The sequence below is a fragment of the Candidatus Endomicrobiellum agilis genome (assembly GCF_020328115.1).
Taxonomy (GTDB): Bacteria; Elusimicrobiota; Endomicrobiia; order Endomicrobiales; family Endomicrobiaceae; genus Endomicrobiellum; species Endomicrobiellum agilis.
In genome coordinates this window covers 181408-239078 of record NZ_JAIXMW010000002.1, presented here as the reverse complement: position 1 = coordinate 239078, position 57671 = coordinate 181408, and the positions used below count along the sequence as shown (strand labels likewise).

General features: G+C 36.6%; 50 protein-coding genes and 2 tRNA genes (2 of these 52 only partly in view). 12 read left to right on the top strand and 40 right to left on the bottom strand.

The annotated features are described in order from the left end of the window. The 15 genes from LE179_RS02425 to LE179_RS02355 form a co-directional block, all read right to left on the bottom strand. Positions 1-143 carry the 5' end (the start) of an HAD family hydrolase gene (locus LE179_RS02425; protein WP_374128781.1) on the bottom strand. 532 nt of this gene lie to the left of the window's left edge, so only the first 143 of its 675 coding nucleotides appear in the window; it begins with the start codon at positions 141-143; its stop codon lies off the left edge, out of view. Between the two features lie 446 nt (positions 144-589). Then, positions 590-820, bottom strand: a complete 231-nt coding sequence (locus tag LE179_RS02420) for a hypothetical protein (RefSeq protein ID WP_374128780.1) — start codon at positions 818-820, stop codon at positions 590-592. 414 nt (positions 821-1234) lie between these two features. After that, complete coding sequence (locus LE179_RS02415; protein ID WP_374128779.1) at positions 1235-1642, bottom strand: hypothetical protein; 408 nt, start codon at positions 1640-1642, stop codon at positions 1235-1237. A 260-nt stretch (positions 1643-1902) separates the two neighbouring features. Further along, entirely contained in the window at positions 1903-2826 is a 924-nt protein-coding gene (locus LE179_RS02410; RefSeq protein ID WP_374128778.1) for a hypothetical protein, read from the bottom strand. Between the two features lie 4 nt (positions 2827-2830). Beyond that, complete coding sequence (locus LE179_RS02405; RefSeq protein ID WP_374128777.1) at positions 2831-2992, bottom strand: hypothetical protein; 162 nt, start codon at positions 2990-2992, stop codon at positions 2831-2833. Between the two features lie 147 nt (positions 2993-3139). After that, complete coding sequence (locus tag LE179_RS02400) at positions 3140-3532, bottom strand: hypothetical protein (protein WP_374128776.1); 393 nt, start codon at positions 3530-3532, stop codon at positions 3140-3142. Between the two features lie 412 nt (positions 3533-3944). After that, positions 3945-5534 carry a citramalate synthase gene (cimA, locus tag LE179_RS02395; RefSeq protein ID WP_374128775.1) on the bottom strand — a complete coding sequence of 530 codons (1590 nt, stop codon included), beginning with the start codon at positions 5532-5534 and terminating at the stop codon, positions 3945-3947. Positions 5535-5719: 185 nt separating this feature from the next. Further along, the gene (locus LE179_RS02390) at positions 5720-5899 is read right to left on the bottom strand and encodes a prepilin-type N-terminal cleavage/methylation domain-containing protein (RefSeq protein ID WP_374128774.1); all 180 of its coding nucleotides are present in this window, start codon (positions 5897-5899) and stop codon (positions 5720-5722) included. Beyond that, positions 5896-7143: an aspartate kinase gene (locus LE179_RS02385; RefSeq protein WP_374128773.1), complete on the bottom strand. Its 1248-nt coding sequence runs from the start codon at positions 7141-7143 to the stop codon at positions 5896-5898. Before LE179_RS02385 ends, LE179_RS02390 begins: the two co-directional genes overlap by 4 nt. A gap of 347 nt (positions 7144-7490) precedes the next feature. Then, positions 7491-8408 carry a homoserine kinase gene (thrB, locus tag LE179_RS02380; protein ID WP_374128772.1) on the bottom strand — a complete coding sequence of 306 codons (918 nt, stop codon included), beginning with the start codon at positions 8406-8408 and terminating at the stop codon, positions 7491-7493. A gap of 63 nt (positions 8409-8471) precedes the next feature. Continuing rightward, the gene (locus LE179_RS02375; protein ID WP_374128771.1) at positions 8472-8702 is read right to left on the bottom strand and encodes a NifU family protein; all 231 of its coding nucleotides are present in this window, start codon (positions 8700-8702) and stop codon (positions 8472-8474) included. A gap of 851 nt (positions 8703-9553) precedes the next feature. Then, positions 9554-9754, bottom strand: coding sequence for a hypothetical protein (locus LE179_RS02370; protein WP_374128770.1), 201 nt, complete (start codon positions 9752-9754; stop codon positions 9554-9556). A 324-nt stretch (positions 9755-10078) separates the two neighbouring features. After that, entirely contained in the window at positions 10079-11596 is a 1518-nt protein-coding gene (locus LE179_RS02365; protein ID WP_374128769.1) for a hypothetical protein, read from the bottom strand. Positions 11597-11602: 6 nt separating this feature from the next. Further along, the gene (locus LE179_RS02360) at positions 11603-12445 is read right to left on the bottom strand and encodes a DNA methyltransferase (protein ID WP_374128768.1); all 843 of its coding nucleotides are present in this window, start codon (positions 12443-12445) and stop codon (positions 11603-11605) included. After that, positions 12442-13839 (bottom strand): DNA methyltransferase, encoded by a 1398-nt coding sequence (locus LE179_RS02355; RefSeq protein WP_374128767.1) that lies wholly within the window; start codon positions 13837-13839, stop codon positions 12442-12444. Before LE179_RS02355 ends, LE179_RS02360 begins: the two co-directional genes overlap by 4 nt. A 629-nt stretch (positions 13840-14468) precedes the next feature. Between LE179_RS02355 and LE179_RS02350 the strand changes: the two genes are divergently transcribed. Further along, positions 14469-14687: a hypothetical protein gene (locus LE179_RS02350; protein ID WP_374128766.1), complete on the top strand. Its 219-nt coding sequence runs from the start codon at positions 14469-14471 to the stop codon at positions 14685-14687. Here LE179_RS02350 and LE179_RS02345 read toward each other — a convergent pair. From LE179_RS02345 to LE179_RS02225, 25 genes are all read right to left on the bottom strand, one after another. Further along, positions 14661-14734: transfer RNA gene (locus tag LE179_RS02345), tRNA-Arg, on the bottom strand. The genes LE179_RS02350 and LE179_RS02345 overlap by 27 nt on opposite strands. Before the next feature lie 679 nt (positions 14735-15413). Then, positions 15414-15487, bottom strand: a tRNA-Glu gene (locus LE179_RS02340). 1802 nt (positions 15488-17289) lie between these two features. Beyond that, positions 17290-18522: an amino acid permease gene (locus LE179_RS02335; protein WP_374128765.1), complete on the bottom strand. Its 1233-nt coding sequence runs from the start codon at positions 18520-18522 to the stop codon at positions 17290-17292. Positions 18523-20681: 2159 nt separating this feature from the next. Then, on the bottom strand, positions 20682-20975 hold the full coding sequence (locus LE179_RS02330; RefSeq protein WP_374128764.1) for a hypothetical protein: 294 nt from the start codon (positions 20973-20975) through the stop codon (positions 20682-20684). 16 nt (positions 20976-20991) lie between these two features. Beyond that, on the bottom strand, positions 20992-22287 hold the full coding sequence (gene purB, locus LE179_RS02325; protein ID WP_374128763.1) for an adenylosuccinate lyase: 1296 nt from the start codon (positions 22285-22287) through the stop codon (positions 20992-20994). Between the two features lie 189 nt (positions 22288-22476). Continuing rightward, on the bottom strand, positions 22477-23070 hold the full coding sequence (purN, locus tag LE179_RS02320; protein ID WP_374128762.1) for a phosphoribosylglycinamide formyltransferase: 594 nt from the start codon (positions 23068-23070) through the stop codon (positions 22477-22479). 699 nt (positions 23071-23769) lie between these two features. Beyond that, on the bottom strand, positions 23770-24732 hold the full coding sequence (gene purM / locus LE179_RS02315) for a phosphoribosylformylglycinamidine cyclo-ligase (protein ID WP_374128761.1): 963 nt from the start codon (positions 24730-24732) through the stop codon (positions 23770-23772). A gap of 286 nt (positions 24733-25018) precedes the next feature. Then, positions 25019-25594 (bottom strand): orotate phosphoribosyltransferase, encoded by a 576-nt coding sequence (gene pyrE, locus LE179_RS02310; protein WP_374128760.1) that lies wholly within the window; start codon positions 25592-25594, stop codon positions 25019-25021. Beyond that, positions 25543-26238 (bottom strand): LysE family translocator, encoded by a 696-nt coding sequence (locus LE179_RS02305; RefSeq protein WP_374128759.1) that lies wholly within the window; start codon positions 26236-26238, stop codon positions 25543-25545. The genes pyrE and LE179_RS02305 overlap by 52 nt, the downstream gene beginning before the upstream one ends. Further along, positions 26235-26891 (bottom strand): orotidine-5'-phosphate decarboxylase, encoded by a 657-nt coding sequence (pyrF, locus tag LE179_RS02300; protein ID WP_374128758.1) that lies wholly within the window; start codon positions 26889-26891, stop codon positions 26235-26237. The genes LE179_RS02305 and pyrF overlap by 4 nt, the downstream gene beginning before the upstream one ends. A 209-nt stretch (positions 26892-27100) precedes the next feature. Then, positions 27101-28012 carry a dihydroorotate dehydrogenase gene (locus LE179_RS02295; protein WP_374128757.1) on the bottom strand — a complete coding sequence of 304 codons (912 nt, stop codon included), beginning with the start codon at positions 28010-28012 and terminating at the stop codon, positions 27101-27103. A 15-nt stretch (positions 28013-28027) separates the two neighbouring features. Continuing rightward, positions 28028-28888 carry a site-specific DNA-methyltransferase gene (locus LE179_RS02290; RefSeq protein ID WP_374128756.1) on the bottom strand — a complete coding sequence of 287 codons (861 nt, stop codon included), beginning with the start codon at positions 28886-28888 and terminating at the stop codon, positions 28028-28030. Further along, on the bottom strand, positions 28881-29639 hold the full coding sequence (locus LE179_RS02285) for a hypothetical protein (RefSeq protein WP_374128788.1): 759 nt from the start codon (positions 29637-29639) through the stop codon (positions 28881-28883). The genes LE179_RS02290 and LE179_RS02285 overlap by 8 nt, the downstream gene beginning before the upstream one ends. 482 nt (positions 29640-30121) lie before the next feature. Further along, the gene (locus LE179_RS02280; RefSeq protein WP_374128755.1) at positions 30122-30262 is read right to left on the bottom strand and encodes a hypothetical protein; all 141 of its coding nucleotides are present in this window, start codon (positions 30260-30262) and stop codon (positions 30122-30124) included. An 18-nt stretch (positions 30263-30280) separates the two neighbouring features. Next, complete coding sequence (locus LE179_RS02275) at positions 30281-31141, bottom strand: dihydroorotate dehydrogenase electron transfer subunit (protein WP_374128754.1); 861 nt, start codon at positions 31139-31141, stop codon at positions 30281-30283. A gap of 212 nt (positions 31142-31353) precedes the next feature. Then, entirely contained in the window at positions 31354-32622 is a 1269-nt protein-coding gene (locus LE179_RS02270; RefSeq protein ID WP_374128753.1) for a dihydroorotase, read from the bottom strand. Next, positions 32606-33544, bottom strand: coding sequence for an aspartate carbamoyltransferase catalytic subunit (locus LE179_RS02265; protein ID WP_374128752.1), 939 nt, complete (start codon positions 33542-33544; stop codon positions 32606-32608). Before LE179_RS02265 ends, LE179_RS02270 begins: the two co-directional genes overlap by 17 nt. Before the next feature lie 22 nt (positions 33545-33566). Continuing rightward, the gene (gene pyrR / locus LE179_RS02260; RefSeq protein ID WP_374128751.1) at positions 33567-34100 is read right to left on the bottom strand and encodes a bifunctional pyr operon transcriptional regulator/uracil phosphoribosyltransferase PyrR; all 534 of its coding nucleotides are present in this window, start codon (positions 34098-34100) and stop codon (positions 33567-33569) included. Position 34101: 1 nt separating this feature from the next. After that, positions 34102-34635: a 5-(carboxyamino)imidazole ribonucleotide mutase gene (purE, locus tag LE179_RS02255; RefSeq protein WP_374128750.1), complete on the bottom strand. Its 534-nt coding sequence runs from the start codon at positions 34633-34635 to the stop codon at positions 34102-34104. Continuing rightward, positions 34619-35899 carry a phosphoribosylamine--glycine ligase gene (gene purD / locus LE179_RS02250; RefSeq protein ID WP_374128749.1) on the bottom strand — a complete coding sequence of 427 codons (1281 nt, stop codon included), beginning with the start codon at positions 35897-35899 and terminating at the stop codon, positions 34619-34621. Before purD ends, purE begins: the two co-directional genes overlap by 17 nt. Positions 35900-36284: 385 nt before the next feature. Further along, entirely contained in the window at positions 36285-38015 is a 1731-nt protein-coding gene (locus LE179_RS02245; protein WP_374128748.1) for an LTA synthase family protein, read from the bottom strand. 550 nt (positions 38016-38565) lie between these two features. Next, a complete protein-coding gene (purQ, locus tag LE179_RS02240; protein WP_374128747.1) occupies positions 38566-39351 on the bottom strand; it encodes a phosphoribosylformylglycinamidine synthase I in 786 nt (261 codons plus the stop codon). A 336-nt stretch (positions 39352-39687) separates the two neighbouring features. Beyond that, complete coding sequence (gene purL / locus LE179_RS02235) at positions 39688-42120, bottom strand: phosphoribosylformylglycinamidine synthase subunit PurL (RefSeq protein WP_374128746.1); 2433 nt, start codon at positions 42118-42120, stop codon at positions 39688-39690. After that, the gene (locus LE179_RS02230; RefSeq protein ID WP_374128745.1) at positions 42121-42594 is read right to left on the bottom strand and encodes a phosphoribosylformylglycinamidine synthase subunit PurS; all 474 of its coding nucleotides are present in this window, start codon (positions 42592-42594) and stop codon (positions 42121-42123) included. Further along, positions 42594-43472 (bottom strand): phosphoribosylaminoimidazolesuccinocarboxamide synthase, encoded by an 879-nt coding sequence (locus LE179_RS02225; protein ID WP_374128744.1) that lies wholly within the window; start codon positions 43470-43472, stop codon positions 42594-42596. Before LE179_RS02225 ends, LE179_RS02230 begins: the two co-directional genes overlap by 1 nt. A gap of 770 nt (positions 43473-44242) precedes the next feature. Here LE179_RS02225 and LE179_RS02220 point away from each other — a divergent pair. From LE179_RS02220 to LE179_RS02170, 11 genes are all read left to right on the top strand, one after another. Continuing rightward, positions 44243-44737, top strand: a complete 495-nt coding sequence (locus LE179_RS02220) for a DUF116 domain-containing protein (protein WP_374128743.1) — start codon at positions 44243-44245, stop codon at positions 44735-44737. Positions 44738-44906: 169 nt separating this feature from the next. Further along, positions 44907-46538, top strand: a complete 1632-nt coding sequence (locus LE179_RS02215; RefSeq protein ID WP_374128742.1) for a DEAD/DEAH box helicase — start codon at positions 44907-44909, stop codon at positions 46536-46538. Positions 46539-46565: 27 nt separating this feature from the next. Continuing rightward, positions 46566-46784 carry an FmdB family zinc ribbon protein gene (locus tag LE179_RS02210; protein WP_374128741.1) on the top strand — a complete coding sequence of 73 codons (219 nt, stop codon included), beginning with the start codon at positions 46566-46568 and terminating at the stop codon, positions 46782-46784. Positions 46785-47394: 610 nt separating this feature from the next. Then, positions 47395-48765 carry a tRNA uridine-5-carboxymethylaminomethyl(34) synthesis GTPase MnmE gene (gene mnmE, locus LE179_RS02205; protein ID WP_374128740.1) on the top strand — a complete coding sequence of 457 codons (1371 nt, stop codon included), beginning with the start codon at positions 47395-47397 and terminating at the stop codon, positions 48763-48765. A 110-nt stretch (positions 48766-48875) separates the two neighbouring features. Next, a complete protein-coding gene (locus LE179_RS02200; RefSeq protein ID WP_374128739.1) occupies positions 48876-49925 on the top strand; it encodes an RIP metalloprotease in 1050 nt (349 codons plus the stop codon). A gap of 176 nt (positions 49926-50101) precedes the next feature. Next, positions 50102-50881 (top strand): 16S rRNA (adenine(1518)-N(6)/adenine(1519)-N(6))-dimethyltransferase RsmA, encoded by a 780-nt coding sequence (gene rsmA, locus LE179_RS02195; protein ID WP_374128738.1) that lies wholly within the window; start codon positions 50102-50104, stop codon positions 50879-50881. An 87-nt stretch (positions 50882-50968) separates the two neighbouring features. Next, positions 50969-52321 carry a chromosomal replication initiator protein DnaA gene (gene dnaA / locus LE179_RS02190; RefSeq protein WP_374128737.1) on the top strand — a complete coding sequence of 451 codons (1353 nt, stop codon included), beginning with the start codon at positions 50969-50971 and terminating at the stop codon, positions 52319-52321. Positions 52322-52580: 259 nt separating this feature from the next. Continuing rightward, the gene (gene dnaN / locus LE179_RS02185; RefSeq protein WP_374128736.1) at positions 52581-53705 is read left to right on the top strand and encodes a DNA polymerase III subunit beta; all 1125 of its coding nucleotides are present in this window, start codon (positions 52581-52583) and stop codon (positions 53703-53705) included. Between the two features lie 2 nt (positions 53706-53707). Further along, complete coding sequence (locus tag LE179_RS02180) at positions 53708-53980, top strand: DciA family protein (RefSeq protein WP_374128735.1); 273 nt, start codon at positions 53708-53710, stop codon at positions 53978-53980. A 53-nt stretch (positions 53981-54033) separates the two neighbouring features. Next, positions 54034-56520 carry a DNA topoisomerase (ATP-hydrolyzing) subunit B gene (gene gyrB, locus LE179_RS02175; RefSeq protein WP_374128734.1) on the top strand — a complete coding sequence of 829 codons (2487 nt, stop codon included), beginning with the start codon at positions 54034-54036 and terminating at the stop codon, positions 56518-56520. A gap of 257 nt (positions 56521-56777) precedes the next feature. Then, positions 56778-57671: the 5' portion of a hypothetical protein gene (locus tag LE179_RS02170; RefSeq protein WP_374128733.1), read on the top strand. It continues 120 nt past the right edge of the window; 894 of the gene's 1014 nt are visible here — the first part of the coding sequence; its start codon is at positions 56778-56780; its stop codon lies off the right edge, out of view.

The following is a 57671-nucleotide window of genomic DNA, read 5'->3' as shown; positions in this document are numbered from 1 at the left end:
GGACTTATCCGCACGCCATACTGTTTTAAAACCTCAAACCATGAAATAAAATGGTACGGCATTGAATCTACTATTATGCCGTCCATATCAAACAACGCTGCTTTAAAAATTTTTGTTTTGAATTTCTTTAATTTTTTATTCATTTATTTCCCGCTATTGTTACGATATTCTTCCGCCATCGTTTTTTTTTAACCGGCTCTGTGCGAGCGTGAATTTTTAACGGCATAGACTTATTGGATAAATATCTTTTATACGTATGCAAATATAATTAAATCTTTTTTTCAAATTGTTCTGCGATAATGCGCAGCGACCTGTAATAATTTATCCCGCCAAATTTCTGATAGCCCAGCGTATCTGCAAGCTCTCTAACCAGAGTATTTATAACCGCAAAGCATTCCTCGCCGCCAGATATTTATTACCTTTAAAGCAAATACAACCAACAAAAACGAGCCTGCAGTTACCTGCAAGCTCTACATATAAGACAGCTAAACAAATGAAGAAGTTTCAGCTTTGACGAATTAGATTTATAAAGAAGCGAACAATGGGAACCCATAGGAACGCCAATATTCCAAACAGGTATCTCGTCAATCTAATAACTTGAAAAACAATCAAAATAACCATTATTAAAAGAAGACGTAAAACAAGGTTTATAACCTTTGAAGACAATTTCAGTCGCAGAAAGATTAACAGTATCTAATTTATTTATAGGAATAAATTTAGGGTTTACAAATCTATAAAACTTATAACCGCCGTTAATAACAACAACAGCAATAGCGTAAATACCCAGCTTGCCGCAGTCAGACGACAAACATATATACATATACTTTTTTTCATTTTCTTAGTTGTCCTCAATTCTGTAAACTGAACTTTTTATATCTTCACACAGCTCAATTAACTCTCTCGGAGGCTCGCCAAACTTACCGCAATAACCGCTTTATTAGCGACTGTGCGGAAATGTAGATACTGCGTGTTTCCTTTAAAATGTATTCCGCAACGCTCTCAACGTTTCCTGCCATTCTATTATCCTACAATACCAAAATCTAAAATCCTTTTTATCTTTATCTTCATCATTTTCATTCGCCAGCGGAAACATCATTGCCTTAGACTTTATAATATCAGCGTCATGCTTTATATCTTGATTGGTTTATTTAACTACATACTACTATTCATATGCTTAGTTCAAATGATTTTGAAAGGCACCCCCTTAAATGGTCTTAGAAATCTAAATTATCCTTCATTCCCTACTTGTTTCGTGAATGGAGGATTGAATTATGCCCATCGCACTGCCTAACTGTAGCAGGGGAACCTTTATAATATTCAACACCGCATATATATTATCTAGTACGGTCGGTGTCCCTTGATTTGTTTGATTTGCTTGATTTGCTTGATTTGCTTGCGCACCAATATGTTGCACAGTAATAGTAAAGTTATCCAGCAAATTAGTTATGTATTTCACGATGTGCGGAGTGAGTATCAAGCATTTTATAGCTACCACTGCAACCGCTATAGTTATTAGATTTTTCAGAGTCCCAAGAAAAAATCCATCGCCAGCTTTAACCGTCACGTTAACAATTATAGGTTGTGTTTCTGCCTTTATTTCTGGCACAGGTAATGCACTTGGCAACGGCGACACGCTGAGCATTGATTAGGCAGCTTGCCGCAGTCAGACGACAAACATATATACATATACTTTTTTTCATTTTCTTAGTTGTCCTCAATTCTGTAAACTGAACTTTTTATATCTTCACACAGCTCAATTAACTCTCTCGGAGGCTCGCCAAACTTACCGCATAACCGCCTTATTAACGACTGCGCAGAGATGTAGAGATACTGCGAGTTTCTTTTAGAATGTCTTCAGCAGCGCTCTCAACGTTTTCGGGCATTTATTTTCTCTTTAAACACTTACTTTTTACAACTAACACCTACAAACTTGCCAGATTTATTATAGCCTTTACTATTAACGCCATATTTGTTAAAGTCTTCTCTGTCACGTCGCGTATGTAGGTGAAAGCCATCTCTGCCATATAATTCTCTGTCATAGCCTTCTCTGTTATAGCCTGTGTCCTTATGATAGCCATCTTTGCCATAGCCTTCTCTGTCATAGCCTTCTGCGTTATAGCCTGTGATCTTATGATAGCCTTCTTTGTCATAGTCTGTGCCATCGACATCAATACAATGGCCTTTTCTGTTAAAGCCTTCTCTGTTATAGCCTGTGTCCTTATGATAGCCTTTTTTGTCATAGCCTTCTTTGTCAATATCATGCATGTCAAAGCCTTCTCTGTTATAGCCTGTGTCCTTATGATAGCCTGTGTCCTTATGATAGCCTTCTCTGTCACAGTTTGCTGTTCTGTGAAAGCCATCTCTGCCATAACCATCTCTGTCATAGCCTTCTTCGTCATAGCCATCTTCGCCATAGACGGGCGGCTTAAAGAAACTGCAATCCTTTATATTACAATTTTTTCTGTTATAATACTTTCTAGATACATAAACAATACCAGCAAGAATAACAGCATAAACGACAGCATTAAAAGCCCAATATGCAACTGGATTATCTAGGTTAATCGTAGGAACATATCCATACCAAGAAAACCAAGAAGAAGACGCAGCGCTATCAGGCAAGACTGGTGCAGTTTCTCTCGGCGAAGATGTTGGAGCGGGAGATTTTGAAGGTTCAAGAGCAGTCTTTGATGTCTGCGTCGGCGTTAGAACGTCTTCTCTTCCTTCATCATTCTCAACGACAGTATTCACAGTGCTTACATGATTAGGCAGCTTGCCGCAGTCAGACAACAAACATATACATATACATATACATATAATTTTTTTCATTTTCTTAGTTGCCCTCAATTCTGTAAACTGAACTTTTTATATCTTCACACAGCTCAATTAACTCTCTCGGAGGCTCGCCAAACTTATCTAATAACCGCTTTATTAACGACTGTACAGAAATGTAAATATTGCGTGTTTCCTTTAAAATGTTCTGTAACGCTTTCAACGTTTCCTGCCATTCTATTTACTCTTTGAACACTCGTTTGAAAATCAGTCTGCTTATATGCGTTATCGTTTATAAATGTTCTATCTTCAGTCTCGTAGATTTTCGCCTTATCGTGGCATGCGCCATACACTCTTTCGCCGATAAGACTTATGTATGCGCAGGCTCAAATAAGTACATGAAAGGATATACACAGTTAACAAACAAGTAAAGTGAAACAAGAACAATAAAATCATAATAAAAAAAATACAAAATATAATCTATACCCCAAAAACCCGTATTAATCGTAGGAGAATACCAAGAAACACAAGAAAACCAAGAGGAAGACTCAACATTAGCGGACAAGCTGGGATTAGTTCCTTTCGGCTCAGGTGTTGGATTTGGCGTAAATGTCGGTTCAGGTGCGGGAGATTTTGAAGACTCGAGGATTGGAATACCTTCCCCGCTATCAGCGACAGTATTCACAGGGCTTCCATGATTAGGCAGCTTACCGCAGCCAAACGACAAACATATACATATACATATACATATAATTTTTTTCATTTTTTTAGTTGTCCTCAATCCTGTAAACTGAACTTATTATGTCTTCGCACATATCAAACAGCTCTCTCGGAGGCTCGTCAAACTTATCTCATAACCGCCTTATTAACGGCTGTGCGGAAATGTAAATATTGCGTTGTTTCCTTTAAAATGTCTTCTGTAACGCTCTCAACGTTTTCAATCATTCTATTCTCTTATTTAGGGAATTAATTTATATAGGGAAACCTTGCGCTCGCAACTTTATTCTACCTGAATCATAATAATTCAAATGCATTTTAAATTTCTTCCTCAACCAAGTTTTCAGAGGTTTCAGCTTTGACGGATTAGTAAAAAGTCGGGAAAGGCTGAAATTATTTCTTGTTTTGTATTTACCCAATTATAGGAAAATTCAAAAGCACGCTGCGCCGGCATATTTTTATTTTTTTAACAGTTTATATTCGACTGAATCGGAAAGAGCCTGCCAGCACGCATCTATAATATTTTCGCTGACGCCGATTGTTCCCCAGCTTTTTGAGGAATCGGAAAATTCAATTAGAACTCTTACTTTTGCAGCCGTGTTTGCGGCGCTGTTTATAACTCTCACTTTAAAATCCATCAAAAATACGCTTTTTATATCCGGATAATATTTTATCAGCGCCTTAAACAAACAATTATTCAAAGCATCAATCGGTCCTTTTCCTTCCGCAACGCTATGCTCTTCTTTGCCTTTCACATTAAGTTTAACCGTCGCTTCGGAAACTATGCTTCCGTCCGTATCTTTTTCAATGATAACTCTGTACTGCATTAAAGAAAAGAACGGTTTAAAAGATCCTAAAGCTTTTTTTGCAATTAAAAAGAAAGAAGCCTCGGCATCTTCATATTGGTATCCGTTATTTTCCTTATCTTTAACTATATCTATAACTTTTTTAACTTTTTCAGAGGCGCTTTCAGCAGCGGTATCCTCAATGCTCAGCGACATTTCGCTGGCTTTAGATATGACATTGCTTTTACCTGATAAATCGCTTATCAAAATTCTTCTCGCGTTCCCGACAAGGACAGGATTTATATGTTCGTAAGTTTCGGGATTCCTTTCTATTGCGGAAACATGAATTCCCGCTTTATGCGCAAAAGCGTTGTTTCCGACATACGGTCTTGTATCGTCTGGTATGAGATTCGCTATTTCATTGACATACCTTGAAAGCTCCGAAAGTTTTTTTATATTTTTTTTGGAAGATATGCATTCGTAGCCTCTTTTCAACTCAAGAGCAGGTATTATTGAACACAAATTTGCATTTCCGCACCGCTCGCCGATTCCGTTCATCGTACCCTGAACCATTATGCAGCCTTCCTCAACGGCAGCTATGGAATTTGCAACGGCGCATCCGGAATCATTATGGGCGTGTATTCCAAATCCAATTTTTGGAAAAAGACTTATTGTTTCCCTGACAATCTTTTGTATATCGGACGGAAGCATTCCTCCGTTAGTCTCGCAAAGGCAAATGGTATCCGCGCCGCCGGCAATGGCAGCCTGCACCACTTTAACAGCATACTCTTTATTACTTTTATAACCGTCAAAATAATGTTCCGCGTCAAATATCACTTCGAGTTTTTTAGATTTTAGGAAAGCAACGCTTTCAGAAATCATTTTTAGATTTTCTTCGTCCGTAGTTTTAAGCGCATATTTGACGTGCAAATCCCACGATTTGCCAAATATACACACCGTTTTAACTCCCGACTTAATTATCGCGCATAAATTCTCATCTTCTGAAACTTCGATTCCCTTGCGCCGCGTGGAACTAAAAGCTACAAGTTTTGCATTTTTGAAACCTAAGCTGCCAAGTTTCTTCATTTTAGAGAAAAACAGTTCGTCTTTTGGGTTAGAACCAGGCCAGCCGCCTTCAATATACGAAACTCCAAAAGAGTCCAAAGCTTTTGCTATTTTTATTTTATCTTCGACGGTAAAAGCTATGCCCGCTCCTTGTGAACCGTCCCTTAAAGTTGTATCAAATATTGATATTCGTTTCACTCTCACTCCTAAATCTAAATTTGCGTTATAACTGCAAAGATACGCCAATAAAGATTCTAACAAATTAAACTGAGTTTGTTCAAAACGATGAAAAACACAGTTCTGTCATTGCAGATTTGATTATTATGATGTTTTGCTCTTACCGCTGCAATACGCTGTCTATGCAGTTTGAATATCCTCCGCCGTTATTGTTTGCCTAGAGGAATTTTTTCTGACGCCGATTCTTCAACGGCGGAGATATTTTGCGCAGTTTTTGTTTTTTCTATATAACTTCTGTAAACGGGAACGGCTATGATGCTCAATATGGTCACTATAACAATCACCACTATAAATTCTACTAATGTGAACCCTTTTTTCGAGATCACATTAAATTCTCCTGCTTTTTTTTAGACAAACCAAAATCTTTGTGCAGTTCATCAACCGCTTTTATCACATCAACTTCGTCAATAATACACGATATTTTAATTTCGCTTGTGGAAATCATTTCAATATTTATGCCTTTTTTGGAAAGTATTTCAAACATTTGCGCCGCCACGCCCGGATTGCTTTTCATACCTATGCCAATAATTGAAATTTTTGCAATATGTTCGTCGCAAATAACGCTCGCTCCGTCAAATTCAGAAACTGTTTTATCAAGCTCCATTTGAGTTTTTTTCATATCCTGCCTGCTTATGGTAAAAGAAATATCATTTTTTTTATCGACAGCTGCAGACTGGACAATCATATCTACGTTGACGCCGATTTTTGCAAGCCCGCCAAAAATTTTTGCGGCAACGCCCGGAAGATCCGGCAAATCTATTATTGTAAATTTCACCTGATTTCTATCAAAAGCTATTCCCGAAACAAGCAACGCTTCCATCTTCTTCCTCCTGATTTTTTCTTCGCTTGTTATTATAGTTCCCTGATTTTCGCTGAAAGTGCTTCTTGAATGTATTTCAACGCCAAACTTTTTTGCGACTTCAACGCTTCGCGACTGCAGCACTTGAGCGCCGGATCCTGCCATTTCAAGCATTTCATCGTAAGACACATAATCAATTTTCTTCGCATCTTTTATAACTCTGGGATCAGCCGCATATACTCCCTCGACATCAGAATATATCTCGCATGAATCAGCCTCTAACGCCGCCGCTAAAGCGACAGCGGTTAAATCCGATCCGCCTCTGCCTAACGTAGTTATATCGCCGTTGGGATTTAAAGCCTGAAAACCGGCAACTATGACAATGTTATTTTTATCAAGCTGGTCTTTAACTTTTTTCTGATTTATTTTCTTAATTCTTGCACGCGTATGATCCGCATCCGCCGTAATCCCCGCTTGAGGTCCGGTCATAGAAATCACTTTTGCGCCCACAGCGTCGATTGCCATAGCAAGAAGCGAAATTGAAACCATTTCGCCAGTTGCAAGCAGCATATCCATTTCCCTTACGGGAGGATCAGACGTAATTTTATTAGCCATTGTAAGCAGGTCGTCGGTCATATCGCCGGGCGCCGAAACCACCGCGACAACTTTATTGCCAGCTTTCTTCTTCGCAACTATTCTGCTGGCAACATGTTTTATCTTATCGGAATCCGCTACAGACGAACCGCCGAACTTCATTACCACAAGAGCCATATTATTTTCTCCTAATTTATAACTGTTTCAATACAACGCAAGACGCATTATTTCAGGACTTTAAGCCAGAACTAACATCGCCGTTTGTTTTCTTTCCCCCGACAATGCTCTTTTTCTCAAATACGCAGACAGACGGTAATTAACATAGATAGGCGCAAGGTTTCGATCTCTCTCCGCAACAATAACAAAGCAGTTAAAGATCTCGGCTGTTTAAAATAAGATAAAACGCCGAATCCGAAAACATCTCAAAGCCGCAGATAGGATACACGTTCTATCTGACTGCAAATTCCCGACAACGGCTGCCGCCGCAACGACAAACTTAAAGAATTTCTTAATTAAAGCTATATTTAAATTTTAAAAATCCCTTTAGTGTCAAAATCCAATATATGCGCTTTTGCCGAAATATTCTCTTTTTCCCATCTTTCTACCATCGCTTTTTGAACGTCTATCGCAACCTTTTCAGCGCAAAAAGCGGCAAGCGTAGGTCCAGAACCTGAAAGAAACGCGCCGTAAGCTCCGGCAGATACCGCCGCTTCAAAAACCTCATTCATAGCAGGAATCATTTTCTCTCTATAGGGTTGATGAATTTTATCCCGCATACCTTGTTTGAGAAGCAAATAATCTCCGCTGCAGAAAGCAGCCGTAAGCATCGCAACTCTTGAAATGTTAAAAACTACGTCCTTTAAGTCTAAGCTTTCAGGTAAAATCCGTCTTGCGCGTTCTGTTTTCAGCTCAAAAGCAGGAACGCATAAAACGGCTTTAAGTTTTGGAATGGGCAGATGCACGATAGCGTTGCGATCTCCAGTCTCGTCTTTACTGCATATGCACAAACCTCCAAATACTGCAGGAACAATATTATCCGGATGTCCCTCGATTTTAACGCCAAGGTCTGCAATCTGAGATTTATCCAGCTTATCTTCGCACAAAGCATTCGCAAGAGCAATGCCCCCGACTATAGCTGAAGCGCTTGAACCAAGCCCCCTGCTTAAAGGAACGCCGGCATTAATCTTTATATTCAAATTTCTTAAATTATATTTACTTTCTCCCAAAAACTTAAAAGTTTCTTGCATCGATTGCCAAACGAGATTTTTCTCGCCTTTAGGAAGCGAATCTTTTCCTTCGCCTTCTAATATAAAACTTGTTTCTTTTGAGTCCGGAACATATTCAGTTTCAAACTCATTGTACAGCGACAAAGCCGTTCCAAAAACATCAAATCCGGGACCTAGATTCGCCGTCGTCGACGGCACGCGTATCTTTATTTTCATTTTCTTACCTGTTATTAACAAACCGCAACATGAATGTCGCGCGCGGTATTAAACAAATCAATTTTATACCGATTGAACTTCTTTTATTTCAGGAACCGCTTGTTTAATTGCATTCGTAACGCCGTACTGCAAAGTCATAGCAGCCATAGGACAGCCGCCGCAGGATCCCGTAAGCTTCACTTTCACGACGCCGTCGTTCTCGCTTACGTCTATCAATTCAACATTTCCGCCGTCCGCGCGCAAATGAGGTCTTACAGACTCCAAAGCCTTTTCAACTCTCTCTTTTAAACTCATCATCTATCTCCCGTCATAACCTTTACTTTCAAAAAATTTCAAAAACCAAAATAATTGAAATAAATATAATTTTTTAAACACAATCACGCTCTTTTTACGCAATTATTATAACATAATATAAGGCGCGTATCCACCGCACAACAAAGACCGATATTATTTTTTTTTAGTTTAAGTAAATTTATAACAGCTGCAAACAAATATATAGAAAACGATTACCTTTACTTATTCTCTTTCTTTTAACCGCTCTTTTACTTTTCAGTTTTTTAAAGAATATTTCTCGTTGTATTTCTCACATTTCATTTTGTTTTCTCTTGTAAAAACAGCCAAATTTATTGCCTGCCTTTTAAAAAAATATCAAGAACATCTCTGCAACATCTGCGATTTTGCAGCTCTTTTTGAATTCCTTATTTTCTTATTTACACAATTCTTCATTTTTATTTTAATGGTTGTTTTTTTCTTTTATATTTTCTTACGATTGTTAAAAAGAACTATATATGCTCCTGTCGCTTACCATTTTGAGAAATTTTCTATACTGCGTCCTGCTATCTTCCAAATATCAGCTCATATAAAACATTGGGCTGCGTAAATATTAGAAATAACGCTACCGATATTTTCCCGTTCCGTCGTTCTCGCTGTCAAAAAGACGTACAGTTCCAAACTGAGCGCACTCGACAACCGCGTTTAATAAGTCGTTCGTCCCCGACTATTTTTCAAACAGCCCTTTTAACTCTTTACGCATTCAAGTACAAAAAAATATTCTGATGAAATATAAGCTGCCCGTTCTATTGAAGCATCAATTTGTCCTATAAAATCCTGCCTCATTTTGAAATTGACGGGATAGAACGACTGTCTTAGCAGGAATTACTCACAGGCATACTATGCGTTTCTTTAAAAAAATATAAAGAAGTTTCTATGCGGTTTCTCAATTCGCCTTCCGCTAATATCAATTTCTGCCTATACTTTCGCAAAATATTTATGCCTTCTTGTTTTTTTATTAACGGCGGAAGCGGTATCTCGGAAGTTGACATACTTTTCAAAAGCCTGTCATTCATATAGAGGGCTATATTTCTGACGAAGACAGGGAAGTTGCTGAGGAAATTGCTTAACAATTACAAAATATTGGAAACAGCTACATTAGAACCGTATTCTTGCTTTTTCCAAAGACAAGGCTTATTCTACTATACAAATCGATTTGGCAAGAGAATGTATAAATGCCAATATTACAGAAATTTCGGAGACTCAAAAAACCTTAGACAAAGCTGTTGAGAACTATGATTATTACATCATCAACACAATCTCACAAGAACCACCGTATTTGAGATTGCCTAAAGTTCAAGTATTTTCATATATCATATATATTGACTGTGTGGGGATTTTCATTGCTTAGATTTAAATGCTCTCAATATGTTTATCAATTCAGTTCTTTGTGTAGTTGATATCAACTTTCTATCCAACAATAAGTCTAAATGTTCTTTTGCAAGACAATTATATTCTTTAACCATTACTTTAAACAAGTCGTATTTTATAGCACCTCTGGTAGTAAGATTTATATACATATCTTCAATTGCTTTCTGAGATCCCCTATGTAATTGCATATGAGGTGTTGGTGCAAGTGCTAACAAATTTTCTAAGACATCTGCTCCGCCTTTTGCAAACTCAATTATATGATGAACCTCAACATAGTTTTTACCATCTGGACGCTCAAATGTTATAGTCCCTGCCTGACATTGATAATTCTCTCTAATACGAGCCAATTCAGCAATTAAATTATTGCGGCGCTTAGAGCCATCACTACTATATGTTGGGTGTTTCAACGAATAAAAATTTATATTTTTAATAAAATCTTTTTTATTAAATAATTGTTTAAGAGTATCTAAGTTATATTTTATTAGAACATCTTTCATTGCAATATCAGACTTATTACCCGAACGTAAATCTAATTGATTGATAATCTTATTAAGGTCAAGAACATTTGCTGGCAATTCTCCAAGTAAATCTATGGCTTCTTGGGTTAAAGTATATTTTTCTGTTATATTATCTTTTTCTAAAAATCCAAAATCTTCTAAGAACAAAATATATGTCTGAAATTTAAACTGCGGTTCTTGAGAGCTTGTATAAGAGAATAATGAGCCGTCTGATTCTTTCCATCCCATTTCGGAGAAAAAGTATTGTATCTGACTATTGTTGTCTCCTGTTGGAAGCTGATTTCCAATATCCAATGCTCTCTTTAAGATAATTGCTTCATCTTGTAAAGTATCAATTCTCCCCAAAAGAATTGAAATTTCAAAATTCGTAACAGGTCTTTTTATGTCATTGATATATTTTAAAATTGCATATGTCGGATGATAATTTGCATTGGCAGTTAATTTAATACCTTTTAAATTATTAATCAAATCGTTATTATTAATGTTAATGCCAAAACTTAAATTCTTCACAAAAGTTGATATTTGTTCGAAACTTAAAGACACGAAATCTTTACATCTATCAAAATTTATAGTTTTTTTCTGCCGAGATATGGATTTGATTAGCCCCCAAAAAGCACACAACTCCATATAATGACGGAACATTCTTCCGCTTTTATCTGAGTCTTTATATTTTATATCCAAATCTCTAAATATAAAATAATTCTCCTCAAATTTCTTATCTCTATTTTCAGGATATACTCCTGCTAATATTTTATTATGAATTAAACCCATTATTTCTTTATAATTATTCCCTTCCGAAGTAACAACATCTTCTATAAGTAATAAATAACTCGCCAATACTTTCAAAACAGAAAGTCCTATTTCCGAAAATGTTGGTCTCGGCATATTAATTATTTGGTTATGAAAATTCTCAAAGTTTTCCTTTGAATCAGTATAATCTTTGAAGTAATTTCTTATTTTACCAGACATAGAATTTTATTTCTCCGTTTTTTTGAAATTTATGATATTTTGGTGCATATGATTTATTTTGAACGAATAAGGATATCCAAAAGGATATAAAGGTTTATTATCCTGTAGTAATATAATAGTGCCTACAAATTCAAACCCTATATCACATAATAATTTAATTACATCTGCCTGAACACAAATCTCTTTTTTATCAACAGTAAAATTGCTAATTACTATAGAACAATATTTATTGCTCCTTAGTTTATTAAATGCTTGCTCCATAATTTTCTGAAATAGCAATAAAAAATCATTATAACTTTTTTGATTACCCAAATCATTTTGTTTATCAGAGTAATACTTAACTCCTATCCTTGAGCCACTGCGATAACCTTTCACTGAAGAATCTTTTCTTAATCCATTTGAATTATTTTTCAAAATATTATGATATGGTGGAGAAGTAATAATATAATCAACAGCATTTAATTTCGGAATTTCTTTCAAAGAATCCCCAACGATATATTTAAAATCTTTGCTTCCTATAATTCCTTTTTGTTTGAATCTTTTCAAAGCGAGTTGTTTATATTCCTTACTCAAGTCTATGCCTATGGACTTTCTATTTAAATTATAAGAAGCCAAAGTAGTAGTTCCAGAACCCATAAAAGGATCTAAAACTGTCATTCTTTCTTTTGTAAATAAAGATATCATTCTTTCAATATCTTTGATTAAAAATGGTGCGGGATGATTAAAAGCTGGTTTATCATCAATACATTTTTTTGACAAGAAAAAACTCTTTGTTGATTTGAGCCACTCTTTACCAGTCAAATCATTTAATTTGTTTCTATCATCATACCTCCCTACAATATCCGTCATATAGATAATCCTTTGTAAATACTATTTGAATGTTTAATGGAAAAATAAAAATCCGATATACCTATTCCCTCTTTATTAAGGACATTAGCTTCACTACTTCTTTTATTTTTTTGATACTGTGAATTATTAACAGAAAAACCAGAATTTATTATTGCTGAATTCAAAGCCTGCCAATCAGCAACAGTATTACTGTTAAATGTTAGAACTATAGTGCCATCTTGAGCTAACAATCTGTGGCAATTGGTAAATACTTTTTTCATATCCGCTATATATTTTTCATATTTTTTCTGTCTATTAACAACAATTTCATCATTCAAAGAAACCTTATATATATTTGAAAATTTTTCAAGCCAAACATTCCATACTTGAGAAAGTTCTCCATATTGTATTATAGAACCATATGGTGGATCAGTAAGTATAAAATCAGCAACAAATCCATTGTTGATTTTTTTACTATCTTTTAACATTACAATTCCGTCAACATCATTTATAGCCCTAACATCAGTGGAATAAGTGTAATTTGGCAAATAAGACGACCTTGACTTCAGACATTTTATTATGCCAGCATTACCAAATATAGATTTTTCAAATTGAAGAACTGGATTTTGCTCCATATATGATTTTAAGTCTAAAAATGCTGGTCTTCCCCAGCTTGTAGATAATGGTCGGTTTGTTTCCTCGCTTCTCAAAGCACACATCTTAGTTGTTAAATGCACTGTTTTCAAAAAAGCAAACATTAACGCGTCTCTTTCAGAGTTATAATTGCTATTTATCTCGTTGAATATAAGAGATAGTAATTCTACATTTCTTTCTGTCCAGAGATTAGAGATATTATCTCCGCCAATTTTGTTAATAAAGGCTGGTGCAATAGAGAATAATTGTTTTAGATTAAAATTTGGCTTCCACAAATTAAGAGTTGTGTTATATGGAACTGTTTTAATATTGTCAGTGATTGTTTTCTTACAGTGAGAACATTTATAGGAACGTGCATAACGAATATTGTTTTCTACTCTGTAATTGTATATATCGGTTAACTCTCCGCAATTAGAACATTTACCTATAAAATTTTTTCTGTATATCGTTGTATTCTTAGCTTTTTTTAAAATTTCCCGCACATACAATATAATATTATTTGAATTGAAATTTTTTGAATAGACATTGATGAGAAATAATGTTAATGGATTTATATCTGCGACTATTGGTTTCCTGTAGGTTTTTATTGCTTCAAGAAACGTCAAACCACTTCCTGCAAAAGGGTCATAGACAATATTCTTTTGTCGTGTATATTGCCGTATGAACTCCCCCCAAACATTATGAGGCTTCTTGCCCCAATATTTTAGCCCTCTATACAATGTTGGTCTTGAAGTTTCATCTACATTTTTTGAGAGTAACAATGGAGACTCCTATTATCGAAATATTATTTTTATAATTATGCTATTTTCTAAATTATGGATAACTTTAAAATTCAGACATAATATTTTCTATTTCTTTTGTTTTCTCTAAATTTTTTTTCAAGAGATTTCTCGCGTCTAACGATAATTTATCTATATCTTTTTGGACTTTGGCTGAAATCATTGGAACTTCTATATTATAAATATCAGAAAGTTTTAATTGAATTTTTGTTTTTCATTGCTTGTTTTTTTAATTTAATACTCTTCTTGATTTGTATTATACTATTTTCTTTAAGCCTTAAATAGGCGGCAATATAATTAACAGACATATTTAATTCATGGTTTAATCTTATACAGGTTATGAAGCAGGAAGGGATTGTTTTATATATGTCTTCTTTTTGAAAAACAGCAATCTTAAAAATAGTTCTACGAGAAGATATCGAGAAGATATTAAAGTATCGTTATTTTGTAAAAGATACCTATTTTTCTTATAATCAGGCGTATTATAAAACAAACAATCCTTAAAAGATATTTCATTGTTTTGAATATCTGCCAACCGTATAACTCTATATCAATAGAATAAAGGCTTACCTGCAAGTGAAAGACGAAACAACTCCAAAACTTGAAGAGTATTGGGAATCTCAAAATTCTTTATGGGTAGTGTTTCAAAACTTTGGATTGACGTGGACTTGAACTTAAGGCAAAGAATAACGAGTTTAACAACGCCTTCAGGATTTTATTTTAAGGATAAAATTGTTGAACCCATTAGAACCACTTATTTTACAAGGGTTTTTGTATCTAAAGAAGCCTTAAATATAGTTGAGCGCGCCCAAGAGGAGTTGAACCTCTAGCCTTTTGATTCGTAGTCAAATGCTCTATCCAATTGAGCTATGGGCGCACTTGAGTGATTTTATGAAATATTTCGAGTCTAAGCAACGCCTTTACTTATTTTCAGCGTGTTTTTTTGAATGATTTGAGAAGCGTTTTCAGATGCGTGAAAAACGCGAGAAAGACTCTTTCGCCATCTCTATACACCTGAAAAGACACAGTTCATCTGTCTCGTTCTGCCGACAAGTTTCTGCCTTGCTATTCTCATAAAAGCAAGCATTTAATTAACAAAACATACGGCATTATAATAAGCGCTGCCGCTCCGCGACTGACAAAGAGTTTACCGCTAGCATGTTTTTAGACAGACTCAGTCCGTCAGACTTTGGGATTTTTATTGTTAGAAATCCTTATTTGAAGGAGACGCAAGCAAAAGATTTATAAAGCGATTATTCTTGCGTATTTTTTTACGCACAAGCCGGAGCGAGCGCTGCGTTTCCGCGGAATATCCAGCACTTCGCGCGACAACTTATGGCAGAACGTTTGAATTCTCAACTACGACAGACAAAACTTAAATTACTTACTGTTTACAAACAACATCTTTTTTTCATGCCGCCGGCTGCAATCAATGCTAGTCGCTTTTGTCGGAATAACGGCAAAAAAACAGTCTGCTTTTCAGCATTTTTCTATATTATTGACGGGTCTGGCTGGCATTATACAGAGGAAATACGCATTCAAAACATAAACTAAAACGCTGCCAACGGGATTTGAACCCGTGATCTCCGCCTTGAGAGGGCGATGTCCTAAACCGCTAGACGATGGCAGCAGTATAAATCTATTTATTTCCGCGTAATATCCGTAATCTTTCCCCGCCGTAGAATTCACAAACAAAAATTCTTATTTACTTCCCGATTCTACTCTCCAAAAATATTTTTCAGCCGAACTTCAGAAAGATAGATTTACACAACAAGCTTTTCAGTCAATAACAAACGCTAATCTATTTACGACTTTAAATACGTCTTATGCTCTTGGCGATATTGGTTCAAATGTTACTTTTACCCACGATTCGATGTATAACAGATACAGTCTTTATTGACAGCATACCGAAAGCAAGTTTTTAAATGCGACAAACGTCTCCCTGTCTGTTGCTCAAACTTATACAATAAATACAATGTTATTCCTTTGGCGAGACGTATTTAAAGAGGCAGTTTGAATGTTATATGTATTGTAAGCAGTCCATCGCACAATGGAACTGTTTTTTTAAGATGGTCGTAACAAGTTTTTCTGATCATGCGGTATATATAACTTGGGGATTGAATAGACTTCCACAATATTCTGTGTGAATATCTTCTAAAGGGCGAATTACGTCAAGTTTGGTTATAGTCTGTTATATAATATACCGCAGCGTCGCCATGTTGAACACCGCGAGCAAGATATAAGCGCGTTGCCGTCCAGCACATAAATTTTCATCCATCAAACTCACAAATGAAGCCGCGAAGAAATTATAAACTTTTATAGTATAATTACGCTGTCTGTTTATGATTTTCACATTATAATCTTTGTATTGTTTAAGCAAATCGCTATTATCTTCTAGCTGCAAAGACTGCATACGAAGCCAATATGCTCACGGGCTGGCAAAATTTCAGTGAAAGCAATGTCAGTATAAGGCAATGCCTTCGTTAAAAAAGAATATTTTATGGGAGCGGCTTCTGCTTTTTTGTTGTCGTATCACTTATATATATTGGTTGCAGGCGTTGTATATTCTTGTCCGCGTTTCACAGCTTGTCAAAAAGCACAAATTCATATATATGCTATTAATTTTTTCCTCTATAGGTTCTTACCTTTTATATCCGCTGTAAAAAAACCAATTAATATAAAACAAGAATGTCTTTTAATACGTATGCAGTCCGGTCAGAGATTGTGTTTTAGACAGCGAAATAAGAAGCAAAATCCTCTTTTTTCTCTTTTGCGAAACCTTTTGCGGAACTTGGCATGACGCATTCAACGATATTACGTCGCTTTCTTACAGTTATTTTTCTTTTATAATTTTTTTATAGATGATGATAATCGCTTCAACAAGCAATATAAATATTGTCAAAGTAAAACAGTTAGCGCCCTAATGTATTCCCTATATGCTTTTCTCTTCAACAGCGTTACGCCAGTTATTTTATAGGTTTTTAACAGTTATTGAATGTCTATAAAAATCGCAATATTTTTATAATTGCTTTTTCATCGTCCTTATTTTACTTTTTATCCGTATGTTCCTTTATTCGCCAATCCGCTTATAGCAATAATTTGCAGAGAAGCCATCGTCCTCCGCTCTCATGATAACCTATAGCGAAGCCGCTGTTCTCCTCATTAATAAGCAAGTCTAGGGTATAGCTTTTAGATATCGCGTAAAAAGTTACAAAAACTGCCGCCAGCCAAATTGTCAAACTAACTATCATATAAGAAATGACTCGTCTCGGCTATCCTATAGAATGCTTCATTGCCGTAAATTTCCAGTTTTCAAGGCTTGAGTTGCTTTGACGCCGCATGTCAATAATATTTTAACTTTTTTATTCTTTCTTTTGTTTAATGCTTATGTTTTTCGCTCACTCTTTTGAGGCATCAGCGCGCTATGACAATTTACATGATCTTTCCGACATAGTATCCAACAATAACGCATATGCCCATAACAAAGACAAAAGCCGCCCACTTTGAACGATATATACGCAATCTTGGAATGCGTTTCATCATCACAACAGGCATCAAATATGCATAAATAGCAACGACAGGACCAGATAAAGCCCCGAGTATAGTCAGAATTGAAAGATTACAAACCGATAAAAACCATATCATGGCAAATAACGCTACAGTGCTAAACATTTTCATTTTACTAAGATTCAATTTATCCTTAAGCGCAGGGTTTTTCCAAGCAATAAGCTGGATAATAATGCCGTTTAAACCGTCTCTAGTTCCTTCAAAATGTCCAAAATATGAACTTGCTATCGCAAGAAATGCAACAAGCGGAAAAACATATTGCAAAATAGGACTATTATAAGCCAAAGAGAGCGTTGTCAGCGCGTCTTTATTAGTCCTGTAAGCGTCAAGCAGCATTTCAGGCGTGCTGGCAAAACAAACAGAAAGTAAAAAAAACATAACAAAAATCAACAAAAGAATAGATGTCCATTTAATTACAGTATCCGTATGCCCGACTGCTTCGTCTATGCTCTTGTATTCTTTCCTGTAAAACGAGGCTAGCGAAGAGCAAACCGGCGAAAAATTCATCGCAAAAACTAAAAGCGGCAAAAGCAGAAAAGTATATTTTAAGAAATTTTTCATAGTAAACGGTTCGTAAAAAGATGACAAATTCCAATGCGGAATCAAATATACAGAAACAAAAAACAACAGAATTATCAAAGGAAAAGTCGCAGCGGACGTAATAATAACCATAACTCTCGCGCTCCCGAGCAACATCATAGTCATGCATAGGAGAACTATGAACGTCAGCAAAGGTCTTGACACTTCAGCGAAGTGCAATTGATTAACTAAAAACGAATTTATAATGTTAGTTAAACCTGTGGAATACCCGATGCAGGCAGTGACAATTGATAAAAAGTAAAGAATGGAAATAGTAAATCCTACCGTGCGGCCTAAGTCATGTTCTATCGCTCCGACAAAATCTGTCGCTTTAGGGCAAGAAGCAATTATTCTAGTTACGCCTATGTGCGAAACGTAAGTGACTGGGAAAATTATTAGCGTCAAAAGTATAACAGACCAAATACCGCCCGGTCCGACTTGAGTCGGTAAATACAACATACCTGCTCCGACAGCAGTGCCAAAACACGTCAAAACCCACCCTCTATCAAAATTGTTCACTTTTAATTGTTCTCCTTTAAAAAAAAGCAAAAACGCCAATTTATTAACTTTCAGCGCCTTTACTTGCTTGCCAATTTACCTAGCGTTTATCAATTATATATATAATAACTTTTGTTTATTTTGTCAATTCTATGCACGCGCAAACAGCACTCGCTGTAAAATATTAACAAATAAACAAAATCCAGCAGAAAATAAACAGAAATTTTAACGCCCTCATTTAAAGCGCAGTTAAAAGTTTCAAAGAAAACAAAGCGCTCGTAAAAAAATGGGAAAACGAACGGTTCCTCAAGGTTCAAACCTATTCAGGATAATTTCTACCGTTTGAGCGGCGGCTATCGCGGCAGTTTCTTTATGTATTTCATTGTTCTCTCGGCGTTATTTAGGTGAAAGTAGTCGGAGACAATGCAGACCGCGAGCATCAATAAAAATATTTTTGGGACACCTCTGAAGTGAGTTAGGAAATAACAGCTCCTTGCGCTTAGACAGAAAGCGGCTCTACATAAAGTCTCACATTTTCAAGTTTCACGGACTTGCCAAGTTAACACTCGACAGTCTTCCAAATTTTATGCAATTTAACATATATAACAGCTGTTTAATTCTAGCTCGACATCATGTTTATATAAAAGCTTGAGCGCCTTTTTACTTGGACGTTTCGGTCGCTCAAGTACTAATTACAAGCGCTACTTAGAGATGACCATGATATCTATCTCACCGCTATCTCTGGGTTCCCGCTACAGTCCGCTAACTCTTACGGCGGTTAACGCTGCGCCGGACCGGCCAGCCAAATATCAGCATGCCAAATCCTTTAATTATCTGTCAGCTGCCGGCATCTGCTTCCGTCATTGATACGACTAAAAATCATTGCCGCTATAAGACATGTTAATTTTTTCATTTTACTCTCTTTTTTTAGCCAATGTTCAGATTCAAAGAATCCGCTATTAAACTTTTCTTGGCGTGAGACGGCGCTGCGCCGGAAATAAGCAAAAATCTTACATCCGCCGCTTCATCTTTTTCTGGTTCTTTGCCCTGCATTCTCATCAATTGTGCGGAACACCGATATTTGCTAACTTGTTTAACTCTTTTTCATATTTTCATACATATTAACAATGTTCAGATTAATCCTTCCAAGTATATCCATATCACCGTTTTGACTTTTAGAGTTCATGTCGTCCGTTTTTGCTTACATCGCATTGATACTACCTACGCACCTCGCTAGGTCTGCTTTTTCTTCTTTTCTCTCACCATTTGTTTTGTCATATATCCGTCTGCGCAACAAACAATATTAACGGCACTATCTTAGCAGTGCGGGCGCAGACGTTCCACCATGCATACAAAAAATTAGCCTCATTCCATTTTGCTGCCATACGCACGCCAAACCCGTCGCTATTTGCTCCCTCTGGCAGTTATTGTTATTTATCGACGTTTTTTGCCGAAGACTGCAACAACTGGCACTATCAAACATACCGCTATTACTTTCTTCGTTTTTCCTCTTTATTCATGCTTATCATATTATTTGTAATATAAATAAAGGCAACGGCGATTATAAACGTTCAAGTATTGTGTTCTTCTTTACAAAACGATGACAAGCAATTTTGCTCTTCGCGCTGCAAGCCGCTCCAAACCACGACTGTTCATTCAGATATTTCCACATTTACCGCTATTAAGCTCTCAATTACTATGCCAATGGTTGGAAATTCTGGTAATTTTACCTCATTTTCTTCATTTGATAATATGAACTATTGTTCAAAGGCTTAAAAACTTTTGAGAAGATTGAAACTTACGCAAAGGCAAAAATTGATTTAAAATCTTATAAACCCGATTTCTATCGTGTGTTTCCTTTGGAGAAAAGATTTTTATGATTTTTCCGACTTTCCTTTTTTGACAAAACCTGTTTTTAAAGCATTTTATGATTTTCAATTATGTAATAAATCGAGAGATTTATTTAATTTATTCGCTTGACTTGCTTGCAACGTCTTTGAAAGATTGTCACCTATTACGGATTACTTACTTTTTTAAAGAAACATTTCCCAGAAACGTGCGATTTTCATAAATCCCACATTGATGTTATTGTATTTCAGATTATGTCTTTGGACTATAATTCTGGTTCGGTGATTAGTTTGGCTAACTATGTTGAGGATATTGCCTCTCAAATTAGATAATTAAGAAATTTGCGACAACGCTCGAATACACAACTTCAACTCTGTTCGGTTTTTGAAATAAAGAATACTGCCGACTTTTTTCTCGGGGGAAAATTTTCCTTTTATTGTCACGGTTATCGGCTTCTCAGCGATAACAGGAAGAAGAGAGAGCTGAAAAAGAACTTTAATATTTTTATTATACTTCTTTCTCAAAACTTCCTCACTCTGAGGTTTATAAACACCTTCATTCTTTCCGTCCGGCGTTTTCTCGCCCGCTTTGAAACCAGCAAGACTCAGTCCGTTCGTTCTTATCATTACTTAAAACACATTTTTATTCATCAAACGTCCGTTTAAAAATATAATCAACATTTTTAAATTGTGACTCGACATTACAATTTTTCTTTATTTCTTCCGCGGTTAAGTATTCTTTTATATCGGGGTTTTTTAAACACGCTTCTTCCAAAGATATTCTGCTTTCTCTAGCGTCAAAAGCCGCGACCTGAATCAAGGTATAAGCGGCTTCTCTTGACAGTCCTTTATCTACAAGAGAAAGCAGCAATGTTCCGGAGAAAATAACGTCTTTTGTCTTATCCAAATTTATCTGCATATTTTCAGGATAAACATTAAGCCCCGACAACAAAGTCTGCATTCTTACAAGCATATAGTGCAAAACTATAGAAGCGTCGGGAAGCATAATTCTCTCTGTAGAAGAATGGCTTATATCGCGTTCATGCCATAGCGCAATATTTTCCATCGCGGTTGCGGCATAGCCTCTGAGAAGTCTTGCAAGCCCGCATACATTTTCAGAAATTATCGGATTCCGCTTGTGAGGCATTGCAGACGAACCTTTTTGTCCTTTTGTAAAAGGCTCTTCGGCTTCTGCGACCTCAGTTCTCTGTAAGTGTCTTATTTCCGTCGCAATTCTTTCGAGAGACGCGCCCGAATGAGCAAGCATCGATAAATAAATTGAGTGTCTGTCGCGCGGAACAATCTGCGTCGATACAGACTCCGGTTTTAAATCCATTTTTTCACACACATATTTTTCAACTTTCGGATCTAAATGAGCCATAGTGCCTACGGCGCCAGAAATCTTTCCATAGCTTACAGTTTCAAGGGCAAAATTGAGTCTGTCTAAAGATCTCATGATTTCACAGTACCATGAAGCCACTTTCAAACCGAACGTCGTAGGTTCTGCATGAACGCCGTGCGTTCTCCCCATTACCGGAGTCATTTTATACTTCTTTGCCAGACCGGATAATATAACAGCCAGCTTCTTTGTTTCGCCAATAAGCAACTTTGCCGCTTGTCTCAATTGCGCTCCGGTAGCGGTATCCAAAACATCGGAAGAAGTCATGCCCAAATGCAAAAATCTGCCCTCAGGACCTGTAGTTTCAACAACCGCCGTCAGAAAAGATATTACGTCATGCTTAACGGTAAGTTCGATTTCATTAATTCTTTCAACGTTAATTTTCGCCTTTTTCCTTATTATCTCCACAACTTCTTTGGGAACTGTCCCAAGTTCGGACATAGCTTCGGCAGCGAAAATTTCAACATCGAGCATTTTTTTAAATCTGTTTTCATCTGACCAAACAGCAGCCATTTCAGGCTTTGTATAACGCTGTATCATTTGCCAACCTCTTGTACTTTTTATCTAGTTTGTCTTAATCTCAAATACACTATAATAAATAGATAATAGAAATCTCAGCAACAAACTCTGACTCAAGCTTAAAGCAACAGCAGAAAACTCAAACTTGCCATCTCGGATTTGAGAGAAAGAGAATCCGCTATGTCTTTATTAAAATTGTCAATCTTTCTTTTAAACTTTACCTTCAATAACTTTTTTTATTGCTTCCGGATATATCCGGTGTTCCACAGCTAAAACTCTTTTTGAAATATCTTGCGGGGTATCGCTTGCAAACACTTCAACTTCCCGCTGTATAATTATTTTTCCGGTATCATATTCTTCCTCTACAAAATGCACCGTCGCTCCAGATTTTGTTTCTCCGGATTTTACAACGGCTTCGTGGACATGGCGACCATACATTCCCTTTCCGCCAAATTTCGGCAGAAGAGCGGGATGTATATTTAACATTCTGCCGCGGTAAGCGCGTATTATTTCCCGTCCAATCATTCTCATATAACCTGCAAGACAGACAATATCTGTCTCTGCATTCCGCAGCTCTCTTAATATCGCACCGTTAAAAGATATCTCATCTTCAAAACTCTTTCTTTCTATGCAAACAGCTTTTATATTCTCATTTCTCGCCCGCTCAAGAGCATAAGCGCCGGGATTATTTGAAATAACCAAAACAATTTCGACAAGTCCTTTCAATATTCCTCTGTTTACAGAATCCGCTATGGACTGCATATTTGAACCGGATCCGGAAACTAAAACCGCAAGACGTTTCACAATCTAACCTCTGTTTTTTTTATATCTCCACTTGAAAATCTCACATTTTAAACTAGATTCAGATAAGCAAACCAGACGGCGACTATAGGGACAAAGTTAATACTCTCATACATAAAAATATAATCAGCGGAAAATAATCTGCTCTCATAAATTTATATAAAAAAAAGACAATAAATTTTCATAATGTCTCTTTCTTTGTTTTATCTACGCTTCTCGTTAAAGTCCAGAGATACTCTCTTCAACTTTATTTTTTCGCATTTTAAAACTATTAGAAACGCATTTATACAATCTGCTAACAATGCCTCTGCCACATTCTATAACAGTCAACAGCAAAAGATTAGCCGTTTCAAATTCCTGCGGGGCTTACTCAAGAAAATTCGCTATCCTTCTTTTGCGTTTTATGCCATCGGTAAAATCCGTACCGCAGCTATATATTTTTCAACTCTTTTAACGCATTAAAACACCGCATGAAAAGGCAAATTATAAATCATCTCTCTTTTCTTATAGCAGCACGTTTTAAAAATGCCGGCATTCTCTGTAAAATATGCCTTATACGCGCATACTGTGCCGCTCAGGAACAAGTTTTGAGCAGAATTTCTTTTTGCCGCAGAGACCTCGCCGATGCATCCTTTTCTCAGAAGCGGCAGGGCGGAGGAATATCAGCAGCTATTTCTCAATCAATATTTCTGAAAACGGTCACTATATAAGTTCAACGCCTCTTTCGCCCTCTTCAACATAACCTATTTTTTTTGCGCTTTTAAAAAACTCTTTTACCTGCAAAGCAATTTTAGGGCGCACAATTAAAATCATGCCTATTCCCATATTGAGCGTTCTGTAAATATCTTTTTCCGGCACATTGCCTTTTTCCTGCACAATCTTAAAAATTTCAGGAACTTTCCAAGAACTTTTCTCAATAACAGCCCTGATATTCTGAGGCAAAATCCTTTCTATTTTATCGTAAAAACTTCCGCCTGTAATATGAGCAATACCGACTATATTCTGTTTCTTCAAATTAAATTTTGCAATAGCCGCAAGGATTTCTTTAACATAAATCTTTGTAGGAGCAAGCAGTTGTTTTGAATACTTTTTTAATTCGCCGTCCGAAAAAACTTTTCTTATAAGAGAATAACCGTTTGAATGCGGACCGCTTGACGGCAGTCCTACTATAACATCGCCGGAGTTTATCTTACTTCCGTTTATTTCTTTGCCTTTTTCAATTATACCCACTGAAAAACCCGCTAAATCGTACTCGCCATTTTTATAAAAGCCGGGCATTTCGGCAGTCTCGCCGCCTATAAGCCGCGATCCTGACAATTCACATCCTTTAGCTATGCCTTTAATAACCTGTTCCGCCTGACCTACATTGAGTTTGCCACAGGCAAAATAGTCTAGAAAGAAAAGAGGTTTCGCCCCTGCGCATATTAAATCATTGACATTCATCGCAACTAAATCTATTCCCACCGTATCATGCTTGTTCAGCAGAAACGCAAGTTTCAGTTTTGTGCCGACTCCATCTGTTGAACTCACAAGATTATATTTTGTTCCGGCAATGGGAAATAACCCGCCGAACCCGCCTATTCCGGGGAGTTTCTTTTTAAGTCTTTCTACAAGCTCATTTCCGGCATCGATATTGACGCCCGCTTTTTTATAAGTTACTGCCATCTTATCCCTCTTTTTGCTTTGTCCATCGTGTTTTCACTTCAATATATCCTCTCCCAGTAAAACTTTTTTGCCGTTTTAGAAAAGAGATAAATCGCTTTTTTCAAAAATAATATTTAAATTTATTATTTTTAATATTCTTCACAAGTTTAATTTCCAACACCAATATTGACACCTGTTATATAGCTGTCTATTACAGCGTTTATTTTAAAAAGCTCTCCAACATACACTATTATTTTAAATAATATAACGTCTGATTGCGGCGATGTCTAAATCATATTTTTAAACGTTATTTTCTGCTGCCGGGTTTCACCGCGATGCTGCCTGCCTTACATATCGGACATTCATCTTCTTTAAAACTTTTCACTTCAAGACTTAAAAGAGAAAATCTCGGAACTCCAAAATCAACTTTTCCCGCGCTTCTGTCAACAAGCGACACAACAGCAACTACTTCAGCGCCTACGGGTTTAAGGGAATCTATAACTTCTTTTGTAGAAAGCCCCGTTGTTATAACGTCTTCAACCACTAGAACTTTCTCGCCTTTATTTATTGAAAAACCTCTTCTCAAGCTGACTTTACCATCAACTCTCTCGGTAAATATTGCACGCGCATTTAACGCCCTTCCCATTTCGTGCCCTATAATAACGCCGCCTAGCGCAGGAGATACGACAACGTCAGTCTTTATATTATTTTCTTCGATTCTCTTCGCAAGTTCTTCAGCAAGCCGCGCAGCTTCTATAGGATATTGCAAAATCAAAGCCGCCTGAAAATACGTGTCGGAATGAAGTCCGCTTGAAAGTTTAAAATGCCCGCTTAAAAGAGCTCCGTTTTTTTCGAACAGTCCTTTAAGTTCTCCTTGTCGCATTTTTTACCTCCTTCAACAAACTTTGACTTTTTAAATATACTTTTCGCGCCCAAAATTATCAAAACAATCCCCATTATAACATTCAGCGCCTGCACAATAAAACTCGGCAAAAATGTGCCTACAAGTCTGCCAATGATAATTATAAAAATCATAAATATAGGCGTAGTCAACAAAAAGCCAAACGCAAAAACACTTGCGTCTTTCAACTGCATATTGCGTTTGCTTATTTCAAGCGAAAAGACTCCCGCAATAAACAAAATTGTAATGGGATTTGCCATATTCAGTCCAAATAGCCATAAGAATATATCATGATCTTGAAAAGTATTGGCATTGACAGCGTTCCCCGTCTTTATAAACAGTACTCCAAATATCACTAATATAATACCGACAATAATATCAAAAACCCGCTGATATTGCTGTATTTTTTTCATGACAACGGATATTGAAAGAACAGCTAAAAACGTGTATATAATATCTGAAAGCGTTATGCCTACGACGCCTATAAGCAGTTTGCTAATCGGCAGAGATAACGACAATCGAAAAACCAGCATACAAATAGGACCGATACTGCCTACCTGTAACAAAAATCCTATTTTTAACCCTTCAAGCAACAACTTATTAGTCTTTCCTGTAGAATAATTCATAAAACCACTTTAACCTTTATTATACTCTCATAAATACTTTTCACAACTTTATAAGGACTTGCAGCTTTCAATATAGGTCTTCCGACAACTATAAAGTCCGCGCCTTCTTGAATTGCAACTTCCGGAGTCGCCACTCTTTTTTGATCATCAACAGCTTCCGCAAGCCTAATACCGGGAGCTATGACGCTAAATTCCTTTCCGCATTCTTTTTTTATAAGCGCTGCTTCAAGCGGCGACGCTATTACGCCGTCGGTTTCGCAAGCTTTCGCAAGCCTAGCTCTTTTTATAACTTCTTCAGGAACCGTAATCTGGCTTGTCAAAACCGTTACCGCCCATATTTTAGGCCTGTTCTTAACGGAAGCGGCAGCCTTGAGCATCTCTTCCCCGCCGACTGAATGAACAGTCAAGCTGAAAACGCCGAGTTCGTTTGCAGACTCAACGGAACGCTTTACGGTAGCAGGTATATCGTGAAACTTCAAATCCAAAAATACTTCTTTTCCGTTGTCTTTTATCATTTTTATTATTTCTCTACCGGACCGCAGAAATAATATCGGTCCTACTTTGTAAACATCGACATAAGGAGACGTTTCTTTTACAAGTTTTTCAGCTTCTTTAAAATCGCAGACATCTAGTGCTAAAATAATTTTATTCATTCATCTTCCTGATATAACGTTTGCTGTCAAAACAAGTTCACAGACAGTTTCAGCTTTTTTATTTTCCTTATTTTCTGTCATTTTCATCTTGAAAGGACAAAGCTTTTAAAAATCTAATATTCTCATTATTTTCCCTAATCCTCTAAGATTTTGCAAATAAAGCGCTCCATCTTTTAGAACGACAAACCGCAATAAAAACCTGCGTCATTTTAAACAGTATTGACACTGCCGATCACTTCTCTTATCGATTTGATATTTTTTCCTCTCAATATACTCTCAATTTCATCGATAACTTTTATTAAATTTCCGGGAGAAACCAAACTTGAACTTCCAACGCTAACAACCGTCGCCCCAGCAAGAATAAATTCAACGGCATCTTCTCCCGTCATTATGCCGCCGCAACCTATAATTGGTATTTTTACGCTTTGATAAGCATCATAAACGCAACGCACCGACATAGGCTTTACACAAGCGCCTGACATACCGCCTTTTACCGTAGAGAGTTTAGGTTTAAAAGTCCGGATATCTATAGCCATTGCCGGATAAGTATTCGCAAGCGTCACTCCGTCAGCACCAGCATTCTGCGCCGTTAGCGCAAGCTCAGAAATATCAGTTACAAGCGGGGAAAGTTTAGCAATAACGGGAATTTTTGATACTTTCTTTACGCCTCTTATCACATCTTGCATTAAAAGCAAATCATGGCAGATTATCTTCTTCTTAAGATTAGGGCAGGATAAATTAAGTTCTATAGCCGATATGCCGTTTTGTCTGTCAAGTATTTTCACCGTTTCAACATATTCGCTCACTGCAGCCCCTGCAACACTTACTACTACAGGCACGCCGATTTTATTTAATTTCTCAAGCGGTTCTTCAACGAAAGCCTTAACACCGATATTTTGTAATCCAATAGTATTTAACATTCCGGAAGCGACTTCGGCAATTCTCGGCTGCAAATTTCCGGCGCGAGGTTCCAAAGTAATAGTTTTTGTTACAATACCGCCAAGTTTTTCCAAAGGAATTAAATCTGCAAGTTCATAGCCATAACCAAAGGTACCAGATGCCGTAAGCACGGGATTTTTCAATTTAATTCCTGCAAAATTTACGCTTAAGTTCGGTATCATTTTACTCCAATTATTTTATTTAGAAACATATTTTTCTCTTGTTTCATATTTCACTTCAGACTCAAAAAGGACAGGTTGCGCGTCATAATTAGCTCTATTATTTCTAAATTTCAATTTATAGTCCTCTTTAATTGCTCCGTTACCATTCAGTCTGTTAATTACCATGTCATAATAGGGTTTGTGCAGTTCGCTCGAAATAAAATTTCTTCCCAATTCTTTACACAAAACAAGTTCAGAACCAGATCCTCCAAACAATATCTGCACCAAATCATTTTTTTTTGTTGAAGACTTTATCAGCATTTCTACCAATCTTAACGGAATTTGGCAAGAATGAAAAGTTTTATCTTTAGATACATTTTTTACTAAATCGTAATACCACCAAGAATACGGCATCCGACCGCTTGAACCCTTCGCCATTCGCTGCTGAATTCTTTTATCTGCTGGATTTTGATAAGAAACAACAACTTGGTCTTTATAAAAATTATTATCTTTTGACTTCGTTGCATGCAGTATTGATCTGTGCGCTGTCGTAAATTTTTTATAAGAATGTCCTATATTAGTATTATAAACCCAAACATAATCAAAAACATTGTAAGCTTTGTCATCTAAGTATTTCACCCTCAAATAGGCATTCTGTTTGGGATAGTTCATCATAAATAAGTTACCCTCAGGCTTTAAAACTCTCATGCATTCACTAGCCAGTCCTATATACCAATTTATATATTTATCCCATCTTTGAGTATATTTTTTCCCGTTATAATTAATACCTACATTATAATCAGGATCGCCATATACCATATCGATTGAATTATCAGGAATTCTCTTTAATGTTGACAAAACATCTTCATTGAATATCTTGTTTATAATTTCATTCATCTTCAAATTCTTTCTTTTTTAAATGATATTCTCTCTTTTTCAGCAACTTTACACTTGTTATATCCAACGGATTTTCAAATGTATAATTATACAATCTTATTATAGAATTACCTTTGTTTTTCTGCCTAATAAGGTAACATGCTGTCAATTTTTCAATACCTAATTTATTATTCTGTTTCAGATTGTAATAATATCTGAAAGGATTATATAATTGATAAATGTTGAAATTTTCCGTCCATCGATTTAATTTAGAATTTTTGCCCTCAAAAACAGTAACATATCCAGCATTTTCAAGAGTTAAATCTATTTCTATTTGTAGATTTTCAAAACTCAATTTTTCATTGCCCGCAAAATATTCGAAGGAAACACCTCTTTTTCTTTCGCTGCTATACATTTTAGGAATACCAATATCATAATTTTGATATCGGTATAGAAAGTCATGCAGAATTTTCTGATTATTTGCAAGGGATAAAATACTAGCTTCTGATACAGAAAAATCATTCAAAATACTTGGTCTATATTGCCATTCAATGACTTCACTATCATCCATCTTTTCAAAAGTGTGGTATCCTTTATCTATGCCTTTTACAAACTTATGCTTTCCATTCCCTAAATGGACTATAAAATAGTCAGCTTTAATAACAGTTTCTGGTAATTTAGATATATCATCTATCTTCGTCATATCATATGGATTTGTATTTGAATTACACTTTCCAACAACAGTTTTTACTAATTTATTGTCAAATTCAATATTTGAATGATAACACTTACCCGCTCAATATCAATCGGCTTTTCGAGAGGATGAAGATACATTAGTTTACGCTTTTTTTCTACTTGCTGACGCTGATATAATTTATACAAATGCACCGCCAAAGACGACAGAATTATTAAAAGCAAAGTAACTTTTATCAAGTTAAAGCTTGGGTACTCTCTAACACAGGGACAGAAAGTCGCTGTTCAATCTCCTTGTCTTTAGTACCTTCAAGTACGTCAACGACAACGGACTTTTCTCTCTTCCCGCAGCCGGTAAACATAAAAGAAAAAATATGTTTTTCAATTTATTATTCTATTTTTCTCACTACCTCGATAAACGTTGTACATTTTAAAATTGGTTTCAGACGATAACATTTTTTTGAGATACTTATCAATCTTCTTTTTTTCTTTTGAGAGTTGTATAACGCAAAACTTTTTTCTGAATAATATTCTTTTATTGCAACCATTACAGCTCAGCTCTTATTTTTTCCCGCATTTACGGCAGAAAATCTCTTCTTTTTCTTCTATAGGTTCATTTTTTTGAAATTCCAATTTATCGTCAATCAAGCGACTGTTTAAATTCGCAATAAATTCTGTCAAACCGCACTTATGAGGCTTCATAACTTCGATATCAGTATTTTACAATTCCAAACCTTCAATCTCAAAAATGGGACCGTCCTTACAAACCATTTTACTTTTCCCGTCTATTTTCACGGCACAGCCCTGACAGTTCCCTATGCCGCACGCCATTTTTTCTTCAAGAGAGACAAAACCTTTTAGACTCTTTTCTTTAGCAATCTGCAAAACCTTTTTAAGCATAGGGGTGGGTCCGCATGCAAACAGCACATCGCCGTCTTTTAAATTTTTTGACAGCATATCAGTGATATAACCTTTATATCCTTCTGAACCGTCTTCCGTAGAAACGACAACTTTCCAGCCTATTCTTTTAAATTTGTCAAGACACAACAAATCTTTTTTTGAACGAGATCCGTAATATAAAATCCCTTTTTTCTTTAATTTAGCAGCAAGAAAATAGACTGACGCTATTCCCGTGCCACCTGCGACAATAACAGGATTGAAGCTAATATCTTTAATCCCTGCCGACCATTTTTTGGATAGGGAGAGAGAAGCTTGTGGAAAAAACATTGAAGATACGCCGGGAGTTAAATTGTATCCTCTGCCAAGAGGACCGAGCATTTTAATCTCGTTACAACCGCCTCCGCGAGAAAAAACCGATTTAGAGGTACGTCCCATTTCAGACAGAATTTTTGTGCCTTTGCCAACAACGCCATATAAAAAACTTATAGTATCTCTTTTGACATCGTGAACACTCAGAGGGCGGCGCAAAAAAACGTTCGCAATACTAATCATAAAAAACTGTCCGGGAGAACAATACTTAGAAACGTCGTCCGCTTTAACTTTTAACTCAAAATAACCAGTACATACTTCTCTATTAGAAATTATTTTACAACTCTTATCGAATCTTTTCAGCGTACACATTATGCCCTCATCCGTCCCGCTTCTATCCTCGCCATCAGCGAAAAGGAAGAAAGGAAAAAAAATAACAATATAATAAAAGATTCCAAAACAAATTAAAAATTACTAAAATACCTTGCGTTTAAACGCAAACATAAATAAAGAAGCGATTAATCCCCGATAAAACACTTAAGCAAAGGATATAATTTTCATTGAAATACAAAAAAACAATGCGGCTAGACTTGCCAGACTATATTTCCCGCCACTATCGTCATAACTGCACCGCCTTTAAACTGTCTTCCGATAAAAGGCGAATTCTTACTCTTTGAAATTATATTTTCTTTTTTAAATTCATAAGAATATTTCGGATCGATTATAGTAATATCGGCAACACTTCCTTCTTTGAGAGTGCCTCTTCCTTCAAGGTTAAAAATTTTTGCAGGATTGGAAGTCATTTTTGATATTGCTTCGGAAAGACTTAAAACACCAGTATCAACTAGCTCATTTAAAATAAGACTTAAAATCGTTTCAAAACCTATAATCCCAAACGGAGCCAGATCAAACTCCCTATTTTTTTCTTCCTGCATATGCGGAGCATGGTCTGTCGCTATACAATCTATTGTTCCGTCTGCAAGACCTTGTTTTATGGCATCGATATCCTCTTGTTCTCTCAAAGGAGGATTCATTTTCGTATTCGCATTATAAACTCTTACAACGTCATCAGTCAAAGTAAAATAGTGCGGACAGGTTTCCGCAGTAACCTTTATGCCTTTTCTCTTCGCCTGCCTCACCAAATCAACTGAACCCGCAGTAGAAACATGCGCAACATGCAGATAGCCGCCCGTGAGTTCTGCAAGCATTATATCGCGGCTTACCATAACTTCTTCGGACTGTTTTGGAATACCTCTCAAACCCAGAACCATAGAATTTTTTCCTTCGTTCATCACACCGTTTTTACTCAACTCTTTATCTTCGCTGTGTGAAATAACGGGAAGTTTAAACATTTTTGTATATTCCAAAGTACGGCGCATAATTTGCGAATTTGATATCGGAAGACCGTCGTCGCTCACCGCAACAATCCCAGCTTTTTTAAGGACTCCCACTTCAGAAAGTTCCGCGCCATGCGATCCTTTAGTAGCGCAACCTATGGGGAAAACATTTACAAGACCCTCTTTTTGAGCTTTGAGAAGAACAAACTCAACAGTCGGAGCATTATCAATAACAGGCTTGGTATTAGGCATACAAAAAACTGTCGTTATCCCGCCTTTTGCAGCCGCACGCGTCCCCGTATAAATGGTTTCTTTTCCTTCCTCGCCCGGTTCTCTAAGATGAGAATGAACATCAATAAGTCCCGGAACGGCAATTTTTCCTTTACCGTCAACAACCTTATCAGCATTATTTAAAAATTTTGACACAATTCTGCCATTTTCAATAAAAATGTCGCCGGTAGAATCCTTCTTCTGGAGCGGATCGACTATTTCAATATTTTTAATTTGAAGACGCATCTTTCCTCTTTGGTTTTAAAAGATATAAAACCGCCATCCTCACCGCTATTCCGTTTGTAACCTGCTCGTTAATTACAGCATTGGGACTGTCGGCAACATCGGAAGATATTTCTATACCTCTGTTCATAGGACCGGGATGCATAATCAAAACTTCAGGCTTCGCCATAGCAAGCCTTTCTTTTGTCAGTTGATAAAGTTCAACGTATTCATGGACCGATGGAAATAAATTTTCCTGCTGGCGTTCAAGCTGTATTCTCAAAATATTTACAACATCAACTTTTTTAACAGCCTCGTCTAAATCGTAATACACTTTTACGCCTAAATCCTCAATATTGGGAGGAATCAAAGTCGGCGGTCCTGCCACCGCAACTTCTGCTCCCATCTTTGTCAGCGCCCAAATGTTCGACTTTGCCACCCTTGAATGCAAAATATCACCTACAAGCAATACCTTTAATCCATCAATTTTTTTCTTCTTTTCATACATCGTATACAAATCAAGGAGACCCTGCGTAGGATGCTCGTGAAAACCGTCACCTGCATTTATTACGGACGCATTGAGATTTCTTGCAAGTATATCGGGCGCTCCCGCCAGAGAATGTCTGATGATTAGATAATCCGCTTTCATCGCTTCAAGGGTTTTGCCGGTATCTACAAGACTTTCGCCTTTAACAACACTCGAGGCATTCACAGTAACATTTATCACATCGGCAGAAAGTCTTTTTGCGGCAATTTCAAATGAGTTTCTTGTGCGGGTGGAAGGTTCATAAAAAAGCGTTGCCACTGTCTTACCGATTAACGTCGGAGCCTTTTTAACAGACCTTGTAAAAAGACTTTTAAAAGGCTTTACAGAATCTAAAACCGTCTGTAAGTCCTTTTTATCCAGATGTTCGAGACCAAGCAGGTCTTTACGGTTGAGAGACATTCTCTGTTCCTCTATAACATCGTTATTTTATAAATGTAACTCTATCCACTCCGTCCGTTTCCTTACATTTAATTCTTATTAATGCTCTGCTCTGATATTTTATTCCTATATATCTTGCTTCTATGGGAAGCTCCCGAAATCCTCTGTCAACCAAAACTGCAAGTTGAATGGATTTAGGCCTGCCAAAATTCATTAGAACGTCCAAAGCCGCTCTAACCGTTCTCCCGGTACAAAGAACATCGTCAACTAAAATTATATTTTTCCGACTCATATCAAAAGGTATCACAGTATCTTTTATAACAGGCATTTTTGAATCGAAATTATCAAGATCGTCTCTGTAAAGCGTAACGTCCAAAGTTCCGAAAGGAATTTGAGATATATCGACTTCGGCAAGTTTTGCAATCCCGGCAAGAATTCTTTTTGCCAAAAACACGCCCTTATTTTGTATTCCGACAACAGCGGTTTCGCGGATATTTTTATTATCATTAGAAATTTCTTTTGAGATCTTACTTACCGCACTCTGAAATGCTTTAGTATCAAGTATAATGTCTGGCATTTTATTTGCTTAACCTTTCAACATATTTCTCTATTCCGCTTTTCTGGAGTTTCAAATCTTCTTTGACAACAGCTTCTGCAATTTTAGTCCTGTAAGCTTTAAGTTTTTCTTTTAAACTCTCGTCTCCGACAGCTATAATCTGAACAGCTAATATCGCAGCATTTACAGCTCCCGCGCTCCCTACCGCAACCGTTGCAACAGGCACGCCTTTAGGCATTTGAACTATTGAAAATAAAGAATCGAAGCTCGAAAGATTTCTACCATCAACTGGAACGCCTATCACGGGAAGAACGGTTTCAGAAGCAATAACTCCGGGAAGCGCTGCAGCCATTCCCGCTGCAGCTATAAAAACCTTTACGCCTGAACTTTCCGCGTCCTGAATGCACTTCTTTAAATACTGGGAAGTCCGGTGAGCTGAAGCAATATTTAAACTATGCGATAATTCGAACTTCTTCAAAGTTTTAACGGTTCCGTTTACCACAAGTAAATCTGATCCCGAGCCTACTATGATTGCTACGTCAGTTCTGTTTACCATTTAAAGCTCTCCACGCTATATCTTTTCTGTAGTACATCTCTTTAAAAGATACCAGTTTAACGCTTGAATACACCTTATTTATCGCACTTTTCACATCTGCTGCCGTTGAAGTAATTCCTAAAACCCTGCCCCCGGAAGTAATAAATTTACCGTTTTCAAGCTTTGTTCCGGCGTGAAACACCACAGTGTTTTCATCATTAATATTTTCGATTCCCTTGATTTCAAAACCTTTTTTAAAATTTCCTGGATATCCTCCCGAAGCAAGCACTACGCACACTGAAAATTCTCTTTTCCAATTAATCCTTACGCTTGAAAGTTTCCTATTTAAAATTGCGCTGCAAACATCAGTTAAATCCGTATTAAGCAAGGGTAAAACCGCCTGCGTTTCCGGATCGCCAAAACGGCAGTTAAACTCTAAAACATAAGGAGAAGAATCGTTCACAATTATGCCGACATATAAAACGCCTTTGTAATCAAGTTTTTCAACTTTTATGCCGTTTATAACTTTACGAATTATGTCTTCAACTTTTTTATTCAATTCGTCCGTTGCCAAAGGAGCAGGCGCATATGCTCCCATACCGCCGGTATTTGGACCTTGATCATTGTCGTTTATCCTCTTATGATCCTGCGAAGCAGGCATAACTGAATAGGATATGCCGTCGGTAAATATTAGGTATGAAAGCTCGGGACCGTCTATATTTTCCTCTATAATTACGCTTGTCCCGGCATCGCCTAAAACTCTATCATTCATCATCTGTTTAACGGCATTCTGAGCGTCTCTTCTGCCGTTACACATATAAACGCCCTTCCCGGCAGCAAGTCCGTCGGCTTTGACTACAACTTTTTTATTTTCTTCCCAGCTTTCCAAAAATTTCAGAGCATCATTAATATCTGTAAAACTATTATAATGCGCTGTAGGAATGTCGTATTTGCGCATAAATTCTTTTGAATATATTTTGCTTGATTCAAGTCTGGCAGCATTTCTTGACGGTCCGATTATCTTTAAACCTTCAGCTTCAAAATAATCAACTATTCCCGAAGACAGCGGAGTTTCAGGACCGACAAACGTAAAATCTATTTTATTTTTTTTGACAAAATCGGTAAGTTTATTAAAGTCGCTTGCGGAAATATCTGTGATCTCCGCAACCTGAGATATGCCTCCGTTGCCCGGAGCGCAATATATCTTGTCTATTTTAGGGCTTTTTGAAAACTGACTACATATCGCATGTTCTCGTCCACCGGATCCTACAACTAATACTTTCATTTAATCTCCGAATTAAAAATTTTATCTGACAGTCCGCGTCCGCATTGGAAATATATCTACCGAAAAATTCCACCGTCAGCAAAAATAAACGCATTTATCCCCATTTTACAATTTTGTCTAAATAACGCATCTTTTATTTTCGATTTTATTTTCAAGAATTTAAAACGCATATTGCGACACGTTTTTTTTGATTATACAGTTATATCCGGCAAAACTTCTACATAAATAACTTTCAGTTCTATAGTTTAGTTTTTAACAAGCAGAAAGCGCTGTCATTATCTTTTCTTACACAAAATTTTACTTCTGATTAATTTACTAATTTTACAAAATAATAAGATTATTGGCAATTTTCTCAGAAATGACATATAAAAAAGGGTTGTTTTTGTTAATTTTTATACCATTTATTACTCTGTAATAAAGAGGTTAAAGCTTTGTCAAGAGAAAGCAGTGTCTCCCGCAAGCGTTTAAATTCACTGCCGTTTTCGTCAAGCGAAGCTCCCGTCAGCATTGAACGGTTGTGTTTCACGTAATTGTTTTTTTCAACAAAAATTATGTCTGTTCCATCATTTATTAAAGCAAAATGACGCGCCTGTTTATCTAATGCGTTCGTCCCAAGCGCTGAAAAGGGTTTTTGAACTCCCATAAGGTGATATATTGTAGGCAGCAAATCCGCCTGCGAAACGATATAGTCAATTTTTTGAGGTTTTAATATTTTGGGGGCATAAATCACAAAAGGAATCCTAAATCTTTCTCCGACACTGTCATTTCTGCGGAAATATCCCACAACATGATCTGCAATAAAAATAAATATCGTATTGTCAAACCATCCTTCTTTTTTTGCTATATCCATAAGATGTCCTATAGAATAGTCCGAATAGTACAAAGTATTAAGATATTTGTTGCGACTGTTATTGGAAGGATATTTATCAAATTTTTTTACCGTAGGAACAAAGCCTGCATGCGTGGTACCGGTAAATGAAAAAATAAAGAAAGGACGACCTTGCCTCCAATTATTCCCGGCTTTTTTGGCGGCAAAATCAAACAAATCATAATCGTATCCACAGTCTAGATTATACATATAATCCATCAAACGAGGCATATCTTCTTTACCATAACTTTCTTGGAACCGCAGTACATTTTTCGAAAAGGCACAAAGGCGGAATGAATTTCTCATCGCTGACTGCATAAACATCGTACAATATCCTCTTTCGTTGAATACCTCAGACATTAACGATATATTGCTCATGAGTCCAAATCTGTTAAGCCTGTCAACTGCTCCCGGCATCAGAGGAATACCTAAAAAAGACGCCGATATTCCAAATAGGCTTCTCGTTCCGGCAGCATAAGCATTGGTAAAAACTACCCCATTCTTGACTATTTCATCAAAGTTTGGAGTAACGCCGTAATTTTCATCGCCAAAAGAATCAATATAGCGCGGAGTCCAGCTTTCAAGTAACACTATAAAAATATTGTAGTTTTTTACCTTTACCGGATTTTTAATTTGGCGCATTAAAGGATAATTCTTTTTGTCAGGCATGAATTCTCTGTCGCTTAAAAGAAGCTTTTGGACATTTTCAATTGCCTCACCCTGAGGGTACTTATTTATCGATGCATCGGTTTTATATTTCAAAGTGTGAATCTGTGTAAATGCCCCGTTTAAAATGAGTTGTACGCTTTTAAGATTTTTTATCAGACCGTAAGCATTATCTAAGTTTACAGGTCTCCCCCTGGAAAGCCCCCCTCTTATACCTACAGCAACAAAACAAATAACACTCAGAAAAACAATAATACTTTTTAGCAAACTTACAGGCTGCGGATTAAATTTTCTATCGATGTATCTAAAAATTTTTACAGTTCCAAGTACAACAATAGAGAAGACCAAAAATAAAACCCACCAATAATATTGTAAAGAATATTTAATAATGAATTTTTTATCTCCAAGCGCTGTAATAATTTCTTCCGTCATATGGCGGTTAACTTCAGGAAAATAAAAAAAGTCGCCACTTAAAACAAGTATCATCGCGGTTACGGAAAAACTCATCAATAAAGTACAAATTTTAAAAAATTTAGCAGATTTTTGCGTAACCAGAATTAAATTCATCAAAGGAATAAACAAAAAAATAATAAAAGCTCCCAAAAACATGCTTATTACTGAAATATCAAAACGCAGTCCATAAAAAAACGATGCGATTGTATCCTGCAGAGATAGTCCGGAAAAAGTATCAGAATATACGACACGAAACAACAAACGAAATAAAGAAAATATTATTATAGACGATAAAAAATAAAACAACGATATGCGTACTTTAAGGTTTATATCTCGATAGTACTGCCTTAAAAAGATTTTTTTTATTTTATTCATATAAAGAATCAAACATTTTTTCAATTTGAATTTTCAAAAGTCTGCCGCGGCGCTGCAGTTTTGTCATCCGCATATTTTAAATTTTTTATTATTGTAATAAAACTGTTGGCTCTGTTGGCTGCTTTAATAGCATTATTCATCTAATACATATTTCCGCAAATATATAAACGCAGTTCTACAGCCCCGACTTTTTACGCACATTTCCTGATCGCGGCATACGTACGGCAAATACTATAGAACAGTAAATCTGCTTATGTTTGCAATTTAATAATGAGAAGAGTCGATTTATTGACGATATTTTTTACTATTTCACAAAATCAACGGCGTTTTGGAAAATGATTTTTCCCCAACCGTATTCGCCGCTAATGCTCTTTCTGGCAGGATGCTGTAAAGCAAAAACATATCTCTCCGGATGAGGCATGAGTCCGAAAACGTTTCCCTTCGTATTGCATATTCCGGCTATCTGCTCTACAGAACCGTTAGGATCTAAAGGATATTCCGGTTTGCCACCATCTTTTGAAGAGTACCTAAAAACAATTTGGTTGTTTTTATTTAAACTGTATAAAAGTTTCTCATCGTTTGGAATAAACTTTCCCTCGCCATGAGCCACAGGCAGACTGATGACGTCAGGCAGATTGTTTGTCCAAATACAATTAGATTCATTTTGAATTTTCTTTTCAGTTTTTAAATAAACCCATCGGCATTCAAATTTATCCGAGTCATTATAAGAAAGTGTAGAAATCTGTTCAAAAATTTCAGGATCAGGAAGTAATCCCATCTTAACCAAAACCTGAAAACCGTTGCATATTCCGATAATCGGTCTGCCGCTTAAGGCAAACTTTTTAATTTTATCGCCAAGTTTATTTTTGATCTCGTTTGATAGTATTTTGCCAGACGCTATATCGTCGCCGTAAGAAAATCCGCCGGGAAAAGCCAAAATATCATATTCAAGAATTTTATCTTTTTTTTCAATAAGAGCGTTAATATGTATGCGCTCAGCAACAGCTCCGGACAATTCAAAAGCAGCCTGCGTTTCACAATCACAATTTGTACCCGCAGTTCTTAAAATTAGCACCTTGACCTTTTTCATATTTTACCCTGATATAAATTAAATATTCCCAATACGCGTTATTTGCCGAGTTATCCTTCTGCCCTCGAGAGAGAAATAACAAGAGAGTCCCGTTGCCGCCACGAATCCTCTGATAAACTACATCTTGCCTCTTGAGGCTTCTATACTTGCGGCGATATCCGAACGGGCATAATCTAAATAATTAAAAGAAAGGTAAAACCCTTTTCATTTTTTGCTCTCGCTAAATGCATTCTGACGTTTAAAAACTCAGTATTCAGTGCAGCAAATAGCTATAAACAGCAATGAATAAAGTTCAGAGTTAAAGAGCGATATCCGCCTACCGACCAAAACAAAAAATCACCAATTGATAGTGCTACGCCAAGAATTCAAAAGAACTCCCACATCTTCCCGTATCTCTATTTTATTTTTTTCGCTTTCAAAAACTACATTTTTATCATCCTTCACACACCCAACCTCAGCAAAGGCAGCGCCTTTTAATATCTCTTTAAACCTATCTTCATTTTCAGGTTTTACTTCAACAACAAACCTGCCGTTAGATTCTGAAAATAGTATTTCAGCTGCAGTCAAGTCCGCTCTTTGCGATTTCGCTCTAGCAATCTTAACAGCATCTATATTTACTTTTACGCCTTTTCCCGCCGCAAAAGCCATCTCGCTTATTGCAACTGCAAGTCCGCCTTCCGAACAGTCATGACAGGCTTCCACTAAACTTTCATTTACCGTCTGATAGATTTTTTTCATTATATCTCTAGATTCTTCCGGATACACGTCAGGCGCTATTCCATCTTTAATACCCTTTATCTTAGCAAGAACAGAACCGCCTAGTTCGTTTCTTGTAGTTCCGAGAACAAATATTTTATCCCCGTCATTTTTTAAAGGCATCGTAACAGTATTTGCGATATTTTCAATAACGCCCATTGCAGATATCAAAAGGGCGGGAGGTATCGAATATCTTTTTCCGCCTATAGAATACTCATTGTGTAAACTATCTTTTCCCGATATAAAAGGAACACCAAAAGCTTTTGACATATCATAACAAGCGTTTGCAGCGCGTACCAAACTTCCTAAAATTTCAGGATTATCGGGATTTCCCCAGCAAAAATTATCCAGCACCGACATTTTTTCGATACTGGCTCCGACAGCAACCGCATTTCTCAAAGCTTCTTCTATTGCGGACGCCGCCATTTTATAAGTATTTATTTTCCCGTACTGCGGATTTAAACCGTTAGACAAAACAATGCCTTTTTTTGTACCTTTGACAACAGTATAGGGAAAAATAACGGAAGCGTCGCCTGGACCTGATATTTCAACATTATTTCCCTGCAACGGTTTTATAACAGTCTGTCCCTGCACCTCATGATCGTACTGTCTCACAATCCATTCTTTGGAACAAACATTCAAATCCGAAAGCGAAGCTTTTAAAGCTCTTGAAATTTCGGAAGAATCCATTTCAACCGATTTTTGTATTTTTTCTTCTTTTATTTTATAAACTGCAGGTCTTGTGGGTTTGGGAACTCCATTATGAAGAAACTCCATATTCATACTCGCCACAACATTACCGCCATACATAAGAGTAAGTTTTTTATCGGCAGTAAATTCTCCAATAAAAACAGCTTCTACATTTTCTTTTTCAAACACTTCAATGATTTTCTCTTTATTTTCCGGAAGAACCGCAAAAACCATTCTCTCCTGCGCTTCCGATATCCATATTTCCCACGGACAGAGTCCATCGTATTTTAACGGAACTTTATCAAGATAAACAACAGCGCCCGTTTCTTCGCCTAGTTCCCCTACAGCGCTGGACAAACCGCCCGCTCCGCAATCGGTAACTGCTCTATAAAGGTTTAAATCTCTCGCTTTAATCATCGTATCTAAGACCTTTTTTTCAATTATGGGATTCCCTATCTGAACGGCATTTACGTCCGATTCCTGATCGAGCTGCACTGAAGAAAACGTTGCTCCGTGTATTCCATCCCTGCCTGTTCTTCCGCCGACAACTAAAATCAAGTCGCCGGAATTGACTTTCTTTTCTATTTTATCTTTCGGGATTATTCCCATAGTTCCACAGTAAACAAGCGGATTTGCCATATAGCCGTCGTCAAAACAAACCATTCCGTTTACCGTAGGGATACCCATTCTATTCCCATAGTCTCTGACGCCCGACACAACGCCTTTAGCTATTCTTTTTGGATGATGCATTCCTTCCGGCACTTTTGAAGATTCCGTATTCGGATTCCCAAAACAAAACACATCTGTATTAGCTAAAGGTTTCGCTCCGAGACCGACTCCAAGTATATCTCTTATAACACCGCCAATACCCGTCGCAGAACCGCCGTACGGTTCAAGAGCTGACGGATGATTATGCGTCTCAACTTTAAAGGCAACACCGTTTTCAGAATCAAATTCAATAACCCCCGCGTTATCTTTAAAAACAGATAAACACCACTCTTTATTTAACTCAACCGTAGCCTTAAAAACAGTTTCCTTGAGCAGGTTATTATACGTCCTCTCCGTCTTTTTACCGTCTTCTTTTTCTTCGGTATATTCTATTATTCCCGTCAGCGTTTTATGCTTGCAGTGTTCGCTCCACGTTTGAGCTATGGTTTCGATCTCAATATCGGTAGGATTTCTTTTAAATTTTTCAAAATATTTTTGAACCGCTTTCATCTCTTCAAGCGACAGAGAAAGAACATTTTTCCTGCTTAATTCAACCAGCTGTTCATCGGATAGATTTAAGATTTCAATAATTTTACAACCTGTTGTATTTTTCATTTATTGCGCAATATACTCCTGTACTAACGTATTTGCCAGCAATTTTGTAGCTACATCGCTTAAAACTATTTGCGAAACTTTACCATACAGATAATATTTATGTCCCGTTTTAACTTTGATTTCTTTCAAAATTCCTAAATCCTTTACGGCTTTTACCACGCTTTCAGACACCGTATCGGTAACGCCTTTTCTGTACCAAACTTCTATGACAGAAAAAGGAGATCCGATTTTTCCACCTTCTCCTTTGCTCTGCTTTTCAGAACGACAAATATAAGTCTCAATTATTTTATCGCTCAACAGTTCCGAAGCTATTGTTTCAGCTTCGGCAGAAGTTATGTCACCGTCAATAACATACAGCGGAGAATACTCAACTTTTGTTATGTCTTTAACGCCGATGCCCAAAATGTCGGATAAGACATGCTCTCCGTGCGAATTTTTAAAACCTTTTTTTGTATAAATCTCTATATAAAACATCAGAAATTTACCCCTGCCAGCTTTTCATACGCGCCGATATATTTTTTCATGGTTCTTTCAATAATGTCTTTTGGGAGTTCCGGAGCCGGAGACGATTTATTCCATTTTATTCGTTCAAGATAATCTCTCACATACTGTTTATCTAAACTATCCTGCGCTTTTCCCTCTTCATATTTATCGATTTCCCAAAACCTTGACGAATCGGGAGTAAAAACCTCATCTATCAATATCAACTGGTTATCGTAAAAACCGAATTCTAGTTTCGTATCCGCAAGTATTATGCCTTTCGAAAAGGAATATCCGCTCACTTTTTTATATAGCTCAAGCGATACTTTCCTCAAACTTTCGGCACTATCTTTTCCCACTCTTTTTACCGTCTCTTCAAAAGAAATATTTTCGTCATGCTTCCCGCCTTCTTCTTTGCTCGACGGGGTAAAAACAGCCTCCGGCAGTCTTGAAGATTCTTTAAGTCCGGCGGGCAGTTTTACGCCGCATACAGTTTGAAACTTCTGATACTCCTTCCATCCCGAACCCGCAAGATATCCTCTGACTATGCACTCTATATCGACTCTGTTCGCTTTCTTTACTATCATCGATCTGTCGCGCAAATATTCATACTGCTTAAGTGCTGTGGGAAAATTTTCAAAATTTCCAGTAATAATATGGTTTGGAACTATGTCTTTAATAAAATCAAACCAGAACATTGAAAGCTTGTGAAGGACCTTGCCTTTATCCGGAATTATTGTCGGAATAACATAATCAAAAGCCGATATTCTATCGGAAGCAACTATTAAATAGTTTTGTCCTAAATCATAGACATTTCTAACCTTGCCTTTATGTACCAAAGGAAGATTTATGCTGTCTTCTTTACCGCTCATTTTAATTTCCTTTTGACTAATTTAATTCTGAATTCTGGAAACTGACGTCGAGCTAAACTGTTAAACCGCTCTAACTCTTCAGCTTCATGCTTTCAATCGCTTCCATGACAACCATTCTTTACCTTTTTAATAACACGCCCTTGTTTTTATCTCACAGGCAATTTCTCTGACCACTTTCTGCCGTTTGCGCATATTCCTCACCTATATTCTCTTTCCGACTCATTTTCTTGAAAACATCTCTCAAGCTTCTGCGTCCTTTTTTTACCCGCTTTGGCATTACCAGCAGCAACACTCGCAGACAGCGCGCCATATATCTTAATTCTTGTATTGTTTATACAACGTCGCTGAAAAATTTCTCGATTGGAAAATACATTCTCTTCTCTGCTGCGCTCTTTGCTTATGTATCTATGTTTCTTTTTGCTTTTCTATCTCTAAAAGCACTTCATACTTCTGCAATTTAGACATTTTTTTCTATCACAACTTATTTTATCATTTTTTATCCATTTTCTCAATAAAAATAATGCCTTTTTACACTCCCGTTTAGGAAAGAACGTATTTTAGAATCAAATCGCCGCCCAAACCTCATTTTTAAACGACAACGACTTCTTTTGACTTACATTTTTCTTCTTCGATTCAAAGACTGCCATTAACTGAATAAGACGGGCAGATACGTCCGTCAATACACATGAAAATTTTTAAAATCCCATGTTCTATTCTGCAGAGCGCAATATATATATCTTTTTCAATCAATATTTGATAAAGTATATACTATGAAACTATGTAAGTTCCCTAAAAAAAGCAAAGAACAAATCTATAAAACCTTTACAGATAAACAAAATAAACTTCAAACAAAAAAGTTTGCTCATATCCCGTTCAATAAACGTATTATTTTTGCTCCGCACTGCATGAGGAATATGGCAGTTTGCACTGCCATTGAAAAAGATAGCTACTATACTTGCGCAGAGTGCGGCAGATGTAAAATAAATAACATAGCCAAACTCGCAAGAGAATTAAATTATCAGGCTTTATATGTCGTAAAAGGCGGCAGAGCGATTGAAAAAATCATAAGAGATGAAAAACCAGAAGCTATAGTCGGCATTGCCTGCTTTTTTGAAGGATATCAAGCGTTTAAAATATTAAAAGACGAAAATATAGCAGTTCAGTTTGTGTCGCTTACAAAAGACGGCTGCACTACTACAGATACAGACCTAATAGAAGTTGAAAAAGTATTGAAATACACTGCTTACGCTGAATCAAATTCGTGACGATAAACTTGAGCATATGCCGATACTCAATATAACTTGATATCTGCAGCGTCTTTCAACTTGATAACAGAATATGTAAGAATGCCAAATTAAGTTTGTCCATTACGCAAGTTCTGTTCTAAAAGTATAAATAAAAAAGGAGTCTTAATACAAAAGAACATGAAAAACAATGACAACATTAAAATTCAATGAATTAAATCTATCAAACGAAATACTTAAAGCAGTTGAAAATCTGGGGTTTGAAGAGGCTACGCCTATTCAAAGTCTATCAATTCCTAAAATGATGGCCGGCATAGATATTGTAGGACAGTCTCAAACGGGTACGGGAAAAACAGCAGCTTTTGGCATTCCCATCTTAGAAAAAACCAATGCAAAAAACAAAGCTGTTCAGTCAATAATTCTATGTCCTACTAGAGAGCTTGCAATACAGGTTGCGGAAGAATTAAAGCTTTTCTCAAAGTACAAAAAAGGCATCAGCATAGTGCCGGTTTACGGCGGACAGCCTATTCAAAGACAGATGACAGCTCTTTCAAAAGGAGCGCAGATTGTTATAGGAACACCCGGCAGAGTCATAGACCATCTGGAACGCAAAACGTTAAAACTTGACACTGTTTCAACCATAGTATTAGATGAAGCCGATGAAATGCTTGATATGGGTTTTAGAGACGACATAGAATTAATTCTCGACAGCACTCCCGAAGAAAAACAAACCGTCTTCTTTTCAGCCACAATGCCGAAAGAATTTTTGTCTCTTACTAGAAAATATCAGCACCACCCCGAAACCATAAAAGTTGTAAACGAAAAATTAACGGTTCCTCTAATTGAACAATATTACTTTGACATAAGGGAACCCCAAAAGCTCGAAACTCTTACAAGATGCCTCGATATGTACGACCCCAAACTCTCGCTTGTTTTCTGCAATACCAAGAAAAGAGTCGATGACGTTACCTCTTCTCTTCAGGCAAGAGGCTATTCCGCCGACGCAATTCACGGCGATATGAATCAGTCTCAAAGGGACAGAGTAATGGCAAAATTCAGAAGCGGCTCAATAGAACTTCTCATAGCCACCGATATCGCGGCAAGAGGCATAGACGTTGACAACATAGATATGGTTTTTAATTTTGACATTCCAAAAGATGACGAAGATTACGTGCATAGAATCGGAAGAACTGGAAGAGCCGGAAAAACGGGCAAAGCGTACAGTTTTGTTTCAGGGAAAGACATTTATAAGTTAAGAGATATCCAGAGGTACACAAAAGCAAATATCAAAAGAATACAAGTTCCTTCTCTCGCCGATGTTGAAAACGTAAAAGCAACACTGATGCTTGATAAAGTGAAAGAAGTTTTAAAAGAAAAATACGTAGAAAAATACATTAGAATGGCAGAATCCTTAATTTCAGATGAAATTACTTCTTTAGACGTTGCGGCAGCACTTTTAAAAATGATGTCCACATCAGAAAAGAAAGAGCAGGAACAAAAAAGCGATATCATGGAAAATACAAATAAGCACAACGTGGCAAGATTGTTTATTAATATAGGTAAAAAAAACAATGTAAGAGCCGGAGATTTTGTCGGCGCTATTGCAGGCGAAACCGGAATAAACGGCAATCTGATAGGCAACATTAAAATCTTAGATGCATTTTCATTTGTAGAGGTTCCGCAGGAATACGCTGCCGATATAATCAACGCTTTGCATTCAAGCAATATCAAGGGAAAAAGGGTCTCCGTCGAAATTGCAAAAGGAAACGGACCCGCAAGCGATAAAATAAATTTTAAACACTTTTCAAAAAATAAAAGATAGGACACATTCACAGGTAAGAGGTGCAATATGCCGTTATTTGAATTTATATGTAAAAAATGCAATGAAAAATTTGAGACGCTTGTCTTCGGCGACGAAAATACAGAATGCCCTAAATGTAAGAGCAGCAAAGTTATAAAACAATTTTCAAGCTTTGCTCCGCCGACGTCTTATTCAAGCCGTAATTCCACAGATTCCCGTTCATCTGCTCCCGTCTGTAAGCATAAATGCCATTGCGGCTGTCATTGAGAAAAGAAAAATTCATATGCAAAAACTGAATTTTCAAACACTAGTAATTTTTTCTTTAGGACTGATAACCGGAATTCTTATAAGATTTTCATTTACAACTCTCTTAGCTATGCTGCTTGCTGCTATTTCAGTATTTATCTATACGCTGCAGGACGCCAAAGAACTAAAGCAAAATCAGGACAGATATTTTGCAATCATATCCTCGCTTCTATATCTTGCGGCTTTGCTGCTTTCGGTTTATTTAACGGCAGCTCTCATTTTATTTGTCAGTTATGAATTCTGCCAAAGAAGAAACTCTAAAACTATAATCTTGCGACTACTTCCTTTTATTCTCATCACACTGTTTTCACTCATTATACACAATCATTGATATTAACAGACGGCTGTGTTATACTATATTTGCAGCCAGTCGGCAAAAGCAGTCGCAAATATCAGAATTTTTTAACGTAAAAACTCATCCTTCAAAAATCATTCAAGAGCGCCCAAAGGAAAAATATTATTACAAAAAGTTGCAAAGAATCAGCTATGCAGCCGTTTTTCAAAATAATTTAGAAACTGCTTTGCGTTCAGCCGGTCTGAAAACCTTATAAACTAAATATACCGCGCCATTATGAATTATTTAAAAGAAGACACCATCGCCGCATTATCAACTGCCGCTGGAAAATCCGCAATTGCAGTCATACGATTGTCGGGAGAAACTTCATTTCAGATTATAAACAAAATATTTAAAACCCGTTCTAAACAGGAACAACAGGTTAAGTACGGACATATTGTAGACGGAACAGAAAAAAAAGACGAGGCGCTTTGCACCTTTTTTAAAGCGCCGCACACATACACCGGCGAGAATTTAGTAGAAATCACAGTGCATGGGAATCCCGTAATAATAAACGAAGTTTTAAATCTTTTATATAAAAACGGCGCAAGACCCGCAGAACCCGGCGAGTTCACTTACAGAGCATTTTTAAACGGCAAAATGGATCTTGCAAAAGCGGAAGCCGTCTGCGCTCTCATAACAAGCAAAACAGAAATGTCTGCAAAAGCTGCTTTAAACAGTCTTTCGGGAGAATTCTCTTCAAGAATAAAAAATATCAGAGACGCTATTACAAATCTTATTGCATTTATGGAAGTAAATTTGGATCATCCAGATGAAGATATTATGTTTTTATCGCGCGATGAAAAGCTTTTAAGACTTGATTCTTACATAAAAGATGTACAGAATCTTTTAAATTCTTATAAAACGGGCAAAATCTTACAGCAAGGAATAAAAATCGCTATTATAGGCAAACCAAACGCCGGCAAATCGTCGTTGCTTAACACAATTTTAGGCGAAAATAGAGCGATTGTCACAGATATTGCGGGAACCACAACAGACACAATAGAAGAAACCATAGACTACCGCGGCATTCCGCTTGTAATCACAGATACTGCGGGTATCAGAGATCACACTGAAAGTCCAATAGAACTTTTAGGACAGGAAAAAACCAAAGAAACTGTTGACAAAACCGACATATTAATATGGGTGCTTGACGCTTCTTCGGAGCTTGACCGGGACGACGCCAAAATAGCAGACTTTTTAAAAAAATCTGATTTGAATATACCCATTATATACGCATTAAACAAAAGCGACTTACCTCCCATCCTTTTATCTTCCCCTTTAGAGAAAGAGTGCAAAACAGAGATAAAAATCTCTGCCAAAACAGGAGCTGGCATTCCGGATCTATTAAACGAAATTACAAAAACTGCTGGCGTTTTAGACTCTAAAAACGATTATTTAATGATAAATTCCCGACACTTCATGCTGCTGCAAAACACTTTAGAGTCTTTAATAAGGACAAAACTTGCATTAGCCACAAAAGATGCCGACGAAATTGCTTGTTTTGAAGTCGTAACCGCTCAAACGGCATTAAACGAAATTTTAGGAATAAATGTGAAACAGGATATTTTAGATACGATTTTTTCCACTTTTTGCATAGGGAAATAAGCAGCCTTCCTTCTCTTTCTTATAAAAAAGATAATATATGCCAGCATTTTCATTTCATATAAAACTTGCTATAATGCCAAGAATAAACATTTCAGGCATAGGAAATATAAATGACGATAATTTTTCAAATATTAGGCATTACAATAGGGCTTGGTTTTTTAATTTTTATACACGAGTTGGGACATTTTACTGCCGCAAAAATGTGTAAAGTTCGGATATTGACTTTTGCTTTCGGCTTCGGTCCGGATTTAATTAAATACATTCACAAAGGCACAAAATACTGTATAAAAGCTATTCCTTTTGGCGGATTTGTTGCAATGGCAGGAGAAAACCCCGAAGAAGCCACAGGCGGCGACGGAGAATATCTATCTCTTAAGTGGTATAAAAAAATATGGATATCTTTTGCAGGTCCTTTTCTAAATTATGTCCTGGCCGTTTTTATGTTTACTCTTGTTTTTAATATATGGGGAGCGGTAAAAACGCCCATGGATTCTTCTATAGGCGCTGTCATCAAAAACCACCCCGCCGCAATCGCGGGACTTATGCCCGGAGATAAAATAAAATCAATAGACGGAGTTAATATAAATACATGGAACGACTTAAATGACAATTTGAAGGATAAAGCGGATAAACAAATCTCTTTTGTAATAGAAAGAGAGAACCATTCTTTTGAATTAAGCATGACTGCCACAAAAAATCCGATAACAGGAGTGGCAACAATAGGCATAAGCCCAGTAAAAACAAAAGTAGGATTTTTTAAATCAATACACATAGGAATTGAAACTTCAATAGTCCAGACGATCATGCCTGTTGTGTATCTCACAGGTAAAATTAAGTCTCTGGAAAAGCCTGATATTTCCGGACCCATAGGTATTATACAGATAATAGCAAATACCACAAAATCAGGAATGCAGGACTATTTAAAATTGATTGCGGTTATATCAATTGCCTTGGGATTATTCAATCTTTTTCCCATTCCTATGGTTGACGGTGGGATGATATTATTATTCCTTGTCGAGGGAATCATCAGAAAACAAATAAGCCCAAAAGTCGTTCAAGTCTATAATACAATAGGACTGGTCATTATAATAGGCATTCTCATTTTTGCAACATACAGCGATATTTTGAGGTTAGGCATAGGCAAACTATTTGCTAAGTAACCAGTCCAGCAGCACATTTATTTTGCACTACATCCATTTTGGGATACGTCGCACCATAAAAAACTTTCAAGAGTTTACGGACAAAACCTTGCATGAGAACAATTCTCCAAATTTTTTGATAAAAAGAAAAAAAAGCTTGTGTTTTGATTTTAAGCAGAATATCCGCAGGAAAATATATGCGTCAAAAATATGGACAGAATTTTTTAATCGACAATAACATAGCAAATAATATTATTAAAGCTGCAAATCTAGAGAAGCACGACGAAGTCTTGGAGATAGGTTCGGGCAAAGGCGTTTTAACAAAGATTATACAACCGCAGGTCAAAAATTTAGTTGCTATTGAAGCGGACGAGATACTGTCTCAACGACTAAATCATTATTTTTCTTTTCACGGCGCCAAAAACATCAAAATTATAAATATGGATTTTCTTAGATACGATATTCCAAACACTGAACTCAAGGTTATTTCTAATCTCCCATACAACGTCGGCACAGCGATAATTCAAAAAATTTTGCCTTTAAAAAATTGGACTATTGCCGTTTTTATGCTCCAAAAAGAAGTTACGCAGCGCCTTGCCGCAAGTCCAGATAGTAAAGCTTACGGTTACATTTCAATATTTACCTCATACTACGCCGACTGCAAGATTCTATTTGACGTTTCGCCAAGATGTTTCAATCCGACGCCGAAGGTTATTTCTTCCGTTATGAAACTCATAAATAAGACGCAAAAACCGCCGGATCCCATTTTTTTTGATTTTATAAAACACGCTTTCAGCATGCGAAGAAAAACAATTCTAAACTGTTTAAGCTCATTTAAAGATTTAGAAAGGAACAAAGCCGCCCGAATCCTTGACAACTGCGCTTTAGATCCGTTTTTAAGACCCGACAAACTTTCAATCTCAGACTTTTTACTTTTGACAGACGAAATTAGAAAATATATAATTTGCAGTACATAAAACTTCTTTTTTTCAATCAAAAAAAACACTTAGTTTGTTTCTGATATCAATTAAATCATTCACAGTTGTGGATAACTTGGGGATTATATGAGCATTTCTGTCTCTGATTTGTGGCAAAAGGTTACAGATAATATTAAATTGTCCGTAACCGCAGAAATCTATAATTTATGGATTTCACCGGTAAAACCTTTGACTTTTGAAAACAATATCTTTACTTTAGAAGTACCAAATACTTATTTTTCGCAGTGGATAGTAAATAACCAGCAAAAAAATATTGAGCAGACTTTGTCCGATTCCTGCGGACAACGAATAGCTTTAGCGTTAAAACCGCAGCAGAGTACATCTGAAATAATAAAAAAAGCTGAAGACGCACCTAACCACACAGATATCCCGGCGCAGACAATGCAAAAAGATCAGGTGAATCCCAAATATGTTTTTTCCAGTTTTGTTGTCGGCACTTCAAACAGATTTGCGCACGGATGCTCCGAAGCGGTAGCAAAAAATCCGAGTAAACAGTTCAACCCTTTGTTTCTTTACAGCGGAGTAGGGCTTGGTAAAACGCATCTGCTAAACGCCATAGGCAACCACATAAAACAATCGACGACGCAATTAAAAGTTCTTTATGTCACCTGTGAAAAATTTGTCACAGAATTTATAGAATCAATCCGATTCAACAAAATATCACTTTTCAAGAGCAAATACAGAAGTTTAGATTGTCTTTTAATAGACGATATACAATTTCTGATAGGCAAAGAAAGTTCACAGGAAGAATTCTTTCATATGTTTAACAATCTCTTTAATTTAAAGAAGCAAATTGTTATTTCTTCCGACAGACCGCCTAAAAAGCTTAAAAACGTTGAAGAAAGACTTGTTTCAAGATTTGAATGGGGCGTTATAGCAGATATACAACCTCCCGATTTAGAAACAAGGGTTGCAATCTTACGTAAGAAAGCCGAAGAAGAAAAAATACATATCCCCGACGACATCATTTTACATATAGCGACACAGGTTAGATCAAATATAAGGCAGCTTGAAGGATCGCTTTTAAGAATAGCCGCTTTCTCAACTTTTACAGGTACGGCTTTAACTATAGATTTGGTAAAAAAAATGCTCAAAGACATCATTAAAATAGACGACTCCTCGCATATAACGATAAAAAATATTCAAAAAGCAGTTTCCGACAATTTCAATATAGACATAAAAGATATGAAATCAAAACGCAGGACAGACACCGTTACACTGCCAAGACAAATCGCAATGTATCTCTCAAGGACTCTAAATGACGAGTTTTCAACTGACGCCATAGGCGAAGCCTTCGGAGGGAGAAATCACTCAACCGTTATGTACTCCTATAATAAGATAAAAGAAAAGATGGATTCGGATCCATATTTTAACGCCAAAATCAATGAAATCGTCAAAAAAATACGCAGCATAGAATAACAATACATTTCGCATAACATAAAAAAAACTGATATAATATTAAAATAAGATAATAACTCTAATAACTTCTTTATTCTATCAACATAATTATCATTATTAACTCCTTACAAATTTTGTTTGATAAATATACTTTTTTAGCTCTAATAAAAAGTTATTGACAATATAAAGAGCATTGTTGTTATTAATACTTCTTTAAAAGATTCAGAAAAAAACAAATAGAAATAAATTGTGGAAAAGAAGAGAGGAAAATAGAAAATAAATGAAGGTAATCTGTGGAAAAGAAGAATTGATAAAAGGAATTCAGATAATATCTCCAGCGCCTTCATCTAAAAATACGCTTCCCGTACTGTCAAATTTCCTATTTGAAACTAAAGGCAATAAAATAAAACTTTCATCCACAGACCTTGAGGTAGCAATAAGTTGCTATGTCAAAGGGGAAATAATAAAGGAAGGCGAGATTACAATACCCGCTAAAAGGTTTTCAGATATTGTAAAGGAACTTTCTAGCGATAACGAAATAGAAATCAGAGCCGATGAAGCGAACCATATAGATATAATATCGGGAAGATCAAAATTCAATCTTATGGGAATTTCAAAAACGGAATATCCTGTGATACCGGAATCTCCAAAAGAGAGCAGTTTCACAGTTAAAAAAGAAATATTTGCCTCAATGCTTAAAAAGACTATCTTTGCAGCATCAAGAGACTCTCAAAGATATGTTCTAAACGGCGTTTATTTTATAGTGAAAGATAGTCAGCTTAAGATGGTTGCTACGGACGGCAGACGACTCGCTTATATTAAGACGATTGATATAATACAGTCAGGAATAGAAGGAAAAGCTATAGTTCCGACAAAAGCGATAGGCAATATGTTAAGACTGCTTTCCTCGGATTTAAAGTCTGAAAATATACAGGTTGGTATCACCAATAACCGGATTTCAGTGGAAATCGATGATGTAACCCTGCTTTCAACGCTTGTGGAAGGACTATTTCCAAACTATGAGCAGGTCATACCTAAAAAGCCTAAATTGAAAGTGAAATTGGATGTGAAGAATACTCTTGCTGCAGTTAGACAAATGGCTCTTCTAGTTGATAATCCTATCTCATCAGACGTATCTTCGTCAATAAAGTTTTATTTTAGCCCGAATCTTTTGAGAATCTCAGCTTCGGCGGCGGGAATCGGCTCAGGTGAAACTGAGCTTGAAATCGAATATAAAAACGAGGTGGCAGAGATTAATTTTGACCCTAAGTTCATTAAGGAAGTTTTACAGAATATCGATGAAGATTTTTTAATATTTGAATTTACCGATTCTCTTAATCCTGCATTAATGTCTCCGGAAAAACATAAAGATTATCTTTGTGTCGTAATGCCGATGAGAGCGTAATTGTGTCTTGGACTCGAGCTGAAGAAATAATTGGCTTATTAAAAAAGCAGCTTGGATTGGACGAAGATTTTTTTGTTATAAGAAGAATCTGGGAGAAAGAAGTCGGTATAAGCGGCGTTGAAATAAGTGGGTATAAAGATGGCACGATTTTTGCGCAGACACGGAGTTCAACTGCAAATTTTGAACTTACAACTCGCAAAAAGGAGATAATAAAAAAGTTAAACCAATATGTCGGTAGTTCGAAAATAAAAAACATAAAAGTGGAAATAAGATAACATATTTTGAACCTTTTAGATTAAAAAGTTGAGTATTGGCAAGAGGATTTTTCATGATAAACGAGAGAATAAAAAACGAAAGTTCTAAAAAAGATAGTTACAACGCATCTAATATTCAAATTCTTGAAGGGTTAGAAGCTGTGCGTAAAAGACCTGCTATGTATATCGGTTCCACCGGCAGTCAAGGATTTCATCATCTGGTTTATGAAGTTGTGGACAATTCAATAGACGAAGTTCTTGCAGGGTATTGTAAAAATATTGACGTTACCATTCATTCCGATAATTCTATAACGGTTTTAGATGACGGGCGAGGAATCCCTGTGGATCCGCATCCCGATCCAAAATTTAAAGGCGCGTCGGCTTTAGAGATAGTACTTACCAAACTGCATGCAGGCGGTAAATTTGACAAAAATTCATATAAAGTTTCGGGCGGTCTTCACGGCGTAGGTGTATCTTGTGTGAATGCGTTAAGCGATCTACTTGAAGTTGAAATCTATCGTGACGGGAAAGTTTATAAGCAGAGTTATTCAAAAGGTAAACCTTTAGGGCGTGTTAAAGAGGCCGGCGCAACTGACGAGAGAGGGACTAAAATTACGTTTCATCCTGATCCGGAAATTTTTCCAGTAGTTGCGTATTCATTTGATATTCTTACAAATAGGTTGAGAGAACTGGCGTTTTTAAATGCAGGCACCCATATCAGAATTGCGGATGAGAGGGACGATAAAGAGCATATTTTTAACTATGACGGCGGTATAAAAACTTTTGTACAGTATCTGAATACAAATAAAAATGTTATTAACAAAGAACCTATTTATTTTATGAGAGAAAAAGACGGCGTAAATGTGGAAGCTGCGATGCAGTACAACGATTCTTACAACGAACATATTTTTACTTTTGTAAATAACATCAATACTGTAGAGGGCGGAACTCATTTGTCAGGATTTCGTTCTGCTTTAACAAGATCAGTTAATGAATATATTAAGAAAAACGAAGTTTCAAAAACCAAAGATTTAAAACTTTCGGGTGAAGATGTCCGCGAAGGACTCACTGCTGTTATTTCGATTAAAGTTCCCAATCCTCAGTTTGAAGGTCAAACTAAAACAAAATTGGGGAACTCTGAAGTTGAAGGCATAACGCAGTCCGTCGTCTGCGATGCGCTCGCAACTTTTTTAGAGGAAAATCCGGGTATTGCAAACCAGATTTTGGATAAGGCGATTAACGCTGCGGAAGCGAGAGAAGCCGCAAGAAAAGCAAGGGAACTTACAAGAAGAAAGGGTGCGCTTGATTCGGCGTCCCTTCCCGGAAAACTTGCAGATTGTTCGGAAAGAGATCCGCAAAAAACCGAACTGTTTATCGTCGAAGGAGATTCTGCGGGCGGTTCCGCAAAACAGGGCAGAGATAGATCGTTTCAGGCTATACTTCCTTTAAAAGGTAAGATTTTAAATGTAGAAAAATCTCGTCTTACGAAAATGCTTACCAACGATGAAATAAGGACGCTCATCACGGCTATAGGCGCGGGTATAGGTAAAGAAGAACAGGATTTTAATATTGATAAGGTCCGGTATCATAAAATTATTATCATGACCGATGCCGATGTTGACGGCGCTCATATAAGAACGCTGTTGCTCACGTTTTTTTACAGGCAGATGCCGCAGCTTTTAAATAGGGGTTACATATATATAGCACAGCCGCCTCTTTATAAAGTTAAAAAGAATAAAAAAGAGATGTATTTAGACTCAGAAGAAGAACTTGATAACTTCTTATTTCGTCAGGCGCTTGACGGACTGTCAATGTCGCTTGTACGGGATGGCAAGGAAATAAAAGAAATTAACGATGAAGCGCTGCATAAAATGGTTGCGAGCATAAGCGAACTTGACCTACTGTTAAAAAAGCTGCAGAGGAAAGGAGTTAGCTGGAAAGAGTATCTAAGATTTAAAGAGGAAAGAAAGCTGCCGCTCTATAGGACGGTGAGAGACGGTAATGTGCAGTATATTTATTCTGATAAAGAGTGGAAAGAGTTTAAAGATCAATTACTTGAAAAACGCAGAGAACTTCTTGCTTCGCAGGGGGAGTTTTCTGAAATTACCGAAAATTTTGAATCTGGCGAAGTACCGGAGTATAGGGATTTGTGGGAACTTCCGCGCATAGATAAGCTTGCAAAACAGCTTGAGGGAGAAGGTCTGCATCTTGAACATTACAATGAAACGCAAACGAGGCCGGTTTTCAGACTTTGGAATGCCGAAAAGAAAACCCAAGAAGGCATTTATGAATTGCACTCTACGGCAGAACTTATTGAAACTGTAAAAGAGTTGGGAAATAAAGGCGCTACTATACAAAGATATAAAGGTCTTGGGGAAATGAACCCGGAACAACTGTGGGAAACTACAATGGACATAAAAAACAGAAAACTTTTGCAGGTGACGCTTGAAGACGCTGTTGAAACAGATAGAATATTTACAACTTTGATGGGTGACCAAGTTGAACCAAGAAGAGCGTTTATACAAACGCATGCTCTCGACGTCAGAAATTTGGATATTTGATATCTATAAAAAAATGCGGTTATAAAATTTCAATAGATATTAAAACTGATTATTTTTGTTTTGCATTTCAGAAAAATCAAGAATCCGTGTTTATATTGATTAGGATAATAGAATAAAAAAAACAGAAAATTAGCTGTTGCTGTTCCAGTAAAATCCAAATGATAGATAGTAATATTGCAAGAATGCAGCAGTCGTCTGTGTTGTTGCAGCATGCTTTTGTCTGTTAGTTTTATTGTGAAAATATTTAGGAAGTTTTTATGATAGAAGTAGAGGAATGTTTTATTTGCGGTTGTAAAGAAGTAAGTGCAGAACCTCTTTTGGATAAAGTGTCTCTATCTAAGATTTCTTGTTCTGTATGCGGCATATATAAAGTAAACCAATATCATTTCCCTAATGTAGACGAAATAATTAGAGCTGTTGAACGACAATCCAATAAAAGTTACACCGAAGATGAATGCAATGAGAAAAAGGCTCTGCTAAAATATTATGTTAAATTGAGTGCAAATAAAGACAACTATTCTTACGATTCCAGTAATATTTTTGATATTACAGCCGGGTGGTGCGAGAATATTTTTAACACGCCTTTTCCCACGCCTGTCGAGCAGGTGGGTTATCTGATAATATTTTTAGGGAATATATTGAGATATCCGGGGAAAAAATATGATTGTTTTAAAAGATCAGTATCAACGTTAAATCTGATTTCGGCTACGGCAAGCATAGACGAGCAAAATCTGTTGAAAGTCCGCGAGTATGCGCAAGAACTTGGTTTAATAGAAAAAAGCGAAAGTTATAATAGTCTAACCATAAAAGGCTGGCAGGAATATGAAAAGCTTAAAAAAAGCAGATCGGATTCTAAATTTATTTTTATGGCTATGCAGTTTGACGATGAACAAATAGAGTTTATGAAAAATTTTGTGAGATCCGTTGTTAATAAATTAAAATTTGAACTGTATATATTGCCTGATATTTATACGCAAGAGAACACTATTGACTTGAAATTGAGAAATGCAATACGAGACAGCCGTTTAGTAATATGTGATTTAACACACAGGAATAACGGCGCTTACTTTGAAGCTGGTTTTGCTGAAGGTTTGGGAAAACCAGTCATATATATTTGCGAACAAAGTACTTTTAACGACAAAGAAAAGAAA

Coding starts and splice junctions, on each gene's coding strand:
- LE179_RS02295 (WP_374128757.1), bottom strand. CDS start 28,012: ATGATACCGAACTTAAGCGTAAATTTTGCAGGAATTAAATTGAAAAAT.
- LE179_RS02200 (WP_374128739.1), top strand. CDS start 48,876: ATGACGATAATTTTTCAAATATTAGGCATTACAATAGGGCTTGGTTTT.
- LE179_RS02305 (WP_374128759.1), bottom strand. CDS start 26,238: ATGAATTATTCTACAGGAAAGACTAATAAGTTGTTGCTTGAAGGGTTA.
- LE179_RS02415 (WP_374128779.1), bottom strand. CDS start 1,642: ATGCTCAGCGTGTCGCCGTTGCCAAGTGCATTACCTGTGCCAGAAATA.
- purE (WP_374128750.1), bottom strand. CDS start 34,635: ATGGTAAACAGAACTGACGTAGCAATCATAGTAGGCTCGGGATCAGAT.
- LE179_RS02330 (WP_374128764.1), bottom strand. CDS start 20,975: ATGATAAGAACGAACGGACTGAGTCTTGCTGGTTTCAAAGCGGGCGAG.
- LE179_RS02410 (WP_374128778.1), bottom strand. CDS start 2,826: ATGAAAAAAATTATATGTATATGTATATGTATATGTTTGTTGTCTGAC.
- purB (WP_374128763.1), bottom strand. CDS start 22,287: ATGATACAGCGTTATACAAAGCCTGAAATGGCTGCTGTTTGGTCAGAT.
- dnaA (WP_374128737.1), top strand. CDS start 50,969: ATGAGCATTTCTGTCTCTGATTTGTGGCAAAAGGTTACAGATAATATT.
- LE179_RS02420 (WP_374128780.1), bottom strand. CDS start 820: ATGTATATATGTTTGTCGTCTGACTGCGGCAAGCTGGGTATTTACGCT.
- purM (WP_374128761.1), bottom strand. CDS start 24,732: ATGGCAGTAACTTATAAAAAAGCGGGCGTCAATATCGATGCCGGAAAT.
- LE179_RS02290 (WP_374128756.1), bottom strand. CDS start 28,888: ATGAATGAAATTATAAACAAGATATTCAATGAAGATGTTTTGTCAACA.
- pyrE (WP_374128760.1), bottom strand. CDS start 25,594: ATGCGACAAGGAGAACTTAAAGGACTGTTCGAAAAAAACGGAGCTCTT.
- pyrR (WP_374128751.1), bottom strand. CDS start 34,100: ATGCCAGACATTATACTTGATACTAAAGCATTTCAGAGTGCGGTAAGT.
- LE179_RS02225 (WP_374128744.1), bottom strand. CDS start 43,472: ATGAGCGGTAAAGAAGACAGCATAAATCTTCCTTTGGTACATAAAGGC.
- LE179_RS02270 (WP_374128753.1), bottom strand. CDS start 32,622: ATGCGTCTTCAAATTAAAAATATTGAAATAGTCGATCCGCTCCAGAAG.
- thrB (WP_374128772.1), bottom strand. CDS start 8,408: ATGAAAATAAAGATACGCGTGCCGTCGACGACGGCGAATCTAGGTCCC.
- LE179_RS02230 (WP_374128745.1), bottom strand. CDS start 42,594: ATGTTTTATATAGAGATTTATACAAAAAAAGGTTTTAAAAATTCGCAC.
- LE179_RS02265 (WP_374128752.1), bottom strand. CDS start 33,544: ATGTCTCTCAACCGTAAAGACCTGCTTGGTCTCGAACATCTGGATAAA.
- rsmA (WP_374128738.1), top strand. CDS start 50,102: ATGCGTCAAAAATATGGACAGAATTTTTTAATCGACAATAACATAGCA.
- LE179_RS02360 (WP_374128768.1), bottom strand. CDS start 12,445: ATGACGGATATTGTAGGGAGGTATGATGATAGAAACAAATTAAATGAT.
- purQ (WP_374128747.1), bottom strand. CDS start 39,351: ATGAAAAAGGTCAAGGTGCTAATTTTAAGAACTGCGGGTACAAATTGT.
- LE179_RS02215 (WP_374128742.1), top strand. CDS start 44,907: ATGACAACATTAAAATTCAATGAATTAAATCTATCAAACGAAATACTT.
- LE179_RS02280 (WP_374128755.1), bottom strand. CDS start 30,262: ATGAAGCCTCATAAGTGCGGTTTGACAGAATTTATTGCGAATTTAAAC.
- LE179_RS02385 (WP_374128773.1), bottom strand. CDS start 7,143: ATGGCTCTTGTGGTAATGAAGTTCGGCGGTTCGTCTGTAGCGGATTCC.
- gyrB (WP_374128734.1), top strand. CDS start 54,034: ATGATAAACGAGAGAATAAAAAACGAAAGTTCTAAAAAAGATAGTTAC.
- LE179_RS02370 (WP_374128770.1), bottom strand. CDS start 9,754: ATGAATGACAGGCTTTTGAAAAGTATGTCAACTTCCGAGATACCGCTT.
- purL (WP_374128746.1), bottom strand. CDS start 42,120: ATGAAAAATACAACAGGTTGTAAAATTATTGAAATCTTAAATCTATCC.
- mnmE (WP_374128740.1), top strand. CDS start 47,395: ATGAATTATTTAAAAGAAGACACCATCGCCGCATTATCAACTGCCGCT.
- dnaN (WP_374128736.1), top strand. CDS start 52,581: ATGAAGGTAATCTGTGGAAAAGAAGAATTGATAAAAGGAATTCAGATA.
- LE179_RS02220 (WP_374128743.1), top strand. CDS start 44,243: ATGAAACTATGTAAGTTCCCTAAAAAAAGCAAAGAACAAATCTATAAA.
- purD (WP_374128749.1), bottom strand. CDS start 35,899: ATGAAAGTATTAGTTGTAGGATCCGGTGGACGAGAACATGCGATATGT.
- LE179_RS02275 (WP_374128754.1), bottom strand. CDS start 31,141: ATGTGTACGCTGAAAAGATTCGATAAGAGTTGTAAAATAATTTCTAAT.
- LE179_RS02365 (WP_374128769.1), bottom strand. CDS start 11,596: ATGTCTGGTAAAATAAGAAATTACTTCAAAGATTATACTGATTCAAAG.
- LE179_RS02210 (WP_374128741.1), top strand. CDS start 46,566: ATGCCGTTATTTGAATTTATATGTAAAAAATGCAATGAAAAATTTGAG.
- LE179_RS02375 (WP_374128771.1), bottom strand. CDS start 8,702: ATGAGTTTAAAAGAGAGAGTTGAAAAGGCTTTGGAGTCTGTAAGACCT.
- pyrF (WP_374128758.1), bottom strand. CDS start 26,891: ATGAATAAAATTATTTTAGCACTAGATGTCTGCGATTTTAAAGAAGCT.
- LE179_RS02400 (WP_374128776.1), bottom strand. CDS start 3,532: ATGAAAAAAATTATATGTATATGTATATGTATATGTTTGTCGTTTGGC.